Origin of the sequence: Bradyrhizobium japonicum USDA 6, from assembly GCF_000284375.1 — a bacterium.
Taxonomy (GTDB): Bacteria; Pseudomonadota; Alphaproteobacteria; order Rhizobiales; family Xanthobacteraceae; genus Bradyrhizobium; species Bradyrhizobium japonicum.
On record NC_017249.1, the window covers coordinates 677754 to 734103 of the forward strand.

Annotated in this window: 50 protein-coding genes, 1 tRNA gene and 1 pseudogene (2 of these 52 only partly in view); 30 read left to right on the forward strand and 22 right to left on the reverse strand. The window is 64.7% G+C overall.

Annotation, left to right across the window (positions count from 1 at the left end; genetic code table 11):
- From BJ6T_RS03180 to BJ6T_RS03200, 5 genes are all read left to right on the forward strand, one after another.
- Positions 1 to 303: the 3' end of an HlyD family type I secretion periplasmic adaptor subunit gene (locus BJ6T_RS03180; RefSeq protein ID WP_014490843.1), read on the forward strand. Its footprint begins 1059 nt before the window's first position; only the last 303 of its 1362 coding nucleotides appear in the window; the start codon falls outside the window, past its left edge; its stop codon occupies positions 301 to 303.
- Between the two features lie 178 nt (positions 304 to 481).
- The gene (locus BJ6T_RS03185; RefSeq protein WP_014490844.1) at positions 482 to 1564 is read left to right on the forward strand and encodes a helix-turn-helix transcriptional regulator; all 1083 of its coding nucleotides are present in this window, start codon (positions 482 to 484) and stop codon (positions 1562 to 1564) included.
- A 17-nt stretch (positions 1565 to 1581) separates the two neighbouring features.
- The gene (locus tag BJ6T_RS03190; protein WP_225894914.1) at positions 1582 to 2592 is read left to right on the forward strand and encodes a M23 family metallopeptidase; all 1011 of its coding nucleotides are present in this window, start codon (positions 1582 to 1584) and stop codon (positions 2590 to 2592) included.
- A gap of 103 nt (positions 2593 to 2695) precedes the next feature.
- Positions 2696 to 3511: a 4-hydroxy-tetrahydrodipicolinate reductase gene (gene dapB / locus BJ6T_RS03195; protein ID WP_028169705.1), complete on the forward strand. Its 816-nt coding sequence runs from the start codon at positions 2696 to 2698 to the stop codon at positions 3509 to 3511.
- Positions 3512 to 3617: 106 nt separating this feature from the next.
- Positions 3618 to 4241 (forward strand): 2,3-bisphosphoglycerate-dependent phosphoglycerate mutase, encoded by a 624-nt coding sequence (locus BJ6T_RS03200; protein WP_014490847.1) that lies wholly within the window; start codon positions 3618 to 3620, stop codon positions 4239 to 4241.
- A gap of 123 nt (positions 4242 to 4364) precedes the next feature.
- On the opposite strand, the gene BJ6T_RS03205 is transcribed toward BJ6T_RS03200, so the two are convergent.
- A complete protein-coding gene (locus tag BJ6T_RS03205; RefSeq protein ID WP_014490848.1) occupies positions 4365 to 5261 on the reverse strand; it encodes a methylated-DNA--[protein]-cysteine S-methyltransferase in 897 nt (298 codons plus the stop codon).
- Positions 5262 to 5316: 55 nt separating this feature from the next.
- Positions 5317 to 5835 (reverse strand): DUF2244 domain-containing protein, encoded by a 519-nt coding sequence (locus tag BJ6T_RS03210; protein WP_014490849.1) that lies wholly within the window; start codon positions 5833 to 5835, stop codon positions 5317 to 5319.
- Between the two features lie 22 nt (positions 5836 to 5857).
- Between BJ6T_RS03210 and nth the strand changes: the two genes are divergently transcribed.
- The 3 genes from nth to BJ6T_RS03225 all read left to right on the forward strand — a co-directional run bounded on the left by nth (position 5858) and on the right by BJ6T_RS03225 (position 9478).
- The gene (gene nth / locus BJ6T_RS03215) at positions 5858 to 6625 is read left to right on the forward strand and encodes an endonuclease III (RefSeq protein WP_014490850.1); all 768 of its coding nucleotides are present in this window, start codon (positions 5858 to 5860) and stop codon (positions 6623 to 6625) included.
- Positions 6626 to 6720: 95 nt separating this feature from the next.
- On the forward strand, positions 6721 to 7863 hold the full coding sequence (locus BJ6T_RS03220; RefSeq protein WP_028169706.1) for an HlyD family secretion protein: 1143 nt from the start codon (positions 6721 to 6723) through the stop codon (positions 7861 to 7863).
- Positions 7850 to 9478 carry an MFS transporter gene (locus BJ6T_RS03225; RefSeq protein ID WP_014490852.1) on the forward strand — a complete coding sequence of 543 codons (1629 nt, stop codon included), beginning with the start codon at positions 7850 to 7852 and terminating at the stop codon, positions 9476 to 9478. Before BJ6T_RS03220 ends, BJ6T_RS03225 begins: the two co-directional genes overlap by 14 nt.
- A gap of 20 nt (positions 9479 to 9498) precedes the next feature.
- Here the strand turns inward: BJ6T_RS03225 and BJ6T_RS03230 are convergent, their stop codons facing one another.
- From BJ6T_RS03230 to BJ6T_RS03240, 3 genes are all read right to left on the reverse strand, one after another.
- Complete coding sequence (locus BJ6T_RS03230) at positions 9499 to 10239, reverse strand: sulfate transporter family protein (RefSeq protein ID WP_014490853.1); 741 nt, start codon at positions 10237 to 10239, stop codon at positions 9499 to 9501.
- Between the two features lie 187 nt (positions 10240 to 10426).
- Positions 10427 to 12454, reverse strand: coding sequence for a S8 family serine peptidase (locus tag BJ6T_RS03235; protein WP_014490854.1), 2028 nt, complete (start codon positions 12452 to 12454; stop codon positions 10427 to 10429).
- A gap of 65 nt (positions 12455 to 12519) precedes the next feature.
- Positions 12520 to 13692, reverse strand: a complete 1173-nt coding sequence (locus BJ6T_RS03240; protein WP_014490855.1) for a phosphorylase family protein — start codon at positions 13690 to 13692, stop codon at positions 12520 to 12522.
- Positions 13693 to 13979: 287 nt separating this feature from the next.
- Between BJ6T_RS03240 and BJ6T_RS03245 the strand changes: the two genes are divergently transcribed.
- Positions 13980 to 15623, forward strand: a complete 1644-nt coding sequence (locus tag BJ6T_RS03245; RefSeq protein WP_014490856.1) for a S53 family peptidase — start codon at positions 13980 to 13982, stop codon at positions 15621 to 15623.
- A 171-nt stretch (positions 15624 to 15794) separates the two neighbouring features.
- On the opposite strand, the gene nikR is transcribed toward BJ6T_RS03245, so the two are convergent.
- Both nikR and BJ6T_RS03255 read right to left on the reverse strand, forming a co-directional pair.
- A complete protein-coding gene (gene nikR / locus BJ6T_RS03250; protein WP_028169707.1) occupies positions 15795 to 16241 on the reverse strand; it encodes a nickel-responsive transcriptional regulator NikR in 447 nt (148 codons plus the stop codon).
- 214 nt (positions 16242 to 16455) lie between these two features.
- Positions 16456 to 18921, reverse strand: coding sequence for a heavy metal translocating P-type ATPase (locus tag BJ6T_RS03255; protein ID WP_014490858.1), 2466 nt, complete (start codon positions 18919 to 18921; stop codon positions 16456 to 16458).
- A 50-nt stretch (positions 18922 to 18971) separates the two neighbouring features.
- On the opposite strand from BJ6T_RS03255, the gene BJ6T_RS03260 reads away from it, so the two are divergent.
- Positions 18972 to 19253 carry a metal-sensitive transcriptional regulator gene (locus BJ6T_RS03260; RefSeq protein ID WP_014490859.1) on the forward strand — a complete coding sequence of 94 codons (282 nt, stop codon included), beginning with the start codon at positions 18972 to 18974 and terminating at the stop codon, positions 19251 to 19253.
- 89 nt (positions 19254 to 19342) lie between these two features.
- Here BJ6T_RS03260 and BJ6T_RS03265 read toward each other — a convergent pair whose 3' ends face one another.
- Complete coding sequence (locus BJ6T_RS03265) at positions 19343 to 20314, reverse strand: YiiX/YebB-like N1pC/P60 family cysteine hydrolase (RefSeq protein WP_014490860.1); 972 nt, start codon at positions 20312 to 20314, stop codon at positions 19343 to 19345.
- Positions 20315 to 20505: 191 nt separating this feature from the next.
- On the opposite strand from BJ6T_RS03265, the gene BJ6T_RS03270 reads away from it, so the two are divergent.
- Entirely contained in the window at positions 20506 to 21894 is a 1389-nt protein-coding gene (locus BJ6T_RS03270; protein WP_014490861.1) for a flavin monoamine oxidase family protein, read from the forward strand.
- A 5-nt stretch (positions 21895 to 21899) separates the two neighbouring features.
- Here BJ6T_RS03270 and BJ6T_RS03275 read toward each other — a convergent pair whose 3' ends face one another.
- From BJ6T_RS03275 to pheS, 4 genes and pseudogenes are all read right to left on the reverse strand, one after another.
- Positions 21900 to 22670: a sulfite exporter TauE/SafE family protein gene (locus BJ6T_RS03275; RefSeq protein WP_014490862.1), complete on the reverse strand. Its 771-nt coding sequence runs from the start codon at positions 22668 to 22670 to the stop codon at positions 21900 to 21902.
- Between the two features lie 7 nt (positions 22671 to 22677).
- A complete protein-coding gene (gene pheT, locus BJ6T_RS03280; protein ID WP_014490863.1) occupies positions 22678 to 25086 on the reverse strand; it encodes a phenylalanine--tRNA ligase subunit beta in 2409 nt (802 codons plus the stop codon).
- 136 nt (positions 25087 to 25222) lie between these two features.
- Positions 25223 to 25528 (reverse strand): annotated as a pseudogene (locus tag BJ6T_RS43050) (endonuclease domain-containing protein); the annotation flags it as partial.
- A gap of 103 nt (positions 25529 to 25631) precedes the next feature.
- Positions 25632 to 26714: a phenylalanine--tRNA ligase subunit alpha gene (gene pheS, locus BJ6T_RS03290; protein ID WP_014490865.1), complete on the reverse strand. Its 1083-nt coding sequence runs from the start codon at positions 26712 to 26714 to the stop codon at positions 25632 to 25634.
- 136 nt (positions 26715 to 26850) lie between these two features.
- On the opposite strand from pheS, the gene BJ6T_RS03295 reads away from it, so the two are divergent.
- Positions 26851 to 27258 carry a hypothetical protein gene (locus BJ6T_RS03295; RefSeq protein WP_014490866.1) on the forward strand — a complete coding sequence of 136 codons (408 nt, stop codon included), beginning with the start codon at positions 26851 to 26853 and terminating at the stop codon, positions 27256 to 27258.
- Positions 27259 to 27284: 26 nt separating this feature from the next.
- On the opposite strand, the gene rplT is transcribed toward BJ6T_RS03295, so the two are convergent.
- Together rplT and rpmI are read right to left on the reverse strand one after the other, a co-directional pair.
- On the reverse strand, positions 27285 to 27644 hold the full coding sequence (rplT, locus tag BJ6T_RS03300; protein ID WP_014490867.1) for a 50S ribosomal protein L20: 360 nt from the start codon (positions 27642 to 27644) through the stop codon (positions 27285 to 27287).
- Positions 27645 to 27732: 88 nt separating this feature from the next.
- Positions 27733 to 27933, reverse strand: a complete 201-nt coding sequence (rpmI, locus tag BJ6T_RS03305; protein ID WP_008539890.1) for a 50S ribosomal protein L35 — start codon at positions 27931 to 27933, stop codon at positions 27733 to 27735.
- A 271-nt stretch (positions 27934 to 28204) separates the two neighbouring features.
- Between rpmI and BJ6T_RS03310 the strand changes: the two genes are divergently transcribed.
- On the forward strand, positions 28205 to 28609 hold the full coding sequence (locus BJ6T_RS03310; protein WP_014490868.1) for a hypothetical protein: 405 nt from the start codon (positions 28205 to 28207) through the stop codon (positions 28607 to 28609).
- A 63-nt stretch (positions 28610 to 28672) separates the two neighbouring features.
- On the opposite strand, the gene infC is transcribed toward BJ6T_RS03310, so the two are convergent.
- Positions 28673 to 29212, reverse strand: a complete 540-nt coding sequence (gene infC, locus BJ6T_RS03315; RefSeq protein WP_080583890.1) for a translation initiation factor IF-3 — start codon at positions 29210 to 29212, stop codon at positions 28673 to 28675.
- Positions 29213 to 29460: 248 nt separating this feature from the next.
- Between infC and BJ6T_RS03320 the strand changes: the two genes are divergently transcribed.
- Together BJ6T_RS03320 and BJ6T_RS03325 are read left to right on the forward strand one after the other, a co-directional pair.
- A complete protein-coding gene (locus tag BJ6T_RS03320) occupies positions 29461 to 30249 on the forward strand; it encodes an alpha/beta hydrolase (RefSeq protein ID WP_014490870.1) in 789 nt (262 codons plus the stop codon).
- Positions 30250 to 30400: 151 nt separating this feature from the next.
- Complete coding sequence (locus BJ6T_RS03325; RefSeq protein WP_014490871.1) at positions 30401 to 30868, forward strand: nuclear transport factor 2 family protein; 468 nt, start codon at positions 30401 to 30403, stop codon at positions 30866 to 30868.
- Between the two features lie 28 nt (positions 30869 to 30896).
- Here BJ6T_RS03325 and BJ6T_RS03330 read toward each other — a convergent pair whose 3' ends face one another.
- The 3 genes from BJ6T_RS03330 to BJ6T_RS03340 all read right to left on the reverse strand — a co-directional run bounded on the left by BJ6T_RS03330 (position 30897) and on the right by BJ6T_RS03340 (position 33712).
- Positions 30897 to 31694 (reverse strand): acyl-CoA thioesterase domain-containing protein, encoded by a 798-nt coding sequence (locus BJ6T_RS03330; RefSeq protein ID WP_028169709.1) that lies wholly within the window; start codon positions 31692 to 31694, stop codon positions 30897 to 30899.
- A gap of 201 nt (positions 31695 to 31895) precedes the next feature.
- A complete protein-coding gene (gene queG, locus BJ6T_RS03335; RefSeq protein ID WP_014490873.1) occupies positions 31896 to 33071 on the reverse strand; it encodes a tRNA epoxyqueuosine(34) reductase QueG in 1176 nt (391 codons plus the stop codon).
- On the reverse strand, positions 33020 to 33712 hold the full coding sequence (locus BJ6T_RS03340) for a glutathione S-transferase family protein (protein WP_014490874.1): 693 nt from the start codon (positions 33710 to 33712) through the stop codon (positions 33020 to 33022). The genes queG and BJ6T_RS03340 overlap by 52 nt, the downstream gene beginning before the upstream one ends.
- 169 nt (positions 33713 to 33881) lie before the next feature.
- Here BJ6T_RS03340 and BJ6T_RS03345 point away from each other — a divergent pair, with 169 nt between their 5' ends.
- From BJ6T_RS03345 to BJ6T_RS03355, 3 genes are all read left to right on the forward strand, one after another.
- Positions 33882 to 34688: an undecaprenyl-diphosphate phosphatase gene (locus BJ6T_RS03345; RefSeq protein ID WP_014490875.1), complete on the forward strand. Its 807-nt coding sequence runs from the start codon at positions 33882 to 33884 to the stop codon at positions 34686 to 34688.
- A gap of 101 nt (positions 34689 to 34789) precedes the next feature.
- Positions 34790 to 36115 (forward strand): FAD-binding oxidoreductase, encoded by a 1326-nt coding sequence (locus BJ6T_RS03350; protein ID WP_014490876.1) that lies wholly within the window; start codon positions 34790 to 34792, stop codon positions 36113 to 36115.
- Between the two features lie 3 nt (positions 36116 to 36118).
- Positions 36119 to 36859 (forward strand): SDR family oxidoreductase, encoded by a 741-nt coding sequence (locus BJ6T_RS03355; RefSeq protein WP_014490877.1) that lies wholly within the window; start codon positions 36119 to 36121, stop codon positions 36857 to 36859.
- Positions 36860 to 37015: 156 nt separating this feature from the next.
- Here BJ6T_RS03355 and BJ6T_RS03360 read toward each other — a convergent pair whose 3' ends face one another.
- Positions 37016 to 37981, reverse strand: a complete 966-nt coding sequence (locus BJ6T_RS03360) for a complex I NDUFA9 subunit family protein (protein ID WP_028169710.1) — start codon at positions 37979 to 37981, stop codon at positions 37016 to 37018.
- Positions 37982 to 38144: 163 nt separating this feature from the next.
- Between BJ6T_RS03360 and BJ6T_RS03365 the strand changes: the two genes are divergently transcribed.
- The 4 genes from BJ6T_RS03365 (at position 38145) to BJ6T_RS03380 (ending at position 43778) form a co-directional block, all read left to right on the forward strand.
- Positions 38145 to 38231 (forward strand) — tRNA-Leu (locus BJ6T_RS03365).
- Positions 38232 to 39148: 917 nt separating this feature from the next.
- On the forward strand, positions 39149 to 42103 hold the full coding sequence (locus tag BJ6T_RS03370; protein ID WP_014490879.1) for a formate dehydrogenase subunit alpha: 2955 nt from the start codon (positions 39149 to 39151) through the stop codon (positions 42101 to 42103).
- 12 nt (positions 42104 to 42115) lie between these two features.
- A complete protein-coding gene (gene fdh3B, locus BJ6T_RS03375) occupies positions 42116 to 42718 on the forward strand; it encodes a formate dehydrogenase FDH3 subunit beta (RefSeq protein WP_014490880.1) in 603 nt (200 codons plus the stop codon).
- A gap of 61 nt (positions 42719 to 42779) precedes the next feature.
- Positions 42780 to 43778: a formate dehydrogenase subunit gamma gene (locus BJ6T_RS03380; RefSeq protein ID WP_014490881.1), complete on the forward strand. Its 999-nt coding sequence runs from the start codon at positions 42780 to 42782 to the stop codon at positions 43776 to 43778.
- Between the two features lie 35 nt (positions 43779 to 43813).
- Here BJ6T_RS03380 and BJ6T_RS03385 read toward each other — a convergent pair whose 3' ends face one another.
- A complete protein-coding gene (locus BJ6T_RS03385; RefSeq protein ID WP_014490882.1) occupies positions 43814 to 45799 on the reverse strand; it encodes a 4Fe-4S binding protein in 1986 nt (661 codons plus the stop codon).
- 248 nt (positions 45800 to 46047) lie between these two features.
- Between BJ6T_RS03385 and BJ6T_RS03390 the strand changes: the two genes are divergently transcribed.
- The 5 genes from BJ6T_RS03390 (at position 46048) to BJ6T_RS03405 (ending at position 48270) form a co-directional block, all read left to right on the forward strand.
- Positions 46048 to 46509: a DUF3305 domain-containing protein gene (locus tag BJ6T_RS03390; RefSeq protein WP_014490883.1), complete on the forward strand. Its 462-nt coding sequence runs from the start codon at positions 46048 to 46050 to the stop codon at positions 46507 to 46509.
- A gap of 20 nt (positions 46510 to 46529) precedes the next feature.
- Positions 46530 to 47165 (forward strand): DUF3306 domain-containing protein, encoded by a 636-nt coding sequence (locus BJ6T_RS03395; RefSeq protein ID WP_014490884.1) that lies wholly within the window; start codon positions 46530 to 46532, stop codon positions 47163 to 47165.
- Positions 47166 to 47231: 66 nt separating this feature from the next.
- A complete protein-coding gene (locus BJ6T_RS03400; RefSeq protein ID WP_014490885.1) occupies positions 47232 to 47813 on the forward strand; it encodes a TorD/DmsD family molecular chaperone in 582 nt (193 codons plus the stop codon).
- Between the two features lie 65 nt (positions 47814 to 47878).
- Positions 47879 to 48004, forward strand: a complete 126-nt coding sequence (locus tag BJ6T_RS49085) for a hypothetical protein (RefSeq protein ID WP_259227461.1) — start codon at positions 47879 to 47881, stop codon at positions 48002 to 48004.
- Positions 48005 to 48060: 56 nt separating this feature from the next.
- The gene (locus tag BJ6T_RS03405; protein WP_014490886.1) at positions 48061 to 48270 is read left to right on the forward strand and encodes a hypothetical protein; all 210 of its coding nucleotides are present in this window, start codon (positions 48061 to 48063) and stop codon (positions 48268 to 48270) included.
- A 7-nt stretch (positions 48271 to 48277) separates the two neighbouring features.
- On the opposite strand, the gene BJ6T_RS03410 is transcribed toward BJ6T_RS03405, so the two are convergent.
- Together BJ6T_RS03410 and BJ6T_RS03415 are read right to left on the reverse strand one after the other, a co-directional pair.
- On the reverse strand, positions 48278 to 49549 hold the full coding sequence (locus BJ6T_RS03410) for an MFS transporter (protein ID WP_014490887.1): 1272 nt from the start codon (positions 49547 to 49549) through the stop codon (positions 48278 to 48280).
- 100 nt (positions 49550 to 49649) lie between these two features.
- Positions 49650 to 53642 carry an ATP-binding protein gene (locus tag BJ6T_RS03415; protein ID WP_014490888.1) on the reverse strand — a complete coding sequence of 1331 codons (3993 nt, stop codon included), beginning with the start codon at positions 53640 to 53642 and terminating at the stop codon, positions 49650 to 49652.
- 210 nt (positions 53643 to 53852) lie between these two features.
- Here BJ6T_RS03415 and BJ6T_RS03420 point away from each other — a divergent pair, with 210 nt between their 5' ends.
- From BJ6T_RS03420 to BJ6T_RS03430, 3 genes are all read left to right on the forward strand, one after another.
- Positions 53853 to 55274, forward strand: a complete 1422-nt coding sequence (locus BJ6T_RS03420; RefSeq protein ID WP_014490889.1) for a YadA family autotransporter adhesin — start codon at positions 53853 to 53855, stop codon at positions 55272 to 55274.
- Between the two features lie 120 nt (positions 55275 to 55394).
- Positions 55395 to 55838 carry a hypothetical protein gene (locus BJ6T_RS03425; protein ID WP_014490890.1) on the forward strand — a complete coding sequence of 148 codons (444 nt, stop codon included), beginning with the start codon at positions 55395 to 55397 and terminating at the stop codon, positions 55836 to 55838.
- A 369-nt stretch (positions 55839 to 56207) separates the two neighbouring features.
- A protein-coding gene (locus BJ6T_RS03430) for a hypothetical protein (protein WP_141378753.1) crosses the window boundary here: on the forward strand, positions 56208 to 56350 show its 5' portion. Its footprint extends 1087 nt past the window's final position; 143 of the gene's 1230 nt are visible here — the first part of the coding sequence; it begins with the start codon at positions 56208 to 56210; its stop codon lies beyond the right edge, outside the window.

A 56350-nucleotide genomic window follows, 5' to 3' on the forward strand; every position in this document is an offset into this window, starting at 1 on the left:
GAGGTCTATGTCGGACAGATGGCGCGTGTGCGGGTTCACGCGCTGAACATTCGCCGCCGGCCGATGCTCGAGGGAAGGGTGGTCGGTGTTGCGGCAGACGCACTGACCGACACCCATTCCGGCGACAGCTCCTATTTGGCCGAGGTTGAACTCGACCCCAACGCGCCGACGGCCTCCTACATCTCCACATTGATGCCTGGAATGCCTGTCGAGATATTTGTCGAGACGGGGGAACGAACCTTTGCGGAATATCTTTTGCAGCCGATGACGTTGCGGATCAACCGTGCGTTCAGGGAGAACTAAGCGCTGGTAAGGGGTGGGCCGGCCTATGAGGGAGGCGACCGTGCATGAGTGCAGTAAGGCACTACCTTCCGCACAGGATGATTCTCGTTCCGATTGCGTCGAGCGCGCCTCGAAGCAAGGCAATGACGGATGCGGTCCGCCAGGGTCTGGTCCGGAGCCGCGCCCGCAACAGGCCGCAATGGAATATTTCGCGAAGGCCATGGCGGAATTGCTCGGCTGCCGGAGCTGCTACGTAGCTGTGCTATCCGCCTCCGGGCTGGAAGAAGCCAGAATCGGAGACGCTCCTGCCGATCCGTCATGCGCGACGATGGTTGAGCGATTTGCGCGCAAGGGCACCGCCGAGGACGTCGCCTCGCTCGAGCCGATCAATTCCCGGACCTCCTTCGTCCGCAAGTTGATCGGCGCGGAACCCCCGGTAAAGAGTCATTCGGTCATTGGCAGGTTTGCTTCCGACGAGCGAACCACGGTCGTATTCGTGGCCGGATGGCGACCGGCCGCGCTTGCGGCATCGGAGATTCCCGGTTTGGCGCATACCGTGCGCCCGTTATGGAAGGCCGCTCATTCACTTGTCCGGCAAGCGCCGGGGCAGGTGGATGCGCAACTCTGGCTCGAAGAGTTGACCTTTCCCGCCATCGTCGTGGACCAGGGCCTGCACATTTACGCAGTCAATCGTGGTGGACGCGTGCTGCTTGCCAAGCGCGAGCTGCTCAGGATGGAAGGAGGCAGGCTCGCCGGCTCATGCGCTTCCGTGACCGAGAGCTTGCGGGGGGCAATCGGGAAGGTGCTCATCGAGAGCGGGACACATGGATGGTTCAACACCACGGTACCGCTCTCGATGGATCGTCAGCAATTCGCCTTCGCCAAGATCGGCGCTGTTCCAACCCATGACAAGCTGGGACAGGCCCTCATCGTCGTGCCGCAATTCGACGACGTGCAGGGCGCGCACTGCATCGCATCTGCCTTCGGGTTGAACTGGGCCGAGGAAAGAATCGTCGCCCGAATTCTTCAATTCCAGTGCCCTCGCGATATTGGAGCCGAGCTTGGGCTGACCGAGGCAACGGTGCGGACCTACACCAAGAGGATCATGCTCAAACTGGGGATCAACCGGCAGTCGGAATTCTTTCTCCTGTATCATCTCACCCAGTCGCCTTTTGGCGCTGGCAGGCGCGAGAACTGGGTGAGCCGGCCCGCCTCCGACGGTCGATTGGACGAAGAGGGTCCGATGAGATTGCGGACGGCCGGCAAGCATTCGCCTGACTGAGTACGGGGTTCTCCGCGATGTCGAGGCGCATGGGCTGCGCAGGTTTCCTCTACCGGGCGTTCGCTGCCTTGGCATTGGCCGGGGCCGGCGTCCCTGCCCATGCCCAGAGCATTCAATTGGCGCTGCCGGTTGCCTGCGAGCCTGGCCGTACCTGCCACATCCAGAATTACACGGATCTCGATCCGTCGCGGTCGGCGCGAGACTACAAATGCGGCACGCTGACCTATGACGACCACAACGGCACCGATTTTCGTCTGCCCTCACTGGCAGTGCAAAAGGCCGGCGTGGACGTGCGCGCGGCGGCAGGCGGCCGCATTCTTCGTACACGCAATGACGCTGCGGACGGCGCTTTCACAAAATCGGGACGCGAAGCGGTGCGCGAGGCCGAATGTGGCAATGGCGTCGTCATCGAACATCCGGAGCAGTGGGAAACCCAGTACTGCCACCTCGCCGCCGGCAGTGTGTTGGTCAAGCCTGGAGACAAGGTCGACCTCGGACAGCCGATTGGCCGTGTCGGTCTCTCCGGCCTCACGGAGTATCCTCATCTGCATTTCACCGTGAGGCACAACGGCGCGGTCGTCGATCCCTTTGCGTACGGCGTTCGCCCCGAGTCTTGCGAGGGCGGTCAATCGCTCTGGCTTGCTGCCCTCCGCCCGAAACTCGAGTACCAGGAACGAGCCATCCTCAATGCGGGCTTTACGACGGGGCCGGTCACGATGGAACTCATCGAGGACGGCAGTGCCGAGAGCCAAAAGCCGTCCGCCGGTTCGATGGCGATCGTCGCGTTCGTACGGGCTATCGGGCTGAAGGCGGGCGATGCGCAATGGCTGGTCATCAAGGATCCCCTTGAGAACATCATCGCGGAAAATCGCTCTCCACCACTTCAGGCCAACAAGGCGCAATTCATGCTCTTTGCGGGGAAGAAGCGGCCTCCCGGGGGGTGGGAACGCGGCTCCTATAAGGCCACTTATGTTGTCGAGCGCGATGGCCAGATCGTGCTCAGGAAAGACCTGGAGCTCATGCTCTAGCGTTGCACCTGTGCTCGGGGAGACCCGCGCCACGGGCCTTTTGAAGGCCTGATCGGTTGCCGGAACGGCCCGCTCCCGCTATAGGGCGTGGAGAGGGTGAACCATGTCCGATATGCGTTTGATTGTTGCTGGAGCAGGCGGCCGGATGGGCCGGGCGCTGGCACGAGCGATTGCCGACACCGAAGGCGCGGTGCTGGCGGGAGCCCTGGAGGCGCCCGGCTCGGAGCTGCTCGGCAAGGATGCCGGCGTGCTTGCGGGCCTGCCGGCCAACGGCATCAAACTCTCGGCCGACCTCTGGGCGATGTCGAAGGACGCCGACGGCATCCTGGATTTCACCGTGCCGGCCGCGACCATCGCCAATGTCGCAATCGCGGCCGAGCGCGGCATCGTGCACGTCATCGGCACCACCGGACTGTCGGCCTCCGACAACGCCGTGATCAAGAGCGTCACCAACCGCGCGGTCGTGGTGCAGTCGGGCAATATGAGCCTGGGCGTCAATCTGCTCGCAGCGGTGGTCAAGCGCGTCGCCAAGGCACTCGACGAGAGCTTCGACATCGAAGTCGTGGAAACCCACCACCGCATGAAGATCGATGCGCCCTCGGGCACTGCGCTGATGCTGGGCCAGGCCGCTGCCGCCGGCCGCGGCATCTCGCTCGATGAGCATTCGGACCGCGGCCGCGACGGCATCACCGGCGCGCGCAAGCCGGGCGACATCGGCTTTGCCTCCTTGCGCGGCGGCACCGTCGCCGGCGAGCACAGCGTGACCTTCCTCGGTCCGTTCGAACGCCTGACGCTGTCGCATCTCGCCGAAGACCGCATGCTGTTCGCACACGGCGCGCTCAAGGCGGCGCTATGGGCGCATGGCAAGAAGCCGGGGCACTACTCCATGGCCGACGTGCTCGGTCTCGCGGACATCTGAGCGAGCTGGAGCATGAGCCGGACCCGAAGGGCCGCGTCAGCGCAAGATGTGAAGCGGCTTTCCGCCAAGATCATTCCTCAACAATAACCTGAATGGAAAGCAGTCAATGAGCGAACGTCTCCTCGTGCTCGTGCGCCACGGTCAGAGCGAGTGGAATCTGAAGAACCTGTTCACGGGCTGGAAGGATCCTGATCTCACCGAGCTCGGCGTGAAGGAAGCCACGGAAGCTGGCCGCAAGTTGAAGGCGCAGGGCCTCGTGTTCGACGTGGCCTACACCTCGGTCTTGACGCGCGCGCAGCACACGCTTGATCTCATTCTCGGCGAGCTCGACCAGAAGGGCCTGCCGACCTCCAAGGACCTCGCGCTGAACGAGCGCGACTATGGCGATCTCTCCGGCCTCAACAAGGACGACGCCCGCAAGAAATGGGGCGAGGACCAGGTGCTGATCTGGCGCCGCTCCTACGACGTGCCGCCGCCCGGCGGCGAAAGCCTGAAGGATACGCTGGCGCGCGCGCTGCCCTATTACGTGCAGGAGATCCTGCCCGGCGTGCTCAACGGCAAGCGCACGCTGGTCGCCGCCCACGGCAACTCGCTGCGCGCGCTGATCATGGTGCTGGAAAAGCTCTCGCCCGAAGGCATCTTGAAGCGCGAGCTCGCGACCGGTGTGCCGATCATCTACCGGCTCAACGCGGATTCGACGGTGGCCTCGAAGCTGGATCTGGCGGGCTAGTCTTCGCCGCAGACGGCAGAGCCGGAGGGTGGGCAAAGCGCAGCGTGCCCACCATGCATCGACGATCGCGGAAGAATGGTGGGCACGGCGCAGTGCGCCTTTGCCCACCCTGCGGCAGCCCGCTCACTGCATCCCCAGCTGCCCGGCCTCCCAGCCCAGCATCGCCTGCTTGCGGGTGATGCCCCAGTGATAGCCGGTGAGCGTGCCGCTCTTGCCGAGCGCGCGGTGGCAGGGCACGACGAACGAGACCGGGTTCTTGCCGACAGCAGCGCCGACGGCGCGTGAGGCCTTCGGGCTGTTGATGTTGCAGGCGATGTCGGAATAGGACACCGCGCGACCCATCGGGATCTTCAGCAGCGTCTCCCACACCCGCACCTCGAAATCGGTGCCGATCATGACGACGCGCAACGGCTGGTCCGGCCGCCACAGCTTGGTGTCGAAGATGCGCTGCGCGAGCGGTGCGGTGCCTTCGTGATCCTCGACGTAAGTTGCGTTGCGCCATCGCCGCGTCATGTCGGCGAGCGCCACCTTCTCCTCACCGGGATCGGCGAACGCAAGGCCTGACAGGCCGCGGTCGGTGGCGATCACGATCGCCGTGCCGAAGGGCGAGGGATGGAAGCCATAGCGCAGCGTCAGACCCGCGCCGCCGTTCTTCCATTCGCCGGGCGACATCGCTTCATGGGTGACGAACAGATCGTGCAGCCGGCCCGGTCCTGAAAGACCCGAGTCGAGCGCGGCATCGAGAATGCTCGCGGAGTCCCGCAACAGTGCCTTGGCGTGATCGAGCGTCAGCGCCTGCATGAACGCCTTCGGCGTGATCGAGGCCCAGCGACGGAACAGATGGTGCAGCTCATCCGGCGTGACACCCGCCGCATCCGCCATCGCTTCGATGGCCGGCTGGGTGCGCCAGTTCTCCGAGATGAACGCGATCGCCCGACGCACGGAGTCGTAATCGCGCAACGCGGCGTTCTGGGAGCCCGGCTTGGCCAGGCGCTGGTCATTTATGGCGAGTGTCATCATGCGTGGAAATGTAGGCGTGGCGCCGGGCCGAAACCACCCGATTTCCGATCCGGACTCAGGAGATCGGGTTGTAGGTCGGGCCGCGCTTGGCGGCGTTCAAAGCCTCAGCCAAGCCTTTATAAAAACTTGCCTTTTCGTCCGGACCGAGGAAGCGGGCGATCTGGATCTGGTGGCCGCGCGAGATCAGATAGAGATGCTCGATGCCAAAATCCTCGTCGACCTCCATGTCGAGGCGGACCCAGAGCGGATTGAATGTCCATTCGGCGACCTGGCCGCGATGACTGACGCGCCGCACCCGCAGCTCCGACGTCGTGACCGAGATCTCCTCGCGCGCCCGCGCCGTGCGGAAATTGGCCTTGAAGGCCCACCAGACGACGAGCACGTCGAGGCCGAAAAAGCCGAGCACCGGCCAGGCGCCCTTCATCAGGAAGGCGAGCCCGGTGGCGAAGCTCACCGCGCTCAGGAACAGCATCACGGCGAGGAAGCCGGTGCGGTTCAGTGAGCGGTGCGGTGTCAGCAGTGCGGAGAAGATCTGCACTTCGCTCTCGCGCTCAATTTCGTTGCCTGTGCTCATCGTCCCTCAGTATATCCCGATCATGGCGAAAATCACCCGCAAGCCGGCGCCGCGCAAAGCGTCCGTGCCGAAGAAAGAGGCAAAGGCGATAGTTGCGAAGCCGAAGGCTCCCGCCAGGAAATCGCTCAAGGCCACAAGACCCAAGTCCACCAAACCTTGGACGCCGGCCGAGATCCACGAGGTCTTCAGCCGTTTCCGCAAGGCCAATCCGGAGCCGAAAGGCGAGCTCGAGCACGTCAATCCGTTCACGCTGCTGGTCGCGGTGGTGCTGTCGGCGCAGGCCACCGATGCCGGGGTCAACAAGGCGACGCGCGCATTGTTCGAGATCGCCGACACGCCGCAGAAGATGCTCGACCTCGGCGAGGAACGCTTGCGCGAGTACATCAAGACCATCGGCCTCTATCGCACCAAGGCCAGGAACGTGATTGCGCTGTCGGCAAAGGTGCTCAGCGAATTCGGCGGCGAGGTGCCGCGCACGCGCGCCGAGATCGAGTCGCTGCCCGGTGCTGGCCGCAAGACCGCCAACGTGGTGCTCAACATGGCCTTCGGCGAGCACACCATGGCGGTGGACACGCATGTGTTCCGCGTCGGCAACCGCACGGGGCTCGCTCCCGGCAAGACGCCGCTCGAAGTCGAGCTTGGTCTCGAAAAGGTGATCCCGGCCGAGTTCATGCTGCACGCCCATCATTGGCTGATTCTGCACGGCCGCTATACTTGCCTCGCGCGCAAGCCGCGCTGCGAGGTTTGCCTGATCAACGATCTCTGCCGATGGCCGGAGAAGACGGTGTGAGGTGGAGGCCTCCGTCATTCCGGGTCTGGTCCTTCGGACCATCCCGGAATGACAATGGTGAGATTCGTGTTTGAACAAGTGGTTTGGGGTCATCCGTGAGTCAACAAGAACAGATCGCACCGCCACCTGCTGCCGCTCCTCCCGCTCCAATCGCGCCGCCCAAGCCAACGCAGCCGCCAGCCAGCTCGTTGTGGAGCCGGCTCGCGATCCCGTTGTTCGCCGTCATCGTCGCGCTCGCTTTCGTCGCACTGGCGACGCTGCGCTTCGACGAATGGGTCGGCAACGCCGTGGTCCAGACCACCAACGACGCCTATGTGCGCGCCGATCTGACGCGGCTTGCAAGCCGCGTCTCCGGCGAAGTGCTGACCGTCGGGGTGACCGACTTCCAGCGCGTCAAGGCCGGCGATCTCCTGATCCAGATCGATCCCGCCGACTACCAGGCCCAGGTCGCGCAGTCCGAGGCCGCTGTCGCCGCCGCGCAAGCCGTGCTCGACAATCTGAGCAACCAGATCGAGCTACAATATGCGACCATCGCGCAGGCGCAGGCCGCGCAGCTGTCCGCGGAAGCATTGGAAGTCGAGGCCCGGCAGGAGCAGGATCGCCAGAAATCGCTGACGCAGACGGAAGCCGGCACGCGGCAGCGGCTGGAACAGGCCGTCGCGGGCTATGCGAAGGCGCAGGCCGACGTGCGTGCCAGTCGCGCCGTCATCGCCGCGCAGCAGCATCAACTCGAAGTTCTGCAGGGCACCAAGAAGCAGCGCGCCGCCGATGTCGCGGCGGCCAAGGCGACGCTGGCGAGCGCGAAGCTGAAGCTCGGCTATACCAGGATCACCGCGCCGTTCGACGGCGTCGTCGGCGAGCGCCAGGTGCAGCCCGGCGACTACGTCAACATCGGCACCAACCTCATCAACGTGGTGCCGCTGCCGAAGGTCTATGTGATCGCGAACTACAAGGAGACTCAGCTCACTCATGTCGCGCCGGGACAGCCGGTCGAGATCACCGTCGATGGCTTCCCGCGCGAGAAGCTGCGCGGCAAGGTCGAGCGCATAGCGCCCGCGACCGGCGCCCAAGTGGCCCTGCTGCCGCCGGACAATGCGACCGGCAATTTCACCAAGGTCGTGCAGCGCATTCCCGTGCGCATCCAGTTCGACGACAATCAGCCGCTGCTGGCGCGGCTGGTGCCGGGCATGTCGGTCGTTACCAGCATCGACACGAAGGCCGCGAATGGCGGAAAATGACGATGCCGGCCACGGACCTCTCTCGCGCGGCGGCATCGCGCCGCAGCCCTTGTTTGCCGTGGCGGCGGTGCTGCTCGGCTCGTTCCTCGCCAATTTCGACAGCCGGCTGACCACGGTCGGCCTCCCGGACCTGCGCGGTGCGTTCTCGCTCTCGTTCGATGAGGGCGCCTGGCTTTCGACCGCTGGCATCGGCTCGCAGATCCTGATTGCGCCGGCGGTGGCGTGGCTAGCGACCGTGTTCGGCCTGCGCCGCGTGCTCGGCATTCCGAGCCTCGTCTACGCCGCGGTGTCGCTGATCATTCCCTTCGTGCACGATTATCCGACGCTGCTCGCGCTCAGCGTCGTGCATGGCCTGCTGCTCGGCACCTTCGTGCCTGCGACGCTCATGATCGTGTTACGAAACCTGCCGATCCGATGGTGGGTGCCGGCGATCTCGCTCTATTCGATCAGGGTCGGCTTTGCGCTGGATACGTCGAGCTCCCTGGTCGGCTTCTATGTCGACCATCTCGGCTGGCAATGGCTGTACTGGCAGAGCGTCGTGATCGCGCCCTTGATGGGCCTGATGGTTTATCTGGGCACGCCGAGCGAGCCGGTGAACCGTGCGCTGCTGCGCGAGGCCGATTGGGGCGGCATGCTGCTGCTCGGCGCCGCGGTCTCGATGATCTATGCCGGCCTCGATCAGGGCAATCGCCTGGACTGGCTCGGCTCCGGCACGGTGATGGCGCTGCTCGTCAGCGGTGTGGTGCTGTTCGCAGGCTTCCTCGTCAACGAGTCGCTGGTGCGGCAGCCCTGGGCGCATGTCAACGTGCTGTTCTCGCGCAATGTCGGGTTGGGGCTGGTCCTGATCCTGCTCTACACGCTGACCAGCCTCTCGAACTCGTCGCTGGTGCCGAACTTCCTCGGCAATGTCGTTCTGCTCCGGCCGGAGCAGAGTGGGATGTTGCTGCTCACCTATGGCGCGCTGCCGATGTTCGTGCTGGTGCCGATCTCGATCTGGCTGCTGCGGCATTTCGATACGCGGTTCGTCGTAGTGCTGGGCTTTGCCTGCTTTGCTGCGGCCAATCTCTGGGGCACGCAGCTCAGCCATGTCTGGGCGCGCGAGGACTTCACCGGCATCGTGCTGCTCCAGGCGGTCGGGCAGTCGCTGCTCCTGCTGCCGATCATCATCACGCTGCTGTCGAACGCCGATCCGAGCCGCGCCACCTCTTTTGCCGCCTACATCCAGATCATGCGGCTCGGCGGTGCGGAGATCGGCATCGCGCTGATGGGAACGTGGCTGCGCGTGCGCGAGCAGGTCCATTCCTTCTATCTCGGCCAGAACCTTGTGGTCGGCGATGCCGATGTGGTGGGTAGGCTCAAGCAGCTCGCCGATTACTTCGCAGCCCATGGCACCGGTCTGGCGCAGGCGCGCGCGGTCGGCACGCTCGCGGATCTGGTGCAGCGCGAGGCCAATGTGCTCGCCTATATCGACGGCTTCTGGCTGTGCTTCTGGCTCGCGATCGCCGCGCTCGGGGTCGTCGCGCTAATCACCCGGGCGCGCCCGGGCCCGTTCACGCCAGCGCCGTTCGGCTTCGCCAAGCTGCTGCTGCGCAAATGCGGGGCGCAGGTGAACTGACAGGTGAGCCGAGAGAGGTCTCACCGCATCTGCCGCGCCGGCTCGATCAGCTCGGGTCGCGGTCCCGACAGGCGCTTGTGCATGTGGACCATGAACGCCATGCCGAAGATCGGCGTCGCCAGATTGACGATCGGGATCGAGACGAAGGCCGCAATGAAAAGGCCGGCGGTGAAGATGGTCGCAGCATTGTCGCGCCGCATCGCCTTGGCTTCCTCCGGCGAGCGGAAGCGCATCGCGGCGAGCTCGAAATATTCGCGCCCGAGCAGCCAGGCGGCGGCGACGAAGAAGATCAGGAATCCGGCACCGGCGAACAGGACCAGTGGCAAGGCCACCAGATAGACTACGATCGTCAGCAGCGCGGTCTTGACGCCCTCGTAGATCGCCTGGCTGAACGGCAGCGCAGCGCCCGGCCGCTCGGCGGGATAGTGCTCGCGCTCGACGATGTCGGCGACGTCGTCGACGAACAGGCTCGCCACCAGCGAGGTGATCGCAGGCATCAGGAACACGCCGCCGAACACGACGCCGAGGCCCGCCGCGATCGAGACGATCCAGGCGAGGACCTCGAGCGAGGAATGCCAGCTCGGCCCGAGCAGGCCTTCCAGCCAGACCTCGCCATAGGTCGCAAACCAGCTCAGCAGCCGCTGCAAGCCGACCGCCAGCACGATGATCAGCACCAGTGCGAGCCCAATCGAACGCCACAGGATCGAGCGCATCGGCGGCGAGATCAATTGCGACAGCGCCTTGACGGCGGCATCCAGCATCGAAGTACCTCTCAGAAAAACCACCCGCGAGAGGTAGACATGCCCGGAAGGTTCGACAAGAGGCCGAGCCTTCCGGGACAGATTGCCGCGCCTGGAGCTTCGGTTCTGAGTGAATCAGAACCGAAGCTCGGGGCTCTTGTCTTGAGGCGTCTTCTTGGCGCGAGCAGCCACTTTGCTTGAAGACGCTCTAGCTCACCCTGATGACGAGGGCGTAGTTCTGCGGCGCGACCGCGATGGAATGGGCGATGACCGATATCACGGCTTCGCCGGGCGGCAGGTTTTCGAAGATGACCTGCTCGACATTGTTCCGGCGGTCGAAGTCCTTCGAGCCGGGCGGCATGTTGCCATGGCGTTCCTGCTTGTTGGCCACCACGACGAGATCGAGGTCGCTTTGCAGGCCTTCGCCGGGCGGATCGGTCCAGACCAGCGTGACCTTCAGGCGGCTGCTTCCCGCCGGTATCGTGACCGTGCGGTCTTCGCGGTCGCCGGCGTCCAGCTTCTTCTTCTCGTCGAAGAACTGCAGCTCTTCGTTCGCGGCATGGGGGCCGACCACGGCCTGAACGTCGACCCGGCCGAAGCCCTGGCTGTTGTTCGCGACGGACCCGGCCTCCGACGGATGGTATTGTCCGGCAAGACTGCGCGCTCCGTTGATGATGAGCGCCTTGAGCAGTGCGGCGCTCGGCGACTTCAGTCCCTGGCTTTTCCTCAGGAACGCCCGGATCACCGCGACGGACCCGGCCACCAGCGGTGTCGCCATGCTGGTACCGCCCTCGAACATGTAGAGCGGGTCTTGCGAGAGCTTCCATCCCTTCGATTTCGTGGCGCGGGATCGGGTTGACAGAATGAACGATCCTGGCGCCACGACGTCGGGCTTGATGCGTTCGTCGTTGGTGGGTCCGCGGCTGCTGAACGCCACCATCCCTTCGGGATTGTTTGCCACACGATCGGAGCTGATCGGCGTGGCCGGAAAATCGTCTGGCCATGCCCTGCCGTAGGTCATGGCCTCGTTGGGACGATTGTTCTCGCAGGCGCCGATGGTGAGGCAGTTCTTGGCCGTCCCCGGCGGCGTCACGGAGTTGGGGTCGACCTGGCCATTGCCATCCTTGTCGCTGCCCTCATTTCCGGCGGCGAAGCAGATCAGCATGTCGCGGTGCGCGTAGACGAACGTGTCGAGCTCGTTGGCTTGCGAGTCATACACGCCGAAATTTCCGACGCTGCCCCAGGAGTTGGAATGGATTCGCGCCTTGTCCGTCTTGTAGGGCGGGCCGAACAGCGCGTCGAGGCTGTCGGGCAGGCCGCCGAGATTGCCGCCGCTGTCGAGCACGGATTGCAGAACCAGCTTGGCGCCGGGAGCCGTGCCGCGGATCGGCCCGTCACTTTTCGATACACCGTCGCCGAGGGCAGAGCCCGCGACATGGGTGCCGTGACCATCAGGATCGTCTTTGCGCCCGGGCCGCCCGAGCCCGTAGAGCTTCTTGACGCGCCCCTTGAAGGCCGGGTGCGTGTTCGTGGTCGATCCCTTGTCGAAACCGGTATCGGCGATCGCGATGATCTCGCCGGCGCCTTCGCCGCCATTGCTCGGCGTCGCCGCGGGAACGCGAAGAATGCCCCGCGCGATGTTGTTGAGCAGCTTGCGGGGAAAGACCTTCTCGACGCTGCGCACCTCGTCGAGCGCCGCGACGTCGGCAAGACGGCGCATCTTCAGCGTCACGCGCACCTTGGTGGTGCCCGGGACGACGTCGTCGAGCTGCACATGCGCCGCTTCCGCGATCTTCTTCGCGGCGGCCTTCACGCCGACATTGCGGTGGAGCATGACGTCGACGGTCACGCTGGTGCGGTCGAGCGCCGCCGGCCTTGCCGCAAGCGCGCGCGCCGCGGCGACGCCTCCCGGTTGGGTGTCCAGGTTGCGCAGTGCCGGCGCGATCTTCACGATGCCCGGGTAGAGGTCTGCCCATGTCACGAACGGCAGTTTCCGCACCTTGTCGAGCCCGGCCGCCGGAAAGTGACAGATGACTGCGCTGCCCGGGACGGCTTCCAGGATCTCGGCGCCGGCCTTGGCGAGTTGTTCTCTGCGCTCGGCGTTGAGCGGCTGGTTGGTCTGCACGATGATGTAGTCGGATTCCTTCGCATTCGCATGATCCAGCGACAGCGCCGCGCGTTCCGCGTGCGGAGCCGAAGGATCGATCGTGATGCCGTTGATCGTGATCTGCGCCATGGCCGTTCCCCTCTCCCTGATTGATCGTCCGTCCTTTGTCGTCTGCGCCGGCCGGATCGCTCGGCTCAAGGCTCCGCCGCGATGCTGGCCCAGCAGGTGATGGCGCTACAGACCGTGCTCCAGCGGCCGAACCCCTTGTAGATCTGGGCGGCGATCTGCTCCTGCTGCTGCAGGGTGCCCTCGGCCTTGATCTGCGGATCGGAGACGTTGCGGATCGCGAGCCAGCGCGGCGCCTTGTCGCCCATCTCCTGCGCGACCAGGCCAAGGATGGCATCGCCCATTTCGGAGACGTCGCCGAGCCCCTGGAGATGGAAGTGGTCGTCCGAGGTGTCGAAGCCGAAGAAGTCGGTGGTGACCACGGAGGAGGACAGGCCGCTCGGCTTCACGACGAAGATCTTCGGCGCCCTTGTATTGTCCTTCGGCAATTGCCCGGCATTGGCCTTGAACAGCGTCTTGGCCTGCGCGAACTTCTTCGTCACGGCGGATCTGCTAGAAAAATGATCCTGCGCGAACGGCTGCTTCTTGAACTTCGACAGGCAGTCGAAGCGAACGATCGGGCTGACGACGACGTCGCCGACCTCGAATTCCTTGCCGATGCCGCCGGCCGTGCCCGTGGTGATGACGAGCGTCGGCTGCACCTCGGTGATGATCTGGCGCCAGACGTCGATGTTCGGCAGTTGCGGGCCGTCCTGCGACATGTGCGAATCGGATTTGAAGATCACGACCTTCTTCTTGCCGATCGTGGTGGTCCAGTAGGTCCCGAGCCGTTTCAGCTCCTTGGCCGGACACCCGTTGCGCATCTTCTTGGAGATGGCCGCGTAATTATGCGTATAGGGTACGTAGTCGTTGCGGGAGTCCTTGCCCGGCGTCAGCACGCGGCTGAGGGCGTGGCCCTCGTCGACGGTCCAGGTCACGACCAGGACGTCGGCGCGCGGCAGCGGTCCCTTGCCGTTGCCCTTCGGCTTCGGCCCGGTTTGCGGCGCCAGCCCTTTCGGCCAGGCAATGTCGGTGAAGCGCGACAGCCCGGTCGAGGTCGAGAAGGCCATGAACTCGCGGCCCTCGCTCGACTCGGAATCGAAATCGATGATCTCGCGCCGAAAGTCTTCGGTCGTGACCTTCGCGGATCTCTTCACCGCGCCCTTGGCCACGCGTTTCACCACGAAGGTGTCGGGAGGGGGCGGCGTCGTGATCGGATCAAAACCGAGATTTCTCTCAACCCATTTGCGGTCAGCACGCATCGCATTGTCTCCGCCAAATTGATTTTCAGACGTCTGATTTTGACGAGCGTCTTCCGTTGGTCGGCCAGACAAGCCAACGGTTGCAATTTTAAATCGAAATCCTTGTCGCCGAATGGTCGTGAATATTGACCGATTCCGTGCCGATCCGAGCCAGTCGGATATTGCCCCTGCCAAATAAGAGGTTTCTGGAAAAAATATCGCTCAAATGCCTGAACCAATTTGGGCTTGAGATTACACCTATAGTTGAGGTGCGACAATCTGTCTTCCAATCACAAACGGAGGAAGTCATGGCAAGCTCGACCACGCGCGTGGCGCTGGCGAACAGCGCACGGAAATTGCCGAAGGGGGCCAAGCTCGTCGGCGCGGCCGACCCCAAGCAGGAAATCGAGATCAGCGTCCGCCTGCGCGCGAAGCGGGCCGACGATGAGCAGGTGATGGCGCTCGGCGCGCAACCGCCGCGCGAGCGCCAGTATCTCTCGCGTGCCGAGTTCGGCGCAGCGATGGGCGCGGACCCCGCCGACGTCGCCAAGATCGACGATTTCGCGCATCGCCACGATCTCAACGTCAAGAGCGTGCATCTGGCGTCCCGCACCGTGAAGCTGACCGGCACGGTGAAGGCCATGAGCGCAGCCTTCGGCGTCAAGCTCAACAAGGTCAGGTACGAGGGCGCGACCCATCGCATGCGTAAAGGTAGCGTGCAGATCCCGGCGGAGCTCGCAGGTATCGTGGTCGGCGTGCACGGCCTGGACAACCGGCCGGTGGCGCAACCCCACTTCCGCCGCAAGCTGCCGCGGAAGGGCGCTGCCGCACGCGCCGCGCAGGGCGGCAGCTTCTCGGTCGATCAGATCGCCCAGCTCTACAATTTCCCGGGCGGCGAGACCGGCGCCGGCCAGTGCATCGCCATCATCGAGCTCAACGATATCGACCAGAAGGGCCATCCCACGGGCGCCGGCTACAAAACGTCAGACCTGCGCACCTTCTTCAAGAGGGCGGGCATCCCGATGCCGAAGATCGCACCCGCGAGCGTCGACGGCGGCGCCAACAAGCCCGGCCATTCCGACGCCGACGGCGAGGTCGTGCTCGACATCGAGGTGGCCGGTGCGATCGCGCCCGGCGCCAGGATCGTGGTCTATTTCGCCCCCAACACCACCAACGGCTTCATCGATGCGGTCAAGGCCGCCGTCCACGACACCGCGCGAAAACCTTCGGTGATCTCGATCAGCTGGGGCGGGCCGGAAGACCAGGAAGGCTCGCAGCAATTCGTCGACGGCCTGAACGAGGCGATCCGCGACGCCGCCGCGATGGGCGTCACCGTCTGCGTTGCCTCCGGCGACAATGGTTCGGCCGACATGGGCGCGGACTGGGACGGTAAGCCGCACGCAGATTTCCCGGCCTCGAGCCCGTTTGCACTGGCCTGCGGCGGCACCAATCTGAAGGCGCCGAACGGCCATATCAACGAGGTGGTCTGGAACGGCGGGCCGCAGGGTGGCGCAGGCGGCGGTGGTGTTAGCGTCGTGTTCCCGCGGCCGCAATACCAGGCCCAGGCCCATGTGCCGAAATCACCGACGCATCACAACGGCCGCGGGGTGCCCGATGTTGCCGGCGATGCCGATCCCGCGACCGGCTACGAGATCTTCCTCAACGGCGTCGGCACCACCATCGGCGGCACAAGTGCCGTGGCGCCGCTGATGGCGGGGTTGATCGCCCGCATCAACGAGGCGACGACGAAGAAATTCGGCAAGACCGTCGGCTTCATCAACCCGCTGATCTACGCCGCGCACACGCAAGGCGTGTTCCGCGACATCACGGTCGGCAACAATGACATCACCGGCGATCTGCATGGCATGTACAAGGCCGGCCCCGGCTGGGATGCCTGCTCCGGCCTCGGCGTCCCCAACGGCGAAGCGCTGCAGAATTTGCTCTCGGCGTGATCGGTTCTTCCCTCGCGGGAAGAGGCCTAACTCTCGTGTCCCGGACGCAGCGCGGCATGCAATGACGCGCTGCTGAGCCGGGACCCAGGAATTTGTGGCGAGATGTGCCCCGGCTCTGCGGCGCACCGCGGAAGAAGCGCTGCACTGCGTCCGGGGCACACAAGCTCCCAGCTACTCGTGCCGGTGCCCGTGCTTGCGCACCTTCGCCTGCTTCCCTTCACCCGTCGGGATCATCACCACGCGGCCGTAGCGGACGCCGCGTTCGGCGATGATGTGGTCGGCGAAATGCCTGACCTCGCCGGCGTCGCCGCGCAGCGCCGTCATCTCCATGCAATTGTTGTCGTCGAGATGGACGTGCAGGGTGGCCAGCGCGAGGTCGTGGTGGCCGTGGAATTCCTGCACCAGGCGCTTCGAGAGATCACGCGCGGCGTGGTCGTAGACGTAGACGAGGCCGGCGACGCAGGGGCCGGTTTGCGCGGTGTCCTCGGTGCTCTGTTGCAGGCCGGCGCGCGCGAGGTCGCGGATGATCTCGGAGCGGTTCTGGTAGCCGCGCGCTTCCGCCGCCGCGTCGATCTCGGCCAAAAGATCGTCCTCGATGGTGATCGTAATCCGCTGCATCAGGTCCTCTCCGCGCGCACCGCTCTTGCTACCTCGCCCCGCTTGCGGGGAGAGGTCGGAATTCAAGCGTAGCTTGAATTCCGGGTGAGGGGGACTCTCCACGAGTCCAATTGTCACCGTGGTCGCGGAAGCAGCCCCTCACCCCGCCCCTCTCAGTGCGAGCGAAGCTCGTCGCGGCCCCGTAAGAACGGGGCGAGGGAGCGCACCGTCATCCTCACAGCCGGGTCCCGCGCAGCCGCAGCGCATTCCCGACCACGCTCACCGAGGACAGCGCCATCGCCGCCGCGGCGATGATCGGGGACAGCAGGATACCGAACGCCGGATAGAGGATGCCGGCCGCGATCGGAATGCCGGCGGCGTTGTAGATGAAGGCGAAGAACAGGTTTTGCCGGATGTTGCTCATGGTCGCCTGCGACAGTTTTCGCGCACGCACGATGCCGGTGAGATCACCGCCCAGCAGGGTGACGCCGGCGCTCTCCATCGCCACGTCCGTGCCGGTGCCCATGGCGATGCCGACCTCGGCGGCCGCCAATGCGGGCGCGTCGTTGACGCCGTCGCCCGCCATCGCGACGCTGCGCCCGGCCTTTTGCAGCTTCGTCACCACCGCGCTCTTCTGGTCGGGCAGAACCTCGGCCTCGACCTCGGCGATACCGAGCCGGCGCGCCACCGCTTCCGCCGTCGTGCGATTGTCGCCGGTCAGCATGATGACCTTGATGCCGTCATCGGCCAGCGCCTTCAGCGCTTCCGGGGTCGAGGCCTTGACTGGATCGGCGATCGCGAACAGGCCGGCCAGCTTGCCGTCCACAGCCATGTTGATCACGGTGGCGCCGTCCTGGCGCATCCGTTCGGCCTCGGCATCGAGCGCCCTGGTGTCGATGCCGATCGACCCCAGATATTTCGCGTTGCCGAGCACGATGCTCTTGCCGTCGATTTTTCCGGTCGCGCCCTTGCCCGTCGGCGAGTCGAACTGTTCGACCTGAGCGAGGGTGAGTTGCTTCTCTTTCGCGGCGCGCACGATGGCGTCGGCGAGGGGGTGCTCGCTGGCGCGCTCGACGCTGGCGGCAATGCGGAGGATGTCGTCCTCCGCAAAGCCGGCAGCCTGAACGATCGCAACGACCTTCGGCTTGCCCTCGGTCAGCGTCCCGGTCTTGTCGACCACCAGCGTGTCGATCTTCTCCATCCGCTCCAGCGCCTCGGCGTTCTTGATCAGGACGCCTGCCTGCGCGCCGCGGCCGACGCCGACCATGATCGACATCGGGGTCGCCAGGCCGAGTGCGCAGGGGCAGGCGATGATCAGCACGCTGACGGCGGCAACGAGGCCGAACGCCAGCCGCGGCTCCGGTCCGAACCAGGCCCAGGCGGCAAAGGCGGCGATGGCGACGGCGATCACGGTCGGCACGAACCAGCCCGCGACCTGATCGGCCAGCCGCTGGATCGGTGCGCGCGAGCGCTGCGCGTCCGCAACCATCTGCACGATCTGCGACAGCAGCGTCTCGCGCCCGACCTTGTCGGCGCGCATGATGAAACCGCCGGACTGGTTGAGCGTCCCGGCGATCACTTTTGCGCCTGGCTCCTTGGTGACCGGCATCGATTCGCCGGTGACGAGGGATTCGTCGAGCGCGGAGCGTCCCTCGAGGATGATTCCGTCGACCGGCACCTTCTCGCCGGGGCGGACGCGCAAATGGTCGCCGGCGTGGAGCGCATCGATCTCGACCTCGTGCTCGCCACCATCGGCATCGACGCGGCGCGCGGTCTTGGGCGCAAGCTGCAACAGCGCCTTGATCGCGCCCGACGTCGCGTCGCGGGCGCGCAGCTCCAGCACCTGCCCGAGCAGCACCAGCACGGTGATCACAGCGGCGGGCTCGAAATAGACGGCAACGGCGCCATCATGACCGCGGAAGGTCGCTGGGAAAATCTGCGGCACGACGGTCGCGACGACGCTGTAGACATAGGCGACGCCCGTGCCCATCGCGATCAGCGTGAACATGTTGAGGTTGCGGGTGACCAGAGACTGCCAGCCGCGGACGAAGAACGGCCAGCCGGCCCACAGCACGACGGGTGTGGCGAAGGCGAGCTGAATCCAGTTCGACAGCACCGGATCGATCCAGTCGTGAGGGCCGGCGAGATGGCCGCCCATCTCCAGCACCACCGCCGGCAGCGCCAGCGCGCCACCAATCCAGAACCGCCGCGTCATGTCGGCAAGCTCGGGATTGGGTCCGGTCTCCAGGCTCGCGACCTCCGGCTCCAGCGCCATGCCGCAGATCGGGCAGCTGCCGGGTCCGGCCTGGCGGATCTCCGGATGCATCGGACAGGTGTAGATCGTGCCTGCCGGCATCTCGGGTTCGGGCGCCTTCTCTCTTGCGAGATATTTTGCGGGATCGGCGGCGAATTTGGTGCGGCAGCCGGCCGAGCAGAAATGGAAGGCCTCGCCGTGATGCGTGTGGTGATGCTTCGAGGTCGCGGGATCGACCGTCATGCCGCAGACGGGATCGAGGACCTTGGTCGCGGCGGCGCCATGGTCATGCGCGTGATGCTTGGCATGATCGCCGTGTCCGCCGCAGCAGGAGGACGCTGCGGGCTTGTCGGCTGGCGGAGCAGCCTTGGGGGCTGCCTTGCCGGAACAGCCGCATCCGGAAGATGTTTCCGACGTGTGATGGTGCCCGTGGTCGGCGTCGTTCATTGCCATGCTCCGGCCTTGCAATATATACCCTATGGGGGTATATAGAGCGCATGCGCAAGGACATCAAGGCATCCGTCGGAAAACGTCTTGGCCGGATCGAGGGTCAGGTTCGCGGCCTCTCGAAGATGGTCGAGGAGGACCGCTATTGCATCGACATCGTGACGCAGATCTCGGCCGTGCGTGCCGCGCTGCGCCGGGTCGAGGAAGAGGGTTCCTGGAAAACGGATCACGTCGCCCATTGTGTCGAGCACGCGATCGCGAGCGGCGACAAGGCCGATCAGCGCGAGAAGATCGCGGAGCTGATGGCGGTGATCGGGCGGGCGGAACGGTAGGCTCTCACCATCGTCATTGCGAGGAGCGCAGCGACGGTGGAAAGAGCGGTGCAACGTCTCTCCCCGCGTTCGCGGGGACGACAGCGGGGCTACGCCGCCATCTCCTGCGCGCGTCCCCGCGCGCGGTACATCGCCAGTTCGTTCAGCAGCACAAAATGCTCGGAGCAGTTGGCGCCCATCTCGGCAGGCTGCGCGCTCACTTCTTCAGCCGGAACTTCAGCCGGCGCTTCTTCGTCAACCGTCTCAGGAACGAGCGGCGGCGCACGGAGCGTTTCTGGAAACACACTGAATGTGCCCGCTACCTCCTCGAGCGGCTTCTGCTTGTCGGCCCAGTGCAGCGCGGTGTAGTCGAAGCCGTGCACGATGGTGGGTTTGACGACTTCGAAATAGGGCGAGATGTCGAAGTCGCGGGGCATGTACAGCGAGGAATCGCGGATGTGCAGGATCTCGCGGCGGGCGGCGCGGCTGCCGGCCTTGGTGATCTTCGGCAGGATCGGATAGCGCACGGCATCGAACGCCTGCGCGATCAGTGCCGAGCAGATGATTTTTGTCGGATCGCCCGATCCGATCGCGATCATGCGCCGTCGCCAGCGTTGCGGGATCGGCAGCGGGAACAGGAAGCGCATCAGGTCGATGATGTTCTTGGTGTCGTAGCCGAAGCCGATGCGGTTGATCGCATAGCGGCAGACCGTGGTGCGGTCCTCATAGGACAGCCCGACCGGGCGGCAGAGGCGGGTGTGATACGGGAAATATTTCGACAGCGGTGCCGAGGTGACGCCCTCGCCGATATTGGCTTCGATCAGCACGTGCGGCTCGCCGTTGGGCTCCGTGGCGCCCTCGACCGGACCGACATAGAGCGCGGCATGGGACCAGGTCGACTGCGTCAGATATTTGATGATGCCGGAGATGCGGTTGTTGCCCTCGACCAGCAGCACGTCGCCGGGCTCGATGACGCCGCGCAGGTGCTCCGGGTCGCTCGGCGTGAACGGCTCGTAGCCCGGCACCTCCTTCGAGAGATACGCGGCAATCAGCTTGCCGACTGAGTCCAGAACCGTCCCCATTTCAAACTCCCCCACGGCCTTTTCCGGCCGTCTTTTTCCCTTCTCTATCATGGTCGAAACGTGTTGCAATTCGGTTCATCACTCTGTGAGATCAAGCACGATTGATTCACCATGATGGTTGCCGTGCAACACCAGATGCAGCAAGGTTCGCGGGCTGTTCCCGTTCGCCGCAAGTTCCCGGAAACCATGACATGACAATCACGCGCCGCGGCTTCCTATCGGCGACGGCGGCTCTTGCCGCGATGCCGGTCCTGCGCGCGACTGCCGCACCCCTGCCGCGCGAGGCCGACATTGTCGTGATCGGTGCGGGAGCGGCCGGAATTGCCGCGGCGCGGCGCATCATGGCGGCCAATCGCAAGGTCGTGGTCGTGGAAGCCGCATCCCAGATCGGGGGCCGCTGTATCACGGACAGCACGACCTTCGACGTGCCGTTCGATCGCGGCGCGCGCTGGATGCACAACCCCGAGACCAATTCGATGATCCGGCTGGCGCGCAGTGCCGGGCTCGACGTGCTGCCGGCACCGACCGGCCAGAAGATGCGTATCGGCCGCCGCAATGCGCGCGCGGGCGAGACCGAACAGTTCCTGGCGGCGCTGGTGCGCGCCAACCGCGCCATCGACGATGCCGCGCGCGGCAAGCTCGATACGGCCTGCGCCTCGGTGCTGCCGAAGGATCTCGGCGACTGGGCCGGTGCGGCCGAATTCGTGCTCGGTGCGAGCTTTGCGGGCAAAGACCTCAAGGATCTGTCGGCGATCGACAAGGCGCGCGCGCAGGACCGCAATGCCGCGATCGCCTGCCGCCAGGGCCTGGGGACCCTGATCACCAGGCTCGGCGAACAGGCGCCGGTGGCGCTGTCGACGCCGGTGAGCAGGATTGCCTGGAGCAATCGCGATGTCAGCGTGGAGACGCCATCCGGCAGGATCGCCGCACGCGCCGCCATCGTCACGGTCTCGACCAATTTGCTGACGTCGGGCGCGATCAAGTTCGGGCCTGATATTCCCAAGCGCACGCTCGATGCCGCGTCGAAGCTCACGCTCGGCAGCTACGATCGCATCGTGCTGCAACTGCCGGGTAATCCGCTGGGGCTCTCGCGCGACGACATCCTCATCGAGCAGAGTAATTCGACGCGCACGGCGCTGATGCTCGCCAATATCGGCGGCTCCTCACTGTGTTCGATCGATGTCGGCGGCTCGTTCGGCCGCGATCTCTCCGAGCAGGGCGAGAAGGCGATGGTCGCCTTCGCCAGGGAATGGATCGCGAAGCTGTTCGGCAGCGAAGCGGCCGCCACCGTGCAGAAGACCACCGCGACGCGTTGGAACGCCTCGCCTTTCGTGATGGGCGCGATGTCGGCATCCTCGCCCGGCGGGCAGCTCTCGCGAAAAATCCTGACCGAGCCGATCGGCAACATGTTTCTCGCCGGCGAAGCCACGCACGAGACGCTGTGGGGCACCGTCGACGGCGCCTGGGAAAGCGGCGAGCGCGCGGCGGATGCGGCCTTGCGCAAGATCGGCGCGCTCAAGGACGAGTCGGCCGACGTGCCGACGCAGTCGACGAAGAAGCGCCGCGCGCCGCGGCAGTAGGGCAATTATCGCAAAATCCCGTCGAGCACCGGCAGCCCCGCGATCACCGCCATCGCGATCAGACCGTAGCAAATCGCCCGAAACGCTTTTTCGCTGGCGCGGCCGAACAGCGACGCACCGAACGCGACGCCTATCGCATAGACCGGGCCGACGATCAGCGACAGCACCAGCGACTCGCGTGAGATCAGGCCGGTCGCCGCGTAGCTGACCATCGAAAAGAAATCCGACGCGCCGAAGAACAGCAGGATATTGGCGCGCGCGACGATCGGCGCGATGGGGCGGCCGAGCCAGTAGCCGACGATCGGCGGGCCGCCGGTCTGCGCCAGTCCGCTACAGAAGCCCGAGAGGCCGCCGATGCCGACCGAGAGCCAGGCGTGGTCCTTGCCGCGATAGCGCCAGCCGGACAGCAGCAGCAGCAACAGCGCGGCGACGAAGCCAGAGATGATCCAGCGCGTGGTGACGGGCTCCAGCACGCTGAGAAAATAAGTGCCGACCGGTACGCCGACCAGCGCGCCCAGCACGATCACCGCGGTGGCCTTGCGGTCGGCCTTGCGCCAGGCGTCGGGCAGCAGCGGCGCGGCCGCGACGAAATCGATCACGAGGAGCAGGGCGGCAACGAGACGTGGTGCCGCGATGCTGCTCGCCAGCGGCATGAAGATCAGCGCCGAGCCGAAGCCGGAGAAGCCGCGCGCGGTGCCTGAAACGAAAGCGACGGCGCAGAGCGCCATCGCAATGGTGAGACTGACGTCCTTCGGAAGAAAATCCGCAAGGGTCATGCAAGGGTCATCCGCGCAAGGCGCCGCCGGTCTTTTTCGTGACCTCGGCCACGACCTTTGCCGCAACGGCCTCGATCTCCTGATCGGTCAGCGTCTTCTCGCGCGGCTGGATCGTCACGGCGATCGCAATCGACTTCTTGCCGTCATCGATGCCCTTGCCCTCGTAGACGTCGAAGACATTCACGCCGGTGATCAGCTTCTTGTCGACGCCTTGGGCGGCGCGAACGATGTCGCCGGCCTTGATGGTGCGGTCGACAATGAAAGCGAAGTCGCGCGACACAGGCTGGAAGGCCGACAGCTCGATCACGGGCTTGGCGCGGGTCGGCTTCTTCTTCGCCTCGGGGATGCGGTCGAGGATCACCTCGAACACCATCAGCGGGCCGTCGGCGCCGAGCGTCTCGAGCGCGCGCGGATGCATCTCGCCGAAATAGCCGAGCACGTTCTGCGGGCCGATCTGGATCGTGCCCGAGCGACCCGGATGCAGCCAGGTTGGTCCGCCCGCGACGATCTGCAGCGCCTGCATCGGTGCGCCGGCAGCGGCAAGCACCGCGAGCGCGTCGGCCTTGGCGTCGAACAATTCGGCCTGCGCCGAACCCGACCAGTGTCGTCCCAGACCTTCGGACGAAGCAAAGCCGCGGCGCACGCCGCTCGCCGCCATGAACTGATCCTGCGGGCGGTCGCCCTTGAACACCTGGCCGACCTCGAATAGCGCGACATCGCCGAAGCCGCGATCGGCATTGGCCTGCGCCGCCGCGATCAGGCCCGCCAACAGCGTCGGCCGCATATCGGACAGATCCGAGGCGATCGGGTTGGCGACTTCGAGCTCGCGCTGGCCGCCGCCGAACAGGGTTGCCGCAGACTTCGTGATGAAGGACCAGGTCACCGCTTCGACGATGCCGCGGCTCGCCAGTGCACGCCTGGCGCGGCGGGTGCGGAGCTGCAGCGGCGTCAGCACCGGCTTGCGCGCGTCCTCGCCGCGCTCGAACGGCGTCATCGGCACCTTGTCGACGCCGTAGATGCGCACGATCTCCTCGACGATGTCGGCCTTGCCATGCACATCGGTGCGCCACGAGGGCACCGCGACCTTCACCACCGGACCCGGGCCGGCCATCATGAAGCCGAGATGGGTCAGGATGCGCTTCATCTCCGGCTGCGGCACCTCGATGCCGGAGAGCCGCTTGACCTCGGTGACCGGAAAATCGATCACGCGATCGTCGCCGAAGGCCTTGCCGACCACGACGTTCTCCGACGGCGCGCCGCCGCACATCTCCATCACCAGCTTGGTGGCGAGCTCGAGTCCCGGCACCATGAAGGCCGGATCGACGCCGCGCTCGAAGCGGTAGCGCGCGTCCGAATTGATGCCGAGCTTGCGGCCGGTCTGGGCGATGTTGATCTCGTTCCACAGCGCCGATTCGATCAGCACGTCGGTGGTGTTCTCGTCGCAGCCCGAGGCTTCGCCGCCCATGATGCCGGCGAGCGATTCGACGCCGTGCTCGTCCGCGATCACGCAGATGGCGGGATCGAGATTGTAGGTGCGGCCATCGAGCGCGAGCAGCGTCTCGCCATCGCGGGCGCGGCGCACGACGAGATTGCCCTTTACCTTCTTGGCGTCGAACACGTGCAGCGGGCGGGCGCGGTCGTAGGTCATGAAGTTGGTGATGTCGACCAGCGCATTGATCGGACGCAGCCCGATCGCGGTCAGCCGCTTCTGCAGCCACTCCGGCGACGGCCCGTTCTTTACTCCACGCACCAGGCGCAGCGCGAAGCCCGGACACAGCGTGGCGTCCTCGACCGTGACCTTCACCGGACAGGGGAATTCGCCCTTGATCGGCTTGATGGTCGGGTCCTTGAACTTACCCATGTCGGCGGCGGCGAGATCGCGCGCGATGCCGTGCACGCCGGTGCAGTCCTGCCGGTTCGGCGTCAGATTGATCTCGACCACGGGATCGCCGAGGCCCGCCCATGCGGCGTAAGCAGCGCCGATCGGCGCATCCGCCGGCAGCTCCATGATGCCGTCATGGTCGTTGGAGATCTGGAGCTCGGCCGCCGAGCACAGCATGCCGCGGCTCTCGACGCCGCGGATGGTGCCGACACCGAGCGTGATGTCCTTGCCGGGAATGTAGGTCCCCGGCGGCGAGAACACGCTGACCAGGCCCGTGCGCGCATTCGGCGCGCCGCACACGACCTGTACCGGTGCGCCACCATCGCCGGTATCGACCATGCAGACGCGCAGGCGATCCGCATTCGGATGCTGCTCGGCCGAGATCACCTTCGCGATGGTGAAGGGCTTCAGCGCCTTCGCCTTGTCCTCGATGTTCTCGACCTCGAGCCCGATCATGGTGAGCTTGTCGGCGAGCTTTTCCAGGGGCTCGTCGGTGTCGAGATGATCCTTCAGCCAGGAGAGGGTGAATTTCATGGCTGCTTTTTCTCCACGGAGACGGTCTGCTCCCTCTCCCGCTTGCGGGGAGGGGTGGGTTGGGGGCTCTCTCCGCGATGGTAGTCGCAATGGTTTCGAGAACGCCGCCACGATTGGTCATGACATCCAGGTTGGTGAAGCGGAGAACTTTGAAGCCCTTCGCTTCGATCGCGGCAGAGCGACGCGCATCGGCCCGTTCGCCCTCATCCGAGAAGTGTTGGCCGCCGTCGAGCTCGATGACGAGCTCGGCTGCATGGCAGATGAAATCGGCGACGTAGCGCTCGATCGGCACTTGGCGGCGGAAGCTCGCGCCATTCAGCCGGTTGCCGCGCAGCTCCGACCAGAGGGTTCGCTCTGCATCGGTTGAGTCTCGCCTGAGCGCGCGTGCATTGGCCCGCAGCTTGGGCGGTACTTTCCAGTCCGGATGCTCAGGATCGACCATTGGCAACCCTATCGAGGAGAGACCCCCACCCCAACCCTCCCCGCAAGCGGGAGAGGGAGTCCGACCGTCCTTGCGGCTGGAGCAATCGTATCCCGGCAAGCGGTCACGAGCTCAGTCCTCCCGCAAGCGTCGGCACTTCGAGCGGCTTGAAGCCGTAATGGGACAGCCAGCGGACGTCGCTGTCGAACAGCTGGCGCAGATCGGCGATGCCGTATTTCAGCATGGCGATGCGGTCGATGCCCATGCCCCAGGCAAAGCCCTGGTACTCGTCGGGATCGATGCCGCAGGCGCGCAGCACGTTCGGATGCACCATGCCGCAGCCGAGAATCTCGAGCCAGTCCTCGCCCTCGCCGAACCGGATCTCGCCCTTGTCGCGGCGGCACTGGATGTCGACTTCCAGAGACGGCTCGGTGAACGGGAAGAACGACGGCCGGAAGCGCATGTTGATGTGGTCGACCTCGAAGAACGCCTTGCAGAACTCGTGCAGGATCCATTTGAGGTGGCCGAGATGCGAGTGCTTGTCGATGACGAGGCCTTCGACCTGGTGGAATTGCGGCGTGTGGGTCGCGTCCGAATCGATGCGGTAGGTGCGGCCCGGGCAGATCACGCGGATCGGCGGCTTCTGGCTCAGCATGGTGCGGACCTGCACCGGCGAGGTGTGGGTTCGCAGCAGCATGCGCGAGCCGTCCTCCTTCGGATGGAAGAAGAAGGTGTCGTGCATCTCGCGGGCGGGATGGCCTTCCGGAAAATTCAGCTTGGTGAAGTTGTAGTCGTCGGTCTCGATGTCGGGGCCTTCCGCCACCGAGAATCCCATGTCGGCGAAGATCGTCGTCAACTCGTCCCAGACCTGGCTCAGCGGATGGATGCGGCCGGCTTCAGTCGGCGCATCGCGCAGCGGCAGGGTGACGTCGATGGTCTCGGATGCGAGTCGCGCATCGAGCGCCGCCGACTTCAAGACGTCGCGCCGCGCGGCGAGGGCCTGGGTGACCTCGTCCTTGGCCTGGTTGATCGCGGCGCCTTGCGTCTTGCGCTCGTCCGGCGACATCTTGCCGAGCGTTGCAAGCAGGGCCGAGATCGAGCCCTTCTTGCCGAGAGAGGCAACGCGGACGGCTTCGAGGGCGGCTTCGTCCCCGGCAGCACTGATCTGCGCGAGGACGGATTGGACGAGACTGGCGAGGTCGGACACGGTCGGATCCTTTCAAAACGCTGCCGGTTGTGGCCGCAGCCGGGCCGGAACGTCAAGCCGTATAGCCGTCGTAAATGCAGGGCATTTGAACCCTATAGGCATGGCTGGCACCAACCTGAAGTCGAGGGAGAAGACGATGCGTTTGCGATCCTGGGTGGTCGGCTTGAGCTTGGTTCTTTTCGGGAGCGCGGCTCACGCCGCGGAGGAATGCCCGGCCAAATCGACGTCGATGGATGACATCATCGCGGTCCTGAACGCGGCGCCGAGCTGCGACCGTGCCATGACGCTGTTCGATGCTTGCGCATACGGCGCCAGCGGCGACGTGCAATTCGGCGAAGCGGTCGAGAAGAAGTGCGAGGCCGATTTTGTCGGCCGGCTGAGAACGCCGCAGAAGCTCAGCTATCAGCGCGAGTTGCGGGTCTGCGACCGGAAGTACCGGAACAAGTCCGGCACCATGTATATCTCGGCCACGGCCTTTTGCCGGGCGGAGGTCGCCCAGCGCTACTCGCGACGCGCACTGAAGGCCGGCGGAGCCGGCCGTTAGTGCTGGGCTTGCTCTTAAGCAGCCTCTTAGGCGGCCAGCGCCGCCTTGGCCTTCTCGGCGATCGCCTGGAACGACGCAGGCTCGTGGATCGCGAGATCCGACAGCACCTTGCGGTCCACGGTGATGCCCGACTTGGCGAGACCGTCGATAAATCGGCTGTAGGTCAGGCCGAACGGACGCACGGCGGCGTTGAGACGCTGGATCCAGAGCGCGCGGAAAGTCCGCTTCTTGCGCTTGCGATCACGGAACGCGTACTGCTGGGCCTTTTCCACGGCCGGCTTGGCGGCGCGGATGGTGTTCTTGCGACGGCCGTAGAAACCCTTGGCGGCCTTGTAGACTTTCTTGTGCTTGGCGTGGGCGGTCACACCGCGTTTGACGCGAGACATGACAAAATCCTTCAGAGATGACTTGGTTTTCGGATCGCCGCGCGAGCGCGGCGGAGGTGGCAATGATCTTCGACGATCTTCGACGCGATCAGGCGTTCGGCAAGAAGTACTTCTTGACGTTGTCGCCGTCGGTCTTGAACAGCACGCGAGTGCCGCGCAGCTGACGGATCTGCTTCTTCGTCCGCTTGATCATGCCGTGACGCTTGCCGCGCTGGGCGTGCATCACTTTGCCGGTGGCAGTCACCTTGAAGCGCTTTTTAGCGCCCGATTTGGTCTTCAGCTTGGGCATTTGGCTCTCCTAATGGCCACAGAAATCCGCCCGCGAAGGCGGCTGGCCGTCAAAAATGCTCGTTAGAGCGTTGATTGTGCTCAGGTTTTACGAACAAGCGCGAAACCCGCACGGACACCGCCACGGCAGCCCTTAATCAGCCGGGCGATGAAGGCTGGGCTTATGACAGAGGACGAGCCAAATGGCAACGCTGAACCGCCGAAACCTGCCCGGCGACTATTCGGAGTTACCACCCATATGTCCAAGCCGTGTCGCCTGGAGCAGGACCAAAATGGCCCATTTTCCCCGATCGCTTTCGTCTTTGACCGACCTCGCCCGCCCGCGCCGCCTGGCGCTGCTTGCCGTGCTCGCTATGGCCGCGCTGCCCTCGACCGCCGTCGCCCGCATCGGCGGCTATGACGGAATCTGGAACGTCACTTTCGCCACCACGCGAGGCAATTGCAGCTCCGGTTACCGCGTCCCCTTCACCGTCACCGGCGGCCGGGTGTCGTCCGCCGGCGGCGGCCGGGTCTCCGGCAGGGTCAATCGCAGCGGCGCCGTCGCGGTCCAGGTCTCGGTCGGCGCGTCCCATGCCAGCGGGGGCGGCCGGCTCGCCGGGATGGTCGGTGCTGGCTCCTGGAACGGCATCATTTCCGGCGACCGCTGCAGCGGCACCTGGCATGCGACCCGGTCCTGATACGAAAACGGCCCGCCGGAAATCCGGACGGGCCGTTGAACTCTCAGTCCTGAAAAGCGGACGTCAGCGCGGCGCCAGCACCATGACGACCTGACGGCCCTCGAACCTGGCGTCCTGCTCGACCTTGGCGAGCTCGGCGACGTCGCTCTTGATCTTGTCCAGAAGCTTGGTGCCGATCTCTTGATGCGCCATTTCGCGGCCGCGATAGCGCAGCGTGATCTTGACCTTGTCGCCCTCTTCGAAGAACCGCTGCATCGCGCGCATCTTCACGTCGTAATCGTGGTCATCGATCATCGGGCGGAGCTTGATCTCCTTGATCTCGACGATCTTCTGCCGCTTGCGGGCTTCGGCGGCCTTTTTCTGGGCGGAATATTTGTACTTCCCGTAGTCCATGATCTTGCAGACGGGAGGGCTGACATTCGGCGAAATCTCGACCAGATCCATGCCAGCTTCCTGGGCCATGCGGATGGCCATGACGGTTTCGACCGTGCCCTTGTTTTCACCGGTCTGATCGATCAGCTGGATTTGCGCATTGCGAATATCATCATTGATGCGCGGCCCGTCTTTGCTGGCAACGGGCGGGGCTTTATTGGGACGGCGAATGGGTGGTTCTCCAAAATTGTGAAAGAGGCGGCTAGTCTGAAGGAAGATGCGTTTGCGGGCAAGCAAGTCGCGTGCGGGAAGCGTAAAAGCCTCAAATGCGAGGCATTTAGGTCACGCCCATGGGCACGCTGCAGGACATAGACACCTTGCTTCTGTTCCGCAAGCGTCCCAAAGGGCAATAGCCAATCTGGGCTGGGCCTCGGAACGCATCCAGACAGTTCAAACCGAACAACCAGAGTAAACGTTCCATGAGCAATGCAATTCCCGAAGCCGTACTCGGCTTCATCGATGTGGGCGAGGGCCCGTCCGCACGCAGGATCGCGGTGCGCAGCCGCGCCGGTCGACGACCCGGACTGGTCTGGCTCGGCGGGTTCAAGTCGGACATGCGGGGCAGCAAGGCCGTGGCGCTGGATGCCTGGGCCGCCGACCATGGCCGCGCCGCGGTCCGGTTCGACTACTCCGGCCATGGCGAATCCGGCGGCGATTTCGCCGATGGAACCATTGGAAGCTGGCTCGAGGACAGCGTGGCGGTGTTCGAGCGGTTCTGCGACGGCCCGCAGGTTCTGATCGGTTCCTCCATGGGCGGCTGGATGGCGCTGCTGCTCGCGCGCGAGATCAGGAAGCGGGCCAGCAAAGCGTCGCTTGCGGGCCTGGTGCTGATCGCGCCGGCGCCCGACTTCACCGAGGAGCTGATGTGGAAGAATTTTTCGGCCGCGGTGAAGAAGGAAATCGAAACCAACGGCTTCTGGCTGCGGCCGTCGGACTATGGCGATGGCTCGCCCTATCCGATCACGCGGAATCTGATCGAGGAGGGCCGCAATCATTTGGTGCTCGGCAGCGCCATCGATCTCGGCTGTCCCGTCCGCATCCTCCAGGGCGCGCAGGATCCGGATGTGCCCTGGCAGCACGCCTTCGCGCTGACGCATCGCCTGCCGGCCGACGACGTCGTGCTGACCATGATCCAGGATGGCGATCACCGCCTCTCCCGTCCGCAGGACATCGCCCGCATTCTTGCCGCGGTGGCCGAGATCGGGTGAGAGTTGCCGCCCAACATTCGGTGTCATCGCCCGACTTGATCGAGCGTTCCAGTATTCCAGAGGCCATCGTGCTTTAGCCGAGAAGCCGCGGTGTACTGGATGCCCCGGTCAAGCCGGGGCATGACGGAGAGCGAGAATGGGAGAAATGCCAATGACCGCCACTGCCATGCTGCGCACCTTTTGCGACGCCGTCGAACAGCGTAACGGAAAAGCCTTCGCGGATCTCTTCACCGAGGACGGCGTCTATCACGACGTCTTCTACGGCGCCTTCGAAGGCCGCGAAAAGATCGCGGCGATGGTCGACGACTGGTTCTATCGCACGGCGACCGATTTCCGCTGGGACATGCATGATCCCGTCACCGACGGCACCACGCTCTATGCGCGCTACACTTTCAGCTATCGCTCGACCTTGGCCGAAGCGAACGGCGCGCGGGCGATGTTCGAGGGCGTCGCGATCATGACGCTGCGCGACGGCAGGATCGTGAGCTATCACGAGGTCGCCAACACCGCGCCGGCGTTCGTTGATCTGAAGTTTGCGCCGGAACGGATTGCGAAGATCGTCGGCAAGCAGGGTGCCGAGCTGAAAGCGCGGCCGGAGATGAAGCGGCATCTGGCGTAGGCGCGCGCCCCGGAATGACGACGGAGAGCTACCGCTTCGACGGATTCGCCATCGGCTTGCGCTGTGCCAGTGCTGCGACCGTGGCGGTGCCGATCGGGCCCTGCTCGTCGTAGAGCCAGCATTCGCCAATCGCGACACCATCGGTCGCCTGGTGATTGACCACGTCGAAGCCGATCCAGTTCGTCACCGGCAGGCGGTGCAGATAGATCGTCACGTCGCTGTTGATGTAGCCGAGCCCCTTGTCGCCGGCGTTGGCAAAGGGGCTGGCGAAATCGGCGCCGACAGCGACATGCACGAACGGCGTCATCGGCACGCCGGCCACGAGCTCGCGCACCTCGCTCATCCAGAGCCGGCGCGGACCGAGCGAGCCCATATGGCCGACGATCGGCCGCGTCGTCCATTTGCCGTTCATGCCGAGCCTGGGATCGGTGGGCTTGGGAATGTCGTCCGGCTTCGGCACGTCCCAGTTCGGCGGCGACCAGACGTTGCCGTCCGGATTCTGCGTTTTGCGCAGCAGCTGGCACGAGGCACGCGCCATGCTGACGCCGCCGGAGACAAATTCAGCCTCGACCACGCGAATGCGCAGTCCGTCGCGCACCAGCCGCGTCGTCACCTCGATCGGCTTGTCGATGGTCGGCAGCCGAAACATGTCGACCGTGAGCCGTGCAGGGACGAATTCAGGGCCGGAATGGCGCTCCTCGATGGCGAAGCCGAGCAGTCCGACGATGACGCGTCCGTGCAGCGATTTCGGATCCCAGGGACCGTTGGCCACTTCCGTCGGATGGAATGTATCGCCGTCGCGGGTGAAGAAAGGCATGTTTGTCATGACGCGCGACTTTGAGGAAACGCGTGAGGAAATCAAGGTCCCCCAATCCTCAGGATGAGGAGGCGCGAAGTGCTCTCACCACAACAACGGTGTCATCGCCCGGCTTGACCGGGCGATCCAGTACTCCGAGGCGGTCGTGATTGAACCGATAAGTCGCGGCGTACTGGATGCCCCGGTCAAGCCGGGGCATGACACCGAGAATTAGGAAGCGGCTTGCCACTCCTCACGCACGCTGTCGTCGTGCTCGTTGCTCGCCGCGGCAGACCTCATCGCCTCAAACTCTCCGCGCGACACCAGCTGCTCCAGCGCCCACACAGCAGCGCCACGCACCAAAGCGCTCTCATCGCCGAGCAATCGCCGCGCTTCTTCCGCCAGTATCGCCTCACCGGAGTTACCGATCGCGATCAGCACGTTCCGCAAAAAACGGTCGCGGCCGATGCGCTTCACCGGGGACTTCGTGAACAGCGCGCGAAACGCGGCGTCGTCGAGCCCTGCGAGTTCGGCGAGCGACGGCGCGCGCAATTCGTCGCGCGCGGCGAGCTTTGCCTCGCGCCCCTCCTGCGCGAACTTGTTCCAGGGACAGGCCGCAAGGCAATCGTCGCAGCCATAGATGCGATTGCCGATGGCCTTGCGAAACTCGCGCGGGATCGGTCCCTTGTTCTCGATGGTCAGATACGAGATGCAGCGTCGTGCATCCAGCTTGTAGGGCGCCGGAAACGCCGACGTCGGGCAGATGTCGAGGCACGCCTGGCATGAGCCGCAATGATCGATCTCGGCGTCGTCGCGCGGCAGCTCGAGCGTCGTGTAGATCGCGCCGAGGAATAGCCAGGAGCCGAACTCGCGCGAGACGAGATTGGTGTGCTTGCCCTGCCAGCCGAGATGCGCGGCTTGCGCCAGCGGCTTCTCCATCACCGCCGCGGTGTCGACGAACACCTTGACGTCCGACGGTGCGGTCGCGACCAGCCAGCGCGCGAGCGCCTTCAGGCGCTTCTTGATGAGATCGTGATAGTCGTCGCCCTGCGCATAGACCGAGATCGCCGCGCGCGTGCGCTGCTGCAGGATCGCGAGCGGATCCTGGTCGGGCCCGTAGTTGACGCCGAGCATGATGACGCTGCGCACGTCCTGCCACAGCCCGCGCGGATCGACGCGGCGCTCGGGGTGTGCTGCAAGCCAGTCCATGTCGCCATGGCCGCCCGAGGCGATGAATTCGAGAAAATGCTTTCCGGCGTTTTCGATGGTGCCGGATGCGGTGATGCCGATGCAGTCGAAGCCGAGCGCGCGTGCCTCGTTTGCAAGCGCCGCCTTCAGTTCGGTCGGATCCGAGTTCAGAAGTCGAGGTCCACGTAGGTCCGCGATGCCGGCACGCCCGCCAGCCATTCGCTCAGCAGCGGACGGAACGACGGGCGGGATTTCACCCGCGCGTACCACGCCTTTGCTGCGTCGTCCTCGCTCCATGGCACGTCGCCCAGATAGTCGATCGCCGAGAGATGCGCCGCGGCGGCGAGGTCCGCGTAGGTGAGCCGGTCGCCGGCGAGGAAGTTCCGCGTCTGCGCCAGCCAGCCGATATAGGCCAGATGATAGCGCACGTTGGCCTTGGCGGCTCGCATCACGTCGGCCGAGGGTGCGCCGCCGCCGTTCTCCTCGCTCATGAAGCGCTTGTAGATGCGCTCGGTGACCAGAGGATGCGAGACCTCCTCGAAGAACTTTTCGTTGAACCAGGCCATCAGCCGGCGCACCTCGATGCGCTCGGCGACCGTTTCCGGCATCAGGCGCTTCGGTCCCATGTCGGCGCCATAGGCCTCGTCGACATATTCGGCGATGATCGCCGCGCCCGGTATGGGCGATTGTTCCTTGTCCACCAGAACGGGCGTGGTGCCGGCCGCATTGAGCAGCAGAAATGCCTCGCGCCGCTCCCAGCTGCGCTCTTCGACCAGCCGCAATTCGAGCCCGTATTCTCCCGCGATCAGGCGGATGAAACGCGAATGCGGGCAGAACGGATGATGAAACAGCGTAAACATGAAGCCTTTGACTATTTGATGGTGATTAAGATTCCATCAATGTTTGTGCGGCGCCACACTAGTCCTTCAAAACCGCGAGGCAAGGGCGTGACGTCGCATTTTGCGATTGCGAGAGCAGGACGAATAGGCGAGAAGAGCCCCGCTTTTCCAGCGGAAATGGACCGTAAATATGTCAGACGCAATACGGGCAGTGATCCTCGGCATCATCGAGGGTGTGACCGAGTTCCTTCCCGTGTCCTCGACCGGCCACCTTCTGCTCGCGGAGCGCTTCTTCCATCTCGGCGAAGGCGCCTTCTGGGATTCGTTTACCGTTCTGATCCAGCTCGGTGCGATCCTTGCGATCGTCGTGCTGTACTTCAAGAAATTGTGGGACGTCGCGATCGGCATGTTCACCGGCGACGCCTATGCCCGCCGCTTCGTGATCGGCGTGCTGGTGGCGTTCCTGCCCGCGGTCATCGTCGGTCTCGTCGCCGGCAAATACATCAAGACCCTGCTGTTCAATCCGTGGGTGGTGTGCTTCTCGCTGATCGTTGGCGGCGCCATCCTGCTGTGGGTCGATCGGCTTAATCTCAAGCCGCGCGAGCATGACGCCACCCGCTTTCCGCTGCTGATGTATCTCTATATCGGCATCGCGCAGTGCATCGCGATGATCCCGGGCGTGTCGCGCTCCGGCGCCAGCATCGTCGCCGCGATGTTTCTGGGCGCCGACAAGCGCGCGGCGGCCGAGTTCTCGTTCTTCCTCGCCATCCCCACCATGATCGGCGCGTTCGCCTACGATTTCTACAAGAGCCGCTCCGAGATGACGATGGACCACATGGGCGTCGTCGCGATCGGCTTCGTGGTGTCGTTCATCACCGCAATCATCGTGGTGAAGACGTTTTTGTCCTACGTCACCCGCCACGGCTTCGTGTTGTTTGCCTGGTGGCGCGTGATCGTCGGCACGCTCGGCCTGATCGCGCTGGCGCTCGGCCATTAACCTCTCGAAAACTCACTGACGCGCCTCAACGCAATATAAGCTTTTGATCGGTAGGCAGTTTCCAGAGCAGGGCGGCGCGCGCCCGGCACAGGAGCTGAGCCATGACCCTCGTCAGCGGCTGGGGGCGTTTCCCGGTCGTCGATAGCGAGCTGCTGCGGCCGCGGTCGTTCGAGGCCGTGGGCGAAGCCGTGGTGACGGGCTCCGTGGCCAGGGGCAATGGCCGCGCCTACGGCGATGCCGCGATCGGCGCCATCAGAACCATCGCGATGACAGGGTTCGATCGAGTCAGGTCGTTCGATCCCGTGACCGGGCGCATCCGGCTCGAAGCCGGCGTGCTGCTGTCGGACCTGATCGACACTTTTGGCCGGCGCGGTTTCCTGCCCTTCGTCGTGCCGGGTACGCGCTTCATCTCGGTTGGCGGCGCCATCGCCGCCGATGTCCACGGCAAGAACCATCATTGCGAGGGCGGTTTCGGCCGCTATGTCGACAGCATCTTGCTGCGCACCGGGCAGGGCGAAACCATCGAAGCTTCGCGCGAGCAGAATTCCGATGCCTTCTTCGCAACCGTCGGCGGCATGGGCCTCACCGGGGTGATCCTGGAGGCGACGATGCGGCTGCGACCGGTCGAAACGGGGTGGATCCGCGAGCGGGTGATCTCGGCATCCGATCTCGATGCCGCGATGCGCGCGCTCGATGCGGGCGATTCAGCGACCTATTCGGTGGCCTGGATCGATTGTGCCGCACGCGGCAGCGAGCTCGGCCGCTCGCTGATCTATCTCGGCGAGCACGCAAGGGCAGACGAGCTTGCCGACGGCGCCGGTGCATTTCCCGCCGGCAAAAATCCCGGCCTCGCGGTGCCCATCGACCTGCCGTCGATGACGCTGAACCGCTACAGCATCCGCGCCTTCAACGAGCTCTACTACCGCATGGGCGCGCGGCGCGCCGGCGGCAGCCATGTGGTCTCGCTCTATCCGTATTTCTTCCCGCTCGACAGCATCGCCGACTGGAACCGCATCTACGGCCGGCGCGGCTTCCTCCAGCATCAATGCGTGATCCCGGAGCTGGGCGCCCGCGCCGTGCTCGGCGAGATCCTCGATCGCGTCGCCCGGCGCGGCGATGCTTCCTTCCTCGCGGTGCTCAAGAAACTTGGCCAGGGCGACGGCATCCTGTCGTTCCCGCTGCCCGGCTACACGCTGGCGCTGGATTTCCCGGTGAAGGGCGACATCCTGAATTTCCTCGACGAGATCGACCGCCTGGTCGTCGCCGCCGGCGGCCGGCTTTATCTGGCGAAGGATGCTCGCCAGTCGCGCGCCACGTTCGAAGCCGGCTATCCGGCCTTGCGGCGCTTCAACGCGATCCGCAAAGCGCTCGATCCCGCCGGGACCATCCGCTCAAAACTTTCACAACGCCTGTTCGATGAGGTTTAAGCCGTGACGTCACGCAAGTCCGCAATTGTGCTCGGTGGCTCCTCCGATATCGGCCGCGCCGCCGCGCGCTCCTTTGCCAAGGCCGGATTCGATGTCGCGCTCGCAGGCCGTGACGTCGCCGCACTGGAGCCTGACGCCGCCGATCTGCGCGCGCGCTACAATGTCGAGGTTGGCCTCCACAAATTCGATGTGCTCGATACCGCTTCGTTCGAAGGCTTTGTCGGAGCGCTTCCTGCGTTGCCTGATGTCGTCATCTCGATCGTCGGCCTACTGGGCGTGCAGCAAAATGCCGAAAGCGATCTTGCGCACGCCACCACGATCATGCGCTCGAACTACGAGGGGCCCTCGTTGATTCTCGGCCTGTTCGCGGAGAAATTTTTGGCACGCGGCAGCGGTACGCTCGTCGGCGTCTCATCCGTCGCCGGCGATCGCGGCCGCGCTTCCAATTATGTCTACGGCTCGGCGAAGGCAGGCTTCTCCGCCTTCCTCTCGGGCCTGCGCGCCCGCGCCAGCCGCGGCGGCGTTCACGTCGTCACAGTGAAGCCCGGCTTCGTCCGCACGAAAATGACAGAGGGCATGAAGCTGATCGGCCCGCTCACCGTCGAGGCGCCGGTCGTCGGCGATGCGATCTTCAACGCCGTCGAGAAGAAGACCGACGTCGTCTATGTCAGCGGCAAATGGCGTCTCGTGATGCTGATCATCAAGACGCTGCCGGAAGCGGTGTTCAAGAAGCTGAAGTTTTGAGGCGGTTGCGGCTGACGGTGCGCTCCCTCGCCCGCTTGCGGGAGAGAGGGTGCCTCCGCAGAGAGACTCCCAACGAGGAGAAAACCCTCACCCGCCGCTACGCGGCGACCTCTTCCGCGAGCGGGAGAGGTTAGATAGACCGCCATCGACGCGAGACTACGCGCTCTTGCGCTGGAACTGACCCGCGGCGCGGAAACGCCAGAGATATTGCGGGGCGATCGCCTCCAGCGAATCGGCTGATATGCCGAGCCCTTCCAGCGTCAGCCCGGCCGCCTTCGCCGCATCCGACACGACATTGTCGCGCGCCAGCAGCGTGACCTGGTCCGGCGTCAGCTTCAGCGCGCCCGGCGCGAATTGCAGGAAATTGGCCTGGAAACGGGCAAGGGAGAACGACAGCGGCACCAGCATCGGCTTGCGGTCGGCGATCGCGACGATGGCCTCGATGATCTCGCGCATGGTCAGCACTTCCGGCCCGCCGAGCTCGTAGGTCGCGCCCGCCTTGGCCTTGCCGTCGACGGCATCCGCGATCGCGGTGGCGACATCGCCGACATAGACCGGCTGCATCCGGGTCATCTCGCCGATCAGCGGCAGCACCGGCGACATCCGCGCCAGCGCGGCAAAGCGGTTGGTGAACTGGTCCTCGGGCCCGAAGATCACCGACGGGCGGAAGATCGTGGCCGAGGGCACCGCGGCCAGCACCGCCGCCTCGCCGGCCGCCTTGGCCCTGGCATAGTGCGAGGGCGATTCGGCGTCGGCGCCGATCGCCGAGACATGCACCAGACGGGCGCCTGCGGCGGCCGCCGCCTTGGCGACGGTCTCGGCGCCCTTGGCCTGGACGGCGTCGAAGGTCTGCGCGCCGCTCTCGGCGAGGATACCGACCAGATTGATCACGACATCCGAATCACGCATCGCCGCCTCGACCGAGGCCGGATAGCGTAGATTGGCCTGCACGATGTGGACCTGCCCGACCCGCCCCGACGGCTGGAGGTACCCGGCCAGTTCCGGCCGCCGCACTGCGACCCGGACCCGGTAGTCCCGCCGGCACAGCGCGCGGACGACATTCCGGCCCAAAAACCCCGATCCGCCGAAAACCGTGACGAGAGTTTCCAGATTCGATGCCATGGGATCCATTCCTGGGGTCCATTCCTGCGGAAAGAGTGCGTGTTATCAGGCTTGTATCGGGCCGGTTTGCGATGCGCAATCCGCATCCCCGCGCAGGTGCCAAGCAGCATTTGACAACCGCGTCACCGAACCGTAGTAACCGCCTCCGTGCCCCAAACGGCATGCCCAGGTGGTGGAATTGGTAGACGCGCTGGCTTCAGGTGCCAGTGGCTTAACGGCCGTGAAGGTTCGAGTCCTTTCCTGGGCACCAGCTTTTTCTGGATATCCAGCATTTCCAGATAGATAAATCGCATCCTTGTGTTGCGTACCCCTTCGTGGTGCAACGAAGGGCTGTGGCCCCGCCGATGCGCCGGATGGCTCTCATTCCTGCAGCGCATTCCGGCCGGATTGTCGGCGCCTGCCATCACGGACCTGACGCGTACTTCGGATCCGTCCTTGTCGGTCGCGTCGAGATGCGCCCCAACGCGGCACGCGCAATTGTACCGGGGGCGCCGTGGCTCGTGCCCCGATGCCGATGATTCTCAAATCACGCCCGGTAACAGGCGGTCACTTTGAGCGCCAACCGGCGAGGGGAGCGCCCCTTCGCATGGGACGACGTCTCGCCCAAAATGGCTTCTCGACTCAACGCGGATTTCGGCGATCGCTCACGATGTCGACGCGTCATTCGTATCGATCGTGAGTTCGTCACTCGCGACGCGTGCGACGTCACCTATCCGGCAATCGATCTGCTCGCTGTTTCGCCGTTTCCAATTCGCACGACAATCTGCGGAGCCGAACGGCCGATAACAATGATGTTGACGACGATTGACCGCTTGTTGCGGTAACACGAGCGCAAAGCTGCGTGCACGGCCGCTCCTGCAGATTATGCAACGCAGGTCTGTGATTGATGTCCGGCGCAAAACTCGGATAGCCTTCGGGAAGGCCTAACCCGACAGGGAGTGTGCTTCGTTGAAGAATGATCAAGCGCCAAAGCTTCTTCGACGCGACTTGCTTCGGCTGACGATTGTCGGTGCCGGCGCGTTGGGTGCCGGCCAATTGTTGCCGGCGTCGGCTTCCGCAAAACCCGTTGATCTCGATCAGAAGCGGAGGGCTCGCTATCGACCTGACTCCCAGGAAGTCAGGAATTTCTATCGCGTCAACAGCTATCCCGCTCGATAGGAGACTTCCGTGCTGACCAGGAAGTCCGAACGTCGTCCGGAGCGTGCCAGGCTTTTCGATGCAGCGGCCGATGAAGCATCGACGAAACTGGACCGGCGGACGTTCCTGAAGCGCTCTGGAGTCACGGCCGGCGCATTGGCCGCGGTGGGTGAACTCGCGCTGCACAGCGTGCGCAAGGCCGAAGCCGGTCCGCCGCCACCTGTCGGCGCAACGGTCACGACCCGCAAGAACGTCTGCACGCACTGCTCGGTCGGTTGCTCGGTGATCGCCAAGGTCGCCAACGGCGTATGGATCGGGCAGGAGCCCGACTACGACAGTCCGATCAATCGCGGCTCGCATTGCTGCAAGGGTGCGGCGGTTCGCGACGACGTGTTGAACGAACGACGCCTGCGTTACCCCGTCAAGCTCGTCAACGGACAGTGGACGCGCATCTCCTGGGAGACGGCGATCGACGAGATCGGCGACAAGCTGCTGGATATCCGCCAGAAGGCGGGGCCCGACTCGGTCTATTGGCTCGGCTCCGCCAAGTTCACCAACGAGGCCGCTTATCTCAATCGCAAGCTTGCGGCGTTCTGGGGCACCAACAATTCCGATCACCAGGCGCGGATCTGCCACTCCACGACGGTCACCGGCGTAGCCAATACCTGGGGCTACGGCGCGATGACCAACAGCTACAACGACATCCGCAACGCCAAGACCATCCTGTTGATGGGTGGCAATCCCGCCGAGGCCCATCCGGTCTCCCTGCAGCACATTCTTGAAGGCAAGGAGCTCAACCGCGCCAATATGATCGTGGTCGATCCCCGGATGACGCGGACCGCTGCGCACGCGACCGAATATGTCCGGGTTCGCCCCGGCACGCATATCGCCACGATCTACGGCATGCTGTGGCACATTTTCGAAAATGGCTGGGAGGACAAGGAATTCCTCGCTCAGCGTGTCTACGGCCTGGATGAGGTCCGGAAGCAGGTTGCGAAGTGGCCGCCCAAGGAGGTCGAGCGCGTGACCGGCCTGCCGGAGGCGCAGGTCAGACACGTCGCCGAACTGTTCGCCAAACAGAGGCCGTCCACCCTGATCTGGGCGATGGGGCAGACTCAATTCACCACCGGCACCGCCAATGTCCGCGCCAGCTGCCTGTTGCTGCTCGCCACCGGCAACATGGGGGTGCCCGGCGCAGGCGCCAACATTTTCCGCGGCCACACCAACGTGCAGGGTGCAACCGATCTCGGTCTCGATGTCACCTCGCTGCCGCTGTACTACGGTCTTGCCGAGGAGGCCTGGCGGCATTGGTGCCGGGTATGGGAGGTCGATTACGACTGGATGAAGTCGCGTTTCCCCGACAAGAAGCTGATGGAAACGCCGGGCATTCCGAGCACGCGCTGGTTCGACGCAACCTTGTTGCCAACCAATCAGGTCAGCCAGCCCAATCCGGTGCAGGCCATGTTCATCATGGGCCATGGCGTCAACACCATCACGCGGATGCCGGAAGCGGTGAAGGGCATCGAGAAGCTGGAGTTGCTGGTGGTCTGCGATCCCTACCCGACCGCGTGGTCGGTGCTGTCGGAGCGCAAGAACGGCACCTACCTCCTGCCGGCCTGCACGAGCTTCGAAATGGAGGGCTCGCGCACCAACTCCAACCGGTCGCTGCAATGGGGCGAAAAAATCGTCGATCCGGTCTTCGAATCGAAGAACGACTACGACACCATGTACCTGTTCGCCCGCAAGTTCGGATTTGCCGACCTGATGTTCAAGAACATCAAGGTCGAGAACGGCGCGGTTTCGGCGGAGGACATCCTGCGCGAGATCAACCGCGGCGGCTGGTCGACCGGCTATTGCGGACAGTCGCCGGAGCGGCTCAAGGCCCACATGAGAAACCAGCACAAGTTCGATCTGGTGACGCTGCGGGCACCGAAGGACGATCCGGAGGTTGGTGGAGATTATTACGGCCTGCCATGGCCGTGCTGGGGCACGCCCGAGTACAGGCATCCGGGCACGCCGATCCTCTACAATACCAATCTTCCGGTGAAGGAGGGTGGCGGCACCTTCCGCGCGCGGTTCGGAGTCGAGCGCGTCGTGAAGCGCAAGGTGGTGGAGAACGGGCAGGAGGTGGAGCGGGAAGATCACGATAATCTTCTCGCCGAAGGCTCGTATTCCGTCGGTTCGGAGATCAAGGACGGCTATCCCGAGTTCACCCTCGGCGTGCTGAAGAAACTCGGCTGGGACAAGGACCTCACCGCGCAGGAACGCGAGGTGATCGAGCGCATCAATCCGGCCGATCCCGACAAGGTGTCATGGTCGACCGACTTGTCCGGCGGCATCCAGCGGGTCGCGATCGAACACGGGTGTTCGCCTTACGGAAACGCCAAGGCACGCATGATCGCGTGGAATCTTCCCGATCCGGTTCCGGTGCATCGCGAGCCGATCTACACGCCGCGTCCCGACCTCGTCGCCGACTATCCGACCTTGCCGGACGCGAAGCAGTTCCGCGTGCCCAATATCGGCTTCTCCGTGCAGAAGGCCGCCGTCGATCGCGCGATCTCGAAGCAGTTCCCGCTGATCCTGAGCTCGGGCCGTCTGGTTGAATACGAAGGCGGTGGCGAGGAAACGCGGTCCAACAGATGGCTCGCCGAACTGAAGCAGCACATGTACGTCGAGATCAACCCGACGGACGCAGCCGAGCGCGGCATCGTCGATGGTGGCTGGGTCTGGGTGACCGGTGCAGAGAACAGCTCGCGGGCCCGGATGAAGGCGATGGTGACTGAACGCGTCGGCAAGGGCGTTGCCTGGATGCCGTTCCATTTCGCCGGCTGGTACGAGGGGGCCAACCTTCGGGCGAAATATCCGGCGGGAGCCGATCCCATCGTGCTCGGCGAGAGCGTCAATACGCTGACGACCTATGGCTATGATCCTGCCACCGGCATGCAGGAGCCGAAGGCCACGCTGTGTCAGATCAGGGCCGCATGAGAGGTTAGACCAATGGCACGCATGAAATTCCTGTGTGATGCGGACCGTTGCATCGACTGCAATGCCTGCGTGACCGCCTGCAAGAACGAGAACGAGGTGCCTTGGGGCATCAACCGGCGTCGCGTCGTCACCATCAATGACGGCAAGCCGGGCGAGCGGTCGGTGTCGATGGCCTGCATGCATTGTACCGATGCGCCTTGCGCGTCGGTGTGTCCGGTCAAGTGCATCTACCCGACCGAAGACGGCATCGTCCTGCACGACAAGGATTTGTGCATCGGCTGCGGCTATTGCTTCTACGCCTGTCCGTTCGGAGCGCCGCAATATCCCCAGGTCGGGAATTTCGGCTCGCGGGGCAAGATGGACAAGTGCACCTATTGCGCGGGCGGCGGCGGACCGGAGGCGCCGGGCAGCGCCGAAGAATATGCGAAATACGGCTCGAACCGCTTCGGCGAAGGCAAGCTGCCGATGTGCGCCGAGATGTGCTCGACCAAATCGCTGCTCGCAGGCGATGGCGACATCATCGCGCAAATCTACGAGGAGCGCGTCGAGAAGCGCGGCTATGGCTCCGGAGCCTGGGGCTGGACAACCGCCTATCACGAGGACGTCAAGTCGTAAGACGACCTGCGTTACCGCCGATGGAAGCGCGACGATCAGGGACGAAGATTGGGTATCCGTCATGACGGCTTTCGCACGCATTCGCTTCGCAGCGCTGTTGTTGATGCTGTTCTGTCTCGCGACAGCTCCGGTGCTCGCCCAGAAGCTCGGTCCCGACGGGGCGCCCAATCCGACCGCCAGTGTGACCAATCAGAAGACGCTTCTCGAGCAAGCGCCGCGCATCCAGGGCCGGATCGACATCCCCGATGTCAAAGCCAGCGTGTTGATGCAGCCGGCGGGACGGACCTGGGATTATTTCCACGAGGTCCTGCTGCACTGGGGTGGGGCGGTGGTGATCGTCGGCATGCTGGCCGTGCTCGCGCTCGCCTATCTGATCATGGGCCGGCTTCGCATCGAAGCCGGGCGCTCCGGGCAGACGATCGTCCGCTTCAAGGCCTTCGAGCGGTTCGCGCATTGGCTGACAGCGGTTTCTTTCGTGCTGCTCGGGTTGACCGGCCTGAACATCACCTTCGGCAAGGTCCTGCTGCTGCCCCTCGTCGGCCCGGAACTATTCTCGGACATCTCCCAGGTCGCCAAGTACGTGCACAATTTCACGAGCTTCGCCTTCGTGGCGGGCCTCGTTCTGATCACGGTGCTCTTCTTCAGGGACAATCTGTTCAAGCGAGTCGATATTGACTGGGTCAAGCAGGGTGGCGGCTTCATCAAGTCGAAACATGCGCCTGCAGGCCGCTTCAATCTCGGTGAGAAAATGGTCTATTGGCTGTCGGTCGCAGCCGGCCTCCTGGTCTCCGCATCGGGATTCGTGCTGCTGTTTCCGTTCTACGGCACCAACATAGCGGACATGCAGATCGCCCAGGTCGCCCACGCCGTCATCGCGATCCTGTTCATCGCGCTGATCCTCGGACACATCTATATCGGCACGCTCGGCATGGAAGGCGCGTTCGAAGCCATGGGTACCGGCGAGGTCGATATCAATTGGGCGAGAGAGCATCACGACCGCTGGCTCGCCGAAAAGCTCGAAGCGGAAGACCGGCAAGCTTCGGCTACACCGGCTGAATAGCGCGATGGCGCTCGGACCAGCCTGAACCGGGCAATTCAGTTGGAGCGGCCGTCCGGGTCACGCTTCCCGTTCCGGTCACGCAGGTAATCGTCGGTGGTGCGGACGGTCGGGCCCGACGCGCCATAAGATTCAAAACCTTGTTCGGCGACGAAGCCGACGCGGCAGTCGCCGCACATCTTGATGGCGTCGAGCCGCTGCGCCGAGCCCGAATACATCCAGTGCTGGCCTTCGAGCTTCGCCACCACACGCTCGATGCTGCTCTTGACGCCGAATGGCTTGCCGCAGCGGATGCAGCAAAACGGCTCCTCTTCCTTGAGCACCCGGGTCGGCGCCCGACTGGCACGGAAGTCGATCTGCGGAACCAGGGTGATGACGTTTTCCGGGCACGTCGCCCGGCACAGGCCGCACTGAACGCAGGAGTCTTCGACGAACCGCAGCGCCGGGCGCTCGGGGTCGTCGCGCAGGGCACTCGTCGGACAGACCGACACGCAGGACAGGCAAAGTGTGCAGCCGGCAGCATCGATCTTGACCGCCCCGAACGGCGCGCCTTCGGGCAACGGAATGACATCGACGGGTGCAGGCGCCGCGTGGTGCAGTTCGGCCAGCGCAAAGCGCAGCACGTCGCGCTTGCCGCCCACGGTGCGGAAGCTCGCAGGGCGCGGAGTCGGCGCATCGGCCGGCGCGGTGCGGAGCGCTTCGATCAAATGGTCCGGATCGTCGGTCGCAATGACGGAAAGCCGGGCCGGGCCGAAGCCGAGTCCGGCAAGGATCGGATCGGCGAGCGCAACCGTCCGCGTCAATCCGGAGACATCGTGGCGCGGCTTGGCCCGTAGCAGGAAACGCACCGCCGACACGCCATAGGCAAAAGCCGCGATGATGCTCTCCAACCCGATTTGCGTGACCTCGTTGACAGCAAACGGCAGCACGTTCGCGGGCAAGCCGTCGCCGAACCGCGACAGCGCGTCGATCAGCGGCCCGCCGTGGCTTTCGTCATGGACGAGGACAACGGCCCGCTCGCCGCCCGCCTGGCGGTATGCGAGCAGCATCGCACGCAGCTTTCTGACCAGCGCGTCCTCCGCCGGCAGCGCATAGGACGCGGCGCCGGTGGGACAGGCGGTCGCGCATTGGCCGCAGCCCGCGCAGATGTCGGCGTCGATCGCCACATGGTTGCCGGCAGGTGTGATCGCGCCGGCCGGACAGGAGTCGAGACAGCGGGTGCAGCCGGTCCGCTTCGAGCGCGAATGTGCGCAAAGCCCGGCGTCGAAGGTGATGTAGCGTGGCTTCTCGAAGGTCCCGACGAGGTCGCGCGCTTTCAGCACGGCCTGGAGGATTGCTGCGGGACTGCCGGGATCCGCACGCAGATAGCCGTCGCGCAAATCGGCAGGAACCAGCGCAGGCCCGCCGCTCAAGTCGAGGACGATGTCGCAGGTCGAACGGGCGTTGTTGCGTGAGGAGCCAAACGTCAGGGCGCGACGTGAGGACGGTGCGGCTTCGGCGAAATCGTCGACCACCAATTCGAACGCGCCCAGGTGTCCCTTGACACTCGTTATTCGACCTTTGGCAATCGGATAGTCGGCGCGACGTGGCGGTGCGATCGCGGCTGGTGGCGCAATCAGCACGGTGACGTCGAGATGCTCCCTGAGCAAGTCGCCAGCCTCGATCGCGGCCTCGTCGCGGCCGTAGATCAGGATGACTCCGCTGCTTTCCAGCTGGACCATCGGCGCGGGTGCGGCGACTTCGGCCGCGGCGGCCAGCAGCGCGGCCATTTTCGGTCCCGCGCGGTCGGCATCGCCGGACCATCCGGCGGTCTCGCGGATGTTGGCGAACTGTATCGAATTCGCACGATTATTTTCAGCCGCAACCTGCGAAAACAGCGCCGTCTGCTGCGTGCAGGCCACCGTGAGCGGACCATCTTCGGCGGCGACAGCCTTGAATCGGCCGAGTTCGGCGCCGCAGAGCTGTGTCGCTGCCGTCACTTCACCGCGGCAGCCGCGGCGAATTGCGTCTGCATCGAGCGGCATCGTCCCTTCGCATGAGCAGATCAGGAGGCGCCTGCCGCTGTTAGATATGACGGTCACAATATCTCGCGGCTCCCAAAATAGCGCGGCCACCTACTGGCTCGTTCACCCCTGAAGTATATACTCCGGATATCGGAAAAGACGACGCCCGTATCATGAGCGCACGATTACCGCTCTCGCCGGGGCGAGCGCGCGGCTTCGGTGGATAGGTTTTGGAAGCAGGAACCACATCTCGATCGCGAGAGGGCACATTGATATCGACAAGTCTTGCACGCATTGCTGTCGGTGTCGCAATCGAGCGGCGCAAGGCGAAGAGTGCGTGGGCCGATTTTCTGTGGCGGCCCGTCTCGGTGTTCGCGGGAGAGCCGACTGCGAAGCCGTGGACGCCGATTGGAGGCGAAGGCGAGGTCAAATTGTTCTATGCCGGTGATGCCGTGATCGAACTGCATCGGACCGAAACCACCAACTATCGCGAAAATCTCACGTCGGGCTCGCCCACGCTGTGGGTCAATTTGCGCCCGACCGGTTCCGAGCCGCCCTACGAGCTGCTCGCGGTCACGGCCGATCCGGCGGAGGGCGAGGCATTTACCGATGCAGGCAGCAATCTTGTCGAAGCCGTGCCGATGCCACCGGGCATCTCCGAGATCATCGGCCGGTTCGTCGCCGAGCATCATGTCGAACGACCATTCGTCAAACGGCAGCGCAATCGTTAGCAACGGCATGAGAGAGATCGATGTCAGAGACTAACGTCTTCGTTCGCTGGGCGCGGCTCAAGCAAGCCTCGAAAAATCAAAACGCTGAACTTGCTCCGGCCGACAAGGAGCAGGCTGCCGAGCCGTCCGTAGCGAATGACGAGACCGACCGGCCTTTCGATCTCGCCAGTTTGCCGTCGATCGAATCTATCACCGCTCACACCGACATTGCGGCGTTCCTGCAGACGGGCGTTCCGGCCGAACTGACGCGCCTGGCATTGCGCCGTGCCTGGGCAGCCGACCCTGCGATCCGCGACTTCATCGGGATCGCGGAGAACCAGTGGGATTTCAACGATCCCAACGCAATTCCCGGATTTGGCCCGCTCGATCCGGCGGACAACGTCGCCGATCTCGTTGCGCAGATGTCGAAGGGGCTGGAGCAGGTGGGTGACGCGCTTGCGGACGCGCCGCCGCCAACCGAGCTCATTCCGCAGGGGCGGCCCGATGCCGAACAGCCCGGTCTCGAACCGACGACATGGGCAGCTCAATCGCTGCCCGATGATGCCACGGCACGGCCGGACCGGGAGCGGAACGAGAGCGTGCAGTCCGTCAGTGCTGCTGCCGGAGAGCCGCATTCCCAGCGAACGCGACGTCATGGCAGCGCACTACCTCGCTAACAACCGGCAGGATTGTATGTCTGGCGCGATCGAACAATGATGAATCCAGCCTCAGGGACCGCTTCAGTGCGTATCGTCGATGAATTCGACCTCGCGCGGGCGCAGGAATATGCGCTGTTGGCGACGTTGCTGACGCGCAGCCCGGACACGCAGGTGCTGCACCGGCTCTCTGCATTGCACGGCGATGCCAGCCCGATGGGCGTGGCGCACATGGCGCTGGCGAATGCAGCGCGCCGGACAAATGAGCAGGCCGCATCGCGCGAGTTCTTCGCCCTCTTTGCAGGATTGGGCAAGGGGGCACTGCTGCCTTATGCGTCACACTACCTGTCCGATACCCTGTATGGCCGTCCACTCGCGCGGTTGCGGGAAACCCTCGAGGGTCTCGGCCTTGAAAAGGCTCCCGAGCGTACGGAGCCCGAAGATCACGCGGGATTTCTCTGTGAGGTCATGGCAGGCCTTGCCGGCGGGAGCATTTTGGCGCCGGCGGGCGCCGAGCGCCTCTTCTTTGATCAGCATGTCTCACGCTGGATGAGGCGCTTTTTCGCCGATCTCGAGCGGGCGAGTTCGGCGGATTTTTACGCGGCCGTCGGCGCGCTCGGGCGGACGTTTATCGAGATCGAGGCGAAGGCCTTCGCGCTTCCGGGCTGAACACGGTGTTTTGTACGAGCGATGCATAGATCAGATGCTACGTTGAAGGTGCAAGGATCAACAGGATGCGCGTTTTCTTAACTGCCTGTCTGTTCGCCGCTGTGGTCGCATTCGGTGCCGCCGGCGTCCTTGATCATTTCGTGCAGGAGTCCGCGACGACGGCGTTCGCCGAGCAGAGCGCCCGCGTTTAGCGGTCATTATTGCTTGTTAGGCTTTCTGTTCTCCACATCGACGTGGGAGACGCCATATGCGCCGATTGCTGATCGTTTGTTTCGTCGTTGCAGCCCTGATCGCCGCTACCACCCTGATCTTCAGGGGACAGCCCCGCGCGATAGAGTTGTCCGCCGCGGCCATGCCGTCCCTGGTCGAGCTGCATGCCATGGCGGGCGTCCATCAGCTTCCAGACCAGGATATCGACGATCAGTCGCTCGTTTTCCCGACCAGCGTGAAGCAGTAACCCGAGCTCAGACCACCCGTCTCCCGGTCCGCTCCGCCACCGCCTTCTGCACAAAGTACATCGCCACCAGCGAGACGATCGCCGACGCGACCACGACGTAGCCGATCCGGTCGAAATGGAGCAGCGAACCATCCGGTTGTTGCGCGATGATGGCGGCGGCGAGGACCGAACCGAGCCCCCCGGAGAGCTGCTGAAGCGACGCGCTGACCGCGCTGAAGGAGCCGCGCTGGCTGGGGTCGGGGATCGCCGACATCAGCGCCTGCGACGGAATCATGCGCGAGAAGATGCCGACGAACATCAGCACGTTGACGAGGATCGCGGTCGCAAGCGAGACGTGGCCGAGATGGGTGTAGATCAGCACCATGATCACAGACACCACGCTGCCGAAGACGAAGGTCGGGTACTTGCCGAACGCATCGCTGGCCCTGCCGACCAGCGGCCCCGTGACGATGCTGAACAGGCCGGAGACCAGATAGATCGTCGGCAAATGGGCGATGTCGATGCCGAGATTATGCACGGTGAAGGCGCTGGAGAACGGCATCAGCATGTACCCGCCCGTCGCCAGCAGCGTCGTGACGGCGAAGGCCAGCGTATAGCGCGGTTGCCCGACGGTCGCGATCAGATGGCGGAACGGGTTTCTGTCCTGCTTCAGTTTCAGATGCGCGTCGACCGGCTCCATGGCGAAGGCGATGATTGCGATCGCGACGATCGACAGACCGACGATCGCAATGAAGCAGACATGCCAGTTCCAGTGATTGGCGAGAAACAGCCCGGCGGGAATGCCGAGCACCTGGCTCGCGGCGAACGCCGTCTGGACGAAGCCCATCACGCGGCCGCGCAGGTGCAGCGCGAACAGATCGGTGATGATGGCCAGAACGACCGAGCCGATCACGCCACCGAACAATCCGGTCACGATCCTGCCGAGCAGCAGCACGTGGTAGGTCTGCGCCGCGGCGCAGAGCAGGGTCCCGAGCGTGAAGCCGACATAGAAGAACAGCAGCAGGCGCTTGCGGTCGAAGCGATCGGCGAAGCCGGCGGCCAGGATCCCCGATAGTCCCGCACTGAACGCGTAGGCCGAGACCGCGATGCCGAATTGCCCGGCCGTGATGTCGAGCGCCGGCATCAGGATGGCGCCGAGCGGCGACATGATGATGAAATCGAGAATGATCGTGAACTGCGTGAACGCGAGCAGCGCGATGAGCAGCGCCTGGTAGCGCGAGAAGCCGCGCGGGCGTTCCGATGGATCGTCGATAGGCGCGGCGAGCGTCTGGTCGGTCATGGGTCTCGATTGTTGGCGAGTGGGGAAGAGATTGGCAGATAGGGTGGGCCGGGGCGATTTTCATGGGCCGCAGCCCGTTGGTTCCGCCGGAACATGAAGCTCACGCCGGGTTGTGGGATCCATGCAACAGCGAGTCCGGCAGTCCGCTCAACTCCGCTTCGGCCTGCGCCAGCCAGAATCGCATCTCCATCTCGCGGTACATCGTCGTCGCGGTGATGAGCTCGTCGCGACCCTGATCCGGACGTCCCGCATGCAGATACAGTTGTCCGAGGCCGTGATGGCAGCGCGCGGCGAGCGGGCGGAGATCGAGTTCATCGGCGAGTGCGAGCGCCGCCCTGTAGTGACCTTCGGCCTGGTCCGGGGAGCTGTCGCCGCTGGAAGCTTCGCCCAGGAGGCGCAGGGCGGCCGCCTCGCCGCTGCGCTGGCCGTTTTCACGGGCCAGCGTCAGCGCCCGCCCGGCAGCCCTGAGAGCATCCGCCTGCCGGCCCGCGAGCAGGTACGCTTCCGCCAGAGGCGACAGGAACAGCGCCTGGGCAAATCGATGCCCCATCTTCTCGAAGGCCCCAAGCGCCAGCTCCATCAGCGGCAGGCCTTCAGCCGTTCGCCCCAGCAGGGAATAAGCGTGGCCGAGGCTGCCGGAATTGCCTGCGACGAGGAATGGCAGGTTCCACTCGCGCGCCACCGCCAGTCCGCGCTCCAGCACCACGACTGCGCGGCTCAGCTCGCCCCTGGACGCGAGCAGATCGGCAAAACACCAGCTGACGATGCCGAGGCTGTAGGGGTGATCGACCGCCTCGGCGAGGCGGATGCCTTCCTCGCCGTGAGCGATTCCGCGCGCGAACTTGCCATGGTCGGCGTAGATGCGGGCGAGAAAACCGTGGGCGGTGACCGCCGGAAATCCGGCGAGGGAAAATTGCTGGAGGCTGGCCTCGCCGTCGAGCAGCTTCAGCACGTTGAGGTAATGAGATTCCGACTCGCCGTAGTGCAGCGTCGAGAAGCAGGCGAGTCCGAGAAACAGCGATGCCGAGACCCGGAGCGAAAGTTCGCCCAGCTCTTCTGCGAGAAGATGGGCGTCCCGTCCGAACTTGACAGCGTCCTGCGGATGGCCGCTCAGGCTGAGCGTCTGGCACATGTGAACGGACGCGAGGCAAAGCCGACCTGGATCGTCGAGACGTCTCGCCAGTGCTTCGGCCTCGCGAAGATAGCCGACGATGCGCGCGAACTGGCCGAGCGGAAACAGCGAGGTCTTCAGGTCGAACCTGAGATCGATGGCCTGCTCCATCGTGTCCCGGGCCTGCGGCAGCGTCTCGAGGCCGCGCAGCGCCCGCTCGAAGAAACTGGCCGCTTCGCGATTGGCCCATCGCGCATGCGCGAGCCGCCCCGCGTTGATCCAGTGGTCGGTCGCCTCGCGGGCACGCCCGGCCTCGGTGAAATGATGGGCCACGATCTCGGGTTGGCTTTCGGCCAGCGCCGGGAAGTTCTCGATGAGGATTTTGGCGATATCGGCATGCAATTGCTGCCTGCGGCTTCTCAACATCGTGACATAGGCAGCATCCTGCACCAGCGCGTGCTTGAACGTGTAGCTCGCCTGCGGTGGCGAGCCACGGCGGCTGACGAGGCCGGAGGCCGTCAGCCGTTCAAGGGCGGCGTCCAGATCCGCAGGGAGCAGCGCCGAGATTGCGGCGATCAACTCGTACGAGAACTCCCGCCCGATCGCCGCGCCGATCGAGGCGACGTCCTTCACCGCGCCCAGCAGATCGAGGCGAGCGGCCAGCGAGGCCTGCAACGTCGCGGGAATGGCGAGTGACGGCTGCGGTCCATCCGGCCCATCGGGACCTGACGCCTCGCGCGATAGCTCCTGCTCGAACAGCGTGCGGGTCAGCTCCTCGATGAACAGCGGGATACCATCGGTGCGCGCCAGGATCTGCTCGACGACGGCCTCGGGGAGAGGCTTGTCCCCCGCGACGTCGTCGATGATGCCAATGCTGTCGCTGCGGCCGAGACGGCTGAGCGGCAGCAACGTCACATGCGGCTGGCCGATCCAGGAAGGCTGAAAGTTGGACTGGAATTCCGTCCTGACGGTGACGAGCAGCAGCAGCGGCAGATTTGCGGCGCGAGCCGCGATCGCGTCGAGCAGATCAAGCGATGTCGGGTCGATCCAGTGGGCGTCCTCGATCACGATCAGCCCGGGCGCCTGCGCGGTCCCGGCTGAAAGCTGACTGAGCAGTGCGTTGAGAGTCGTCTCCCGCTTCTCCTGCGGGCTGATTGCCAGGACCGGAACCCGTCCGTCCGAGGGCACGCCGAGAAGCTCGGCGATCAGCGCGACATCGCGGGGCAGATTCTTCGTTGCGGCTGCGAGCAGGGATTCCAGCCTGTCGATGCGTGCGCCGGCGCTGCTCCCGGGCTCGAAATTGGCGGTACGTTCGAGCTGGGTGATGAACGGGTAGAGCGCGCTGTGTGTATGATGCGGCGAGCAATGATAGCGCAAGCGGCTGTGTTGCTCGTCCTCGAGCCTCGCCAGCACGCTCTCGACGATACGCGACTTGCCGATTCCGGGCTCGCCCGAGATCAGCACCACGCGGCCCGCGCCGGATTTCACCTGATTCCAGCGGCGCAGCAGCAGCTCGATCTCCTCCTGGCGGCCGACAAGCGCGGACAATGCATCGGCGCGCCGCGCATCGAAACGGCTGACGCCCTTGGCCTCGCCAAGCACCTGCCACGCGGACACAGGTTCTCGTAGTCCCTTGACCGCGATATCCGGAAGCGCGTGCGTGTCGAACAATTGCCCGAGCAGCCGCCGCGTGCTCGCCGCGATCGCAACCTCGCCCGGTCCAGCCGCGCTCTGCAGCCGCGTCGCCAGGTCCGGCGTCTCGCCGATCGCAACGTGCTGGCGCAGATCGCCGGGCCCGGGCTTTTCGCCGATCACGACGAGCCCCGTTGCAATCCCCACGCTCGCACGCGGTGCCGTACCGGCCGTTGCCTCCAAGGTGCGGACCGCGTCGACGATGGCGAGGCCCGCGCGTACGGCGCGTTCGGCATCGTGCTCGCGGGCCGCGGGATAACCAAAATAGATCAGGACTCCATTGCCCTGGTGCTGGGCGACGAAGCCCTGGAATTGCGCCGCGATCCTGGCTGCGACCTGATGGAAGGCGATGATCTGGTCGTGGATATCTTCGGGGTCGCGCTCCGCGGACAGTGTCATCGCGCCGATCAGATGGCAGGCCATGATCGTCAACTGGCGCTGCTGGCGGCCGCCCGGGCGGAGCGATCCCGAAGGCGGTGCATCGTCGTCGTGTTCCGCGACGGCTATTTCGGTCTCCCGCGGGTGAACGCCATTCAGGGGCCCGTTCGTCCGCGCGGCACCGGATGGTTTGGCGCTGCGAAGTTCCGCGACGAGCGCCTGGGTAACCGCGTCGGGCTCGGTATTCAGCTCGCGCTTGAGCAGCGCGACGAGATCCTGATAGCGTTTCAGTGCTTCGGCCTTGCGTCCGGTGGCGTTGAGCGCCTGGATGACCAGTCGATGAGCGTCTTCACGCAAGGCATTCACAGCGATGGCCCGGTTGGCATTCCTGAGCGCGGATTCCGCATGTCCGGATTGCAGCGCGTGCTGGCCGTGCCTGACCATGGAATCGACCGCGAGGCCATCCAGCCGCTCCCGCTGCTGGTCGCGCCATTCCGACCACGCGTCTTCTTCGATGTTCAAATCCGTCAGCAGCGGATTGCGGTAGAGATCGGCGGCCGCGGCCAGCGACGCGCGGCTGCCCTCGACGATCAACGTCTCGAAGCGGGCCGCATCGCAATCGATCAAGCCGGGCGCGAGCCAGACGTCATTATCGTCGCTTAGAATGGAGTCCTGCCCGAGAATCCGGCGTAGCCGCACCAGGCTCTGGCGCAGGTTCTGCCGCGCCTGGGTCTCGAAATGCGAACCCCACAGCAGGTTCGCGAGCTTTTCGCGCGGTTGGCGGCGCGGCGCGGTGCAGGCCAGATAGGCCAGCAATCCCGCAAGCTTCCGGCCCGGCAACGAAACCACGCCGTCATGTGTCGTCAGCTCAAAGCGCCCGAACAGCGAAAGACCAAATCTCGGAAGCGGCACGTAGTCTCTCATCCCAACGAAAAACCGGGCACGGCGATTGTGGCCTCGGAAGCACACCTTACACGCTTTGACGTAGTTTGAATGTGTCGCCAGCAAGAGTCACGCTGCTGTCACGCTGGACTGACGCCGACATTGACGGCGGTCCGCCTAGAACTCCCCCGCGGTGCGCACTCCCAATGGCGGATTGGGGAGATGGTTGGGGGATTAAGCATGAATATTTCAGTCGTACTCCGGACGCGCGTAGCCGCCTTCATTGCAACCGTCGTCGCTGCCGCGATCATGATCGGCGCCGGCGCGCCGCAAGCCCGCGCCCAGTTCGTGTGCGTCGATACGGCCGCCTCCGCACAAGGTGCGACGGCGACCGGGTCGGGCGGCAATTTTGCCTGCGGACCCACCGCCAATGCGACCGGCACAGGCAGCAACAACAGCGCGCTCGGGGTCGGCGCCAACGCCAGCGGCAATGTCAGCGGCAATATCGCCGTCGGCCTCGCCAATGCCAGCGGCAACAGCAGCGTCAATACCGCGGTCGGGGACAACGCCAATGCCAGCGGCAACAGCAGCTTCAACGTCGCGACAGGCGAAGCTCTCGCCAACGGCAACAGCAGCTCCAACACCGCGAGCGGCTTTGACGCCCTCGCCAGCGGTGACGGCAGCAAGAACGTTGCGACCGGGTCCAGCGCCCATGCCATTGGCGACGGCAGCGCCAATGTTGCGACGGGGTCGAGCGCCAATGCCACCGGCAACACCAGCAACAACATTGCGTCCGGGACCAACGCCAACGCCAGCGGCAATGTCAGCTCCAACGTTGCGACCGGCTTGAACGCCAACGCAAGCGGCGCCGGAAGCCGGAACGTTGCGACTGGCGACGGCGCCAATGCCAGTGGCGCCAGCAGCTTCAACGCGGCGAACGGTTATCTTTCCAACGCGAGTGGCGCCAATTCCGGAAACACCGCGAGCGGGGCTGGCGCCCTGGCAAACGGCATCGGCAGTGCGAACGTTGCGATGGGCTTGAACGCAAACGCGAGCGGAAACGGCACCGCAAATACCGCGGTGGGCAACGGTAGCACCGCCACCGGTGCGAATTCGTCGGCTCTGGGCAATCAGGCGTCGGCGACCTTCGCGAACTCAACTGCGATCGGAAATGGCGCCACCGCGACGCGCGCGAACCAGCAGGTCTTCGGCACCGCGACCAATACCTATACGATGGCCGGCATCGCCTCGGCCGCGAGCACGGCGGCGCAGTCCGGACCGACCCAACTCGTCACCACTGACGCCTCCGGCAATCTCGCCTCGACGTCGCTGGCTGCGCTGGGGCTTGCCAGCTCCGGGGACATCGCCGGCATCAACAATCAGCTCGCAGGCATCAATGCGCATCTCACCGAGCTCGACGGCAGGACCAGCAAGGCGATCAACGGCGTCGCGATGGCCTTCGCGATGTCCGGCTCGCCGTGGCTGATGCCGTCCGAGAAGATCGCGGTGACCGCGAACTGGGGCACGTTCCAGAACACCAACGCGCTGTCCATGAGCGCAGCGCTGCGCGTCAGCGAGCACGTGCAGGCCAGCGGCGGCCTGACCTACGGCACCAATGGCGGCGGATTGGGCGGACGCGTCGGAATGCGCGTCGGCTGGTGACGGCCGATGTCAGGGATCGCGCGTGCTCTTATTGTCTTGCTGCTGCTGTCTTGCGGGAACGACAGGGCGACAGCTCAACAGAAGGCGCCTGCCTCTGCGCCCGCGCCGGCGGCCGTCTCCGTGCAGCCGTCGCTGCCGGTCTCGTTGGAGCAGGCGCTCTATCTGATCCGCTCGACGCTGCTCTCGCTCAACGATGCCAACCGCACCGGCAATTACACGGTACTGCGCGATCTCGCTGCGCCGGATTTCCAGGCGCGCAACACGGCCGCGGATCTCGGGCTGAACTTTCTCGACCTGCGGCGCCGCAATTTCGATCTCTACGGTGCGGGGTTGCTGGCGCCGCAATTCATCGACACGCCCGCACTCGATCAACGGGGATTGCTGCGCCTTGCAGGTTACATTCCGACCCAGCCGCAGCAGATCAAGTTCGATCTCACCTTCCAGGTTGTAGCCGGGCAATGGCGCCTGTTCGCAGTAGCCATCGCCACGCCCGAGGCTGCATCCGTGCAGGCACAGGCGACGCCGGTGAAGCCGGCCGCGACCGCGCAGAAGAGGCCGCAATGAGTCGCCTCGCCGACAGATTCACAGCCGCGACCGTCATCGGCTGGAATTCTGCATCGTTATCTGACGGATTTGGAAAAGGAACCAGAGGATCATGATGTATCGAATGATGATCGCCGCGGCGTTGTTAGCAGCGGTCAGTGCCGCCCCGGTCATGGCTTACAGGAATTCTCCGTCGCTGGGCGACGCGGCGGTACGGAAGAACATCCCGCCGCCGCCGAAGCCCACTCCGGCGCCCCCGAAGCCGCCGGCATCCACGTCCGGAAAGAAGCCGTGACAACGGCCTGATTGCGGGCCCGGTTGCGAGGTCGCCATGAATCCGCGATCTCGCTGCCGTCAGTCTTCTCCAACTGCGTGTCATATCAGTCCATCATGCGCGGGCGCCTCTGCCATCATGCTCGAGACGGATGGAAGCGCGCGCGCGCGGCCATGGCCTGCTTTGTGGTTTCCTCGGTCGCGCATGCCGCCGAGCCGAACTGGTCGCTGAGCGTCGATCAGGATCTGCGCTATTCCAG

What these genes read in the sequence shown, in the direction of transcription:
- BJ6T_RS03420 (WP_014490889.1), top strand. Translation starts at nt 53,853, where the DNA reads ATGAATATTTCAGTCGTACTCCGGACGCGCGTAGCCGCCTTCATTGCA.
- BJ6T_RS03340 (WP_014490874.1), bottom strand. Translation starts at nt 33,712, where the DNA reads ATGTTTACGCTGTTTCATCATCCGTTCTGCCCGCATTCGCGTTTCATC.
- queG (WP_014490873.1), bottom strand. Translation starts at nt 33,071, where the DNA reads ATGGCTGGCGGGCGTGCCGGCATCGCGGACCTACGTGGACCTCGACTT.
- rplT (WP_014490867.1), bottom strand. Translation starts at nt 27,644, where the DNA reads ATGTCTCGCGTCAAACGCGGTGTGACCGCCCACGCCAAGCACAAGAAA.
- BJ6T_RS03205 (WP_014490848.1), bottom strand. Translation starts at nt 5,261, where the DNA reads ATGATGACACTCGCCATAAATGACCAGCGCCTGGCCAAGCCGGGCTCC.
- BJ6T_RS03230 (WP_014490853.1), bottom strand. Translation starts at nt 10,239, where the DNA reads ATGCTGGATGCCGCCGTCAAGGCGCTGTCGCAATTGATCTCGCCGCCG.
- BJ6T_RS03330 (WP_028169709.1), bottom strand. Translation starts at nt 31,694, where the DNA reads ATGACAAACATGCCTTTCTTCACCCGCGACGGCGATACATTCCATCCG.
- BJ6T_RS03270 (WP_014490861.1), top strand. Translation starts at nt 20,506, where the DNA reads ATGACAATCACGCGCCGCGGCTTCCTATCGGCGACGGCGGCTCTTGCC.
- nikR (WP_028169707.1), bottom strand. Translation starts at nt 16,241, where the DNA reads ATGCAGCGGATTACGATCACCATCGAGGACGATCTTTTGGCCGAGATC.
- BJ6T_RS03235 (WP_014490854.1), bottom strand. Translation starts at nt 12,454, where the DNA reads ATGGCGCAGATCACGATCAACGGCATCACGATCGATCCTTCGGCTCCG.
- BJ6T_RS03200 (WP_014490847.1), top strand. Translation starts at nt 3,618, where the DNA reads ATGAGCGAACGTCTCCTCGTGCTCGTGCGCCACGGTCAGAGCGAGTGG.
- BJ6T_RS03380 (WP_014490881.1), top strand. Translation starts at nt 42,780, where the DNA reads ATGACGGCTTTCGCACGCATTCGCTTCGCAGCGCTGTTGTTGATGCTG.
- BJ6T_RS03320 (WP_014490870.1), top strand. Translation starts at nt 29,461, where the DNA reads ATGAGCAATGCAATTCCCGAAGCCGTACTCGGCTTCATCGATGTGGGC.
- BJ6T_RS03260 (WP_014490859.1), top strand. Translation starts at nt 18,972, where the DNA reads ATGCGCAAGGACATCAAGGCATCCGTCGGAAAACGTCTTGGCCGGATC.
- BJ6T_RS03185 (WP_014490844.1), top strand. Translation starts at nt 482, where the DNA reads ATGGAATATTTCGCGAAGGCCATGGCGGAATTGCTCGGCTGCCGGAGC.
- BJ6T_RS03350 (WP_014490876.1), top strand. Translation starts at nt 34,790, where the DNA reads ATGACCCTCGTCAGCGGCTGGGGGCGTTTCCCGGTCGTCGATAGCGAG.
- fdh3B (WP_014490880.1), top strand. Translation starts at nt 42,116, where the DNA reads ATGGCACGCATGAAATTCCTGTGTGATGCGGACCGTTGCATCGACTGC.
- BJ6T_RS03265 (WP_014490860.1), bottom strand. Translation starts at nt 20,314, where the DNA reads ATGGGGACGGTTCTGGACTCAGTCGGCAAGCTGATTGCCGCGTATCTC.
- BJ6T_RS03325 (WP_014490871.1), top strand. Translation starts at nt 30,401, where the DNA reads ATGACCGCCACTGCCATGCTGCGCACCTTTTGCGACGCCGTCGAACAG.
- BJ6T_RS03275 (WP_014490862.1), bottom strand. Translation starts at nt 22,670, where the DNA reads ATGACCCTTGCGGATTTTCTTCCGAAGGACGTCAGTCTCACCATTGCG.
- dapB (WP_028169705.1), top strand. Translation starts at nt 2,696, where the DNA reads ATGTCCGATATGCGTTTGATTGTTGCTGGAGCAGGCGGCCGGATGGGC.
- BJ6T_RS49085 (WP_259227461.1), top strand. Translation starts at nt 47,879, where the DNA reads ATGCGCGTTTTCTTAACTGCCTGTCTGTTCGCCGCTGTGGTCGCATTC.
- BJ6T_RS03225 (WP_014490852.1), top strand. Translation starts at nt 7,850, where the DNA reads ATGGCGGAAAATGACGATGCCGGCCACGGACCTCTCTCGCGCGGCGGC.
- BJ6T_RS03395 (WP_014490884.1), top strand. Translation starts at nt 46,530, where the DNA reads ATGTCAGAGACTAACGTCTTCGTTCGCTGGGCGCGGCTCAAGCAAGCC.
- BJ6T_RS03405 (WP_014490886.1), top strand. Translation starts at nt 48,061, where the DNA reads ATGCGCCGATTGCTGATCGTTTGTTTCGTCGTTGCAGCCCTGATCGCC.
- BJ6T_RS03410 (WP_014490887.1), bottom strand. Translation starts at nt 49,549, where the DNA reads ATGACCGACCAGACGCTCGCCGCGCCTATCGACGATCCATCGGAACGC.
- BJ6T_RS03190 (WP_225894914.1), top strand. Translation starts at nt 1,582, where the DNA reads ATGTCGAGGCGCATGGGCTGCGCAGGTTTCCTCTACCGGGCGTTCGCT.
- BJ6T_RS03240 (WP_014490855.1), bottom strand. Translation starts at nt 13,692, where the DNA reads ATGCGTGCTGACCGCAAATGGGTTGAGAGAAATCTCGGTTTTGATCCG.
- BJ6T_RS03310 (WP_014490868.1), top strand. Translation starts at nt 28,205, where the DNA reads ATGGCCCATTTTCCCCGATCGCTTTCGTCTTTGACCGACCTCGCCCGC.
- nth (WP_014490850.1), top strand. Translation starts at nt 5,858, where the DNA reads ATGGCGAAAATCACCCGCAAGCCGGCGCCGCGCAAAGCGTCCGTGCCG.
- BJ6T_RS03210 (WP_014490849.1), bottom strand. Translation starts at nt 5,835, where the DNA reads ATGAGCACAGGCAACGAAATTGAGCGCGAGAGCGAAGTGCAGATCTTC.
- BJ6T_RS03295 (WP_014490866.1), top strand. Translation starts at nt 26,851, where the DNA reads ATGCGTTTGCGATCCTGGGTGGTCGGCTTGAGCTTGGTTCTTTTCGGG.
- BJ6T_RS03360 (WP_028169710.1), bottom strand. Translation starts at nt 37,981, where the DNA reads ATGGCATCGAATCTGGAAACTCTCGTCACGGTTTTCGGCGGATCGGGG.
- rpmI (WP_008539890.1), bottom strand. Translation starts at nt 27,933, where the DNA reads ATGCCCAAGCTGAAGACCAAATCGGGCGCTAAAAAGCGCTTCAAGGTG.
- BJ6T_RS03345 (WP_014490875.1), top strand. Translation starts at nt 33,882, where the DNA reads ATGTCAGACGCAATACGGGCAGTGATCCTCGGCATCATCGAGGGTGTG.
- BJ6T_RS03245 (WP_014490856.1), top strand. Translation starts at nt 13,980, where the DNA reads ATGGCAAGCTCGACCACGCGCGTGGCGCTGGCGAACAGCGCACGGAAA.
- BJ6T_RS03385 (WP_014490882.1), bottom strand. Translation starts at nt 45,799, where the DNA reads ATGCCGCTCGATGCAGACGCAATTCGCCGCGGCTGCCGCGGTGAAGTG.
- pheT (WP_014490863.1), bottom strand. Translation starts at nt 25,086, where the DNA reads ATGAAATTCACCCTCTCCTGGCTGAAGGATCATCTCGACACCGACGAG.
- BJ6T_RS03255 (WP_014490858.1), bottom strand. Translation starts at nt 18,921, where the DNA reads ATGAACGACGCCGACCACGGGCACCATCACACGTCGGAAACATCTTCC.